Origin of the sequence: Chryseobacterium sp. JK1, assembly GCF_050632815.1 — a bacterium.
Taxonomy (GTDB): Bacteria; Bacteroidota; Bacteroidia; order Flavobacteriales; family Weeksellaceae; genus Chryseobacterium.
On the sequence record NZ_JBODRU010000001.1, the window covers coordinates 2,679,881 to 2,737,551 of the forward strand.

General features: G+C 35.6%; 58 protein-coding genes and 1 riboswitch (2 of these 59 running past the window's edge). Of the genes, 28 read left to right on the plus strand and 30 right to left on the minus strand.

The features are described 5' to 3' along the window. The 7 genes from ACQ76T_RS12140 to ACQ76T_RS12170 form a co-directional block, all read right to left on the minus strand. Positions 1-817 carry the 5' portion of an MvdC/MvdD family ATP grasp protein gene (locus ACQ76T_RS12140; RefSeq protein WP_431343552.1) on the minus strand. The gene continues 140 nt to the left of window position 1, outside the view, so only the first 817 of its 957 coding nucleotides appear in the window; it begins with the start codon at positions 815-817; its stop codon lies off the left edge, out of view. 81 nt (positions 818-898) lie between these two features. Next, the gene (locus tag ACQ76T_RS12145; protein ID WP_431343553.1) at positions 899-1,123 is read right to left on the minus strand and encodes a microviridin/marinostatin family tricyclic proteinase inhibitor; all 225 of its coding nucleotides are present in this window, start codon (positions 1,121-1,123) and stop codon (positions 899-901) included. Between the two features lie 42 nt (positions 1,124-1,165). Further along, a complete protein-coding gene (locus tag ACQ76T_RS12150; protein ID WP_431343554.1) occupies positions 1,166-1,411 on the minus strand; it encodes a microviridin/marinostatin family tricyclic proteinase inhibitor in 246 nt (81 codons plus the stop codon). Between the two features lie 38 nt (positions 1,412-1,449). Continuing rightward, positions 1,450-1,677 (minus strand): microviridin/marinostatin family tricyclic proteinase inhibitor, encoded by a 228-nt coding sequence (locus ACQ76T_RS12155; RefSeq protein WP_431343555.1) that lies wholly within the window; start codon positions 1,675-1,677, stop codon positions 1,450-1,452. 117 nt (positions 1,678-1,794) lie between these two features. Then, positions 1,795-2,574 carry an alpha/beta fold hydrolase gene (locus ACQ76T_RS12160; RefSeq protein WP_431343556.1) on the minus strand — a complete coding sequence of 260 codons (780 nt, stop codon included), beginning with the start codon at positions 2,572-2,574 and terminating at the stop codon, positions 1,795-1,797. A gap of 140 nt (positions 2,575-2,714) precedes the next feature. Continuing rightward, on the minus strand, positions 2,715-3,434 hold the full coding sequence (locus ACQ76T_RS12165) for a pyridoxine 5'-phosphate synthase (RefSeq protein ID WP_431343557.1): 720 nt from the start codon (positions 3,432-3,434) through the stop codon (positions 2,715-2,717). Positions 3,435-3,600: 166 nt separating this feature from the next. Next, positions 3,601-4,869 (minus strand): mechanosensitive ion channel family protein, encoded by a 1,269-nt coding sequence (locus ACQ76T_RS12170; protein WP_431343558.1) that lies wholly within the window; start codon positions 4,867-4,869, stop codon positions 3,601-3,603. Between the two features lie 271 nt (positions 4,870-5,140). Here ACQ76T_RS12170 and ACQ76T_RS12175 point away from each other — a divergent pair, with 271 nt between their 5' ends. The 3 genes from ACQ76T_RS12175 (at position 5,141) to ACQ76T_RS12185 (ending at position 7,400) form a co-directional block, all read left to right on the plus strand. Then, entirely contained in the window at positions 5,141-6,325 is a 1,185-nt protein-coding gene (locus ACQ76T_RS12175; protein WP_431343559.1) for a hypothetical protein, read from the plus strand. A 77-nt stretch (positions 6,326-6,402) separates the two neighbouring features. After that, a complete protein-coding gene (locus ACQ76T_RS12180) occupies positions 6,403-6,894 on the plus strand; it encodes a DUF456 domain-containing protein (RefSeq protein ID WP_431343560.1) in 492 nt (163 codons plus the stop codon). Positions 6,895-6,911: 17 nt separating this feature from the next. Then, complete coding sequence (locus ACQ76T_RS12185) at positions 6,912-7,400, plus strand: hypothetical protein (protein WP_431343561.1); 489 nt, start codon at positions 6,912-6,914, stop codon at positions 7,398-7,400. 14 nt (positions 7,401-7,414) lie between these two features. On the opposite strand, the gene ACQ76T_RS12190 is transcribed toward ACQ76T_RS12185, so the two are convergent. From ACQ76T_RS12190 to ACQ76T_RS12205, 4 genes are all read right to left on the minus strand, one after another. Further along, positions 7,415-8,056 (minus strand): uracil-DNA glycosylase, encoded by a 642-nt coding sequence (locus tag ACQ76T_RS12190; protein WP_431343562.1) that lies wholly within the window; start codon positions 8,054-8,056, stop codon positions 7,415-7,417. 37 nt (positions 8,057-8,093) lie between these two features. Beyond that, positions 8,094-9,098 carry an acyltransferase family protein gene (locus tag ACQ76T_RS12195; protein WP_431343563.1) on the minus strand — a complete coding sequence of 335 codons (1,005 nt, stop codon included), beginning with the start codon at positions 9,096-9,098 and terminating at the stop codon, positions 8,094-8,096. A gap of 38 nt (positions 9,099-9,136) precedes the next feature. After that, a complete protein-coding gene (locus ACQ76T_RS12200; protein WP_431343564.1) occupies positions 9,137-9,667 on the minus strand; it encodes a GNAT family N-acetyltransferase in 531 nt (176 codons plus the stop codon). Positions 9,668-9,736: 69 nt separating this feature from the next. Further along, the gene (locus ACQ76T_RS12205; RefSeq protein ID WP_431343565.1) at positions 9,737-10,021 is read right to left on the minus strand and encodes a hypothetical protein; all 285 of its coding nucleotides are present in this window, start codon (positions 10,019-10,021) and stop codon (positions 9,737-9,739) included. A gap of 62 nt (positions 10,022-10,083) precedes the next feature. Here ACQ76T_RS12205 and ACQ76T_RS12210 point away from each other — a divergent pair, with 62 nt between their 5' ends. Next, positions 10,084-12,231 (plus strand): endonuclease MutS2, encoded by a 2,148-nt coding sequence (locus ACQ76T_RS12210; RefSeq protein ID WP_431343566.1) that lies wholly within the window; start codon positions 10,084-10,086, stop codon positions 12,229-12,231. Positions 12,232-12,335: 104 nt separating this feature from the next. On the opposite strand, the gene ACQ76T_RS12215 is transcribed toward ACQ76T_RS12210, so the two are convergent. Further along, the gene (locus ACQ76T_RS12215) at positions 12,336-13,418 is read right to left on the minus strand and encodes a GEVED domain-containing protein (protein ID WP_431343567.1); all 1,083 of its coding nucleotides are present in this window, start codon (positions 13,416-13,418) and stop codon (positions 12,336-12,338) included. Between the two features lie 94 nt (positions 13,419-13,512). On the opposite strand from ACQ76T_RS12215, the gene ACQ76T_RS12220 reads away from it, so the two are divergent. The 4 genes from ACQ76T_RS12220 (at position 13,513) to ACQ76T_RS12235 (ending at position 15,991) form a co-directional block, all read left to right on the plus strand. Then, positions 13,513-13,788, plus strand: coding sequence for a hypothetical protein (locus ACQ76T_RS12220; RefSeq protein WP_431343568.1), 276 nt, complete (start codon positions 13,513-13,515; stop codon positions 13,786-13,788). Continuing rightward, complete coding sequence (locus ACQ76T_RS12225; protein WP_431343569.1) at positions 13,785-14,447, plus strand: ATP-binding cassette domain-containing protein; 663 nt, start codon at positions 13,785-13,787, stop codon at positions 14,445-14,447. The genes ACQ76T_RS12220 and ACQ76T_RS12225 overlap by 4 nt, the downstream gene beginning before the upstream one ends. Positions 14,448-14,477: 30 nt before the next feature. After that, positions 14,478-15,278: a hypothetical protein gene (locus ACQ76T_RS12230; RefSeq protein ID WP_431343570.1), complete on the plus strand. Its 801-nt coding sequence runs from the start codon at positions 14,478-14,480 to the stop codon at positions 15,276-15,278. 34 nt (positions 15,279-15,312) lie between these two features. Beyond that, a riboswitch (cobalamin riboswitch) is annotated at positions 15,313-15,492 on the plus strand. Positions 15,493-15,607: 115 nt separating this feature from the next. Further along, on the plus strand, positions 15,608-15,991 hold the full coding sequence (locus tag ACQ76T_RS12235) for an acyl-CoA thioesterase (protein ID WP_422693476.1): 384 nt from the start codon (positions 15,608-15,610) through the stop codon (positions 15,989-15,991). 195 nt (positions 15,992-16,186) lie between these two features. Here the strand turns inward: ACQ76T_RS12235 and ACQ76T_RS12240 are convergent, their stop codons facing one another. From ACQ76T_RS12240 to ACQ76T_RS12250, 3 genes are all read right to left on the minus strand, one after another. Continuing rightward, positions 16,187-16,777 (minus strand): HD domain-containing protein, encoded by a 591-nt coding sequence (locus tag ACQ76T_RS12240; RefSeq protein ID WP_431343571.1) that lies wholly within the window; start codon positions 16,775-16,777, stop codon positions 16,187-16,189. Between the two features lies 1 nt (position 16,778). After that, the gene (locus tag ACQ76T_RS12245; protein WP_431343572.1) at positions 16,779-17,477 is read right to left on the minus strand and encodes an XAC2610-related protein; all 699 of its coding nucleotides are present in this window, start codon (positions 17,475-17,477) and stop codon (positions 16,779-16,781) included. A gap of 172 nt (positions 17,478-17,649) precedes the next feature. Next, positions 17,650-18,810: an acyltransferase family protein gene (locus tag ACQ76T_RS12250; protein WP_431343573.1), complete on the minus strand. Its 1,161-nt coding sequence runs from the start codon at positions 18,808-18,810 to the stop codon at positions 17,650-17,652. 1,023 nt (positions 18,811-19,833) lie between these two features. On the opposite strand from ACQ76T_RS12250, the gene ACQ76T_RS12255 reads away from it, so the two are divergent. The 5 genes from ACQ76T_RS12255 (at position 19,834) to ACQ76T_RS12275 (ending at position 24,487) form a co-directional block, all read left to right on the plus strand. Continuing rightward, the gene (locus ACQ76T_RS12255; protein ID WP_431343574.1) at positions 19,834-20,163 is read left to right on the plus strand and encodes a PadR family transcriptional regulator; all 330 of its coding nucleotides are present in this window, start codon (positions 19,834-19,836) and stop codon (positions 20,161-20,163) included. 11 nt (positions 20,164-20,174) lie between these two features. Then, on the plus strand, positions 20,175-21,899 hold the full coding sequence (locus ACQ76T_RS12260) for a PspC domain-containing protein (RefSeq protein ID WP_431343575.1): 1,725 nt from the start codon (positions 20,175-20,177) through the stop codon (positions 21,897-21,899). A gap of 316 nt (positions 21,900-22,215) precedes the next feature. Further along, positions 22,216-22,803 carry a 1-acyl-sn-glycerol-3-phosphate acyltransferase gene (locus ACQ76T_RS12265; protein ID WP_431343576.1) on the plus strand — a complete coding sequence of 196 codons (588 nt, stop codon included), beginning with the start codon at positions 22,216-22,218 and terminating at the stop codon, positions 22,801-22,803. A gap of 74 nt (positions 22,804-22,877) precedes the next feature. Continuing rightward, the gene (locus ACQ76T_RS12270) at positions 22,878-23,306 is read left to right on the plus strand and encodes a PaaI family thioesterase (RefSeq protein WP_431343577.1); all 429 of its coding nucleotides are present in this window, start codon (positions 22,878-22,880) and stop codon (positions 23,304-23,306) included. Between the two features lie 212 nt (positions 23,307-23,518). Beyond that, the gene (locus ACQ76T_RS12275) at positions 23,519-24,487 is read left to right on the plus strand and encodes a chorismate-binding protein (RefSeq protein WP_431343578.1); all 969 of its coding nucleotides are present in this window, start codon (positions 23,519-23,521) and stop codon (positions 24,485-24,487) included. Positions 24,488-24,671: 184 nt separating this feature from the next. On the opposite strand, the gene ACQ76T_RS12280 is transcribed toward ACQ76T_RS12275, so the two are convergent. The 10 genes from ACQ76T_RS12280 to ACQ76T_RS12325 form a co-directional block, all read right to left on the minus strand. Next, positions 24,672-24,869, minus strand: a complete 198-nt coding sequence (locus ACQ76T_RS12280; protein ID WP_422693483.1) for a hypothetical protein — start codon at positions 24,867-24,869, stop codon at positions 24,672-24,674. Positions 24,870-24,874: 5 nt separating this feature from the next. Next, on the minus strand, positions 24,875-25,477 hold the full coding sequence (locus ACQ76T_RS12285) for a MarC family protein (RefSeq protein WP_431343579.1): 603 nt from the start codon (positions 25,475-25,477) through the stop codon (positions 24,875-24,877). Between the two features lie 44 nt (positions 25,478-25,521). Continuing rightward, positions 25,522-27,249, minus strand: coding sequence for a BatD family protein (locus tag ACQ76T_RS12290; protein WP_431343580.1), 1,728 nt, complete (start codon positions 27,247-27,249; stop codon positions 25,522-25,524). 11 nt (positions 27,250-27,260) lie between these two features. Next, entirely contained in the window at positions 27,261-28,001 is a 741-nt protein-coding gene (locus tag ACQ76T_RS12295; protein ID WP_431343581.1) for a tetratricopeptide repeat protein, read from the minus strand. A 99-nt stretch (positions 28,002-28,100) separates the two neighbouring features. Then, positions 28,101-29,108, minus strand: coding sequence for a vWA domain-containing protein (locus ACQ76T_RS12300; RefSeq protein ID WP_431343582.1), 1,008 nt, complete (start codon positions 29,106-29,108; stop codon positions 28,101-28,103). Further along, the gene (locus tag ACQ76T_RS12305) at positions 29,108-30,100 is read right to left on the minus strand and encodes a VWA domain-containing protein (protein WP_431343583.1); all 993 of its coding nucleotides are present in this window, start codon (positions 30,098-30,100) and stop codon (positions 29,108-29,110) included. Before ACQ76T_RS12305 ends, ACQ76T_RS12300 begins: the two co-directional genes overlap by 1 nt. Then, complete coding sequence (locus ACQ76T_RS12310; protein ID WP_431343584.1) at positions 30,093-30,989, minus strand: BatD family protein; 897 nt, start codon at positions 30,987-30,989, stop codon at positions 30,093-30,095. Before ACQ76T_RS12310 ends, ACQ76T_RS12305 begins: the two co-directional genes overlap by 8 nt. A 57-nt stretch (positions 30,990-31,046) precedes the next feature. Further along, the gene (locus tag ACQ76T_RS12315) at positions 31,047-31,910 is read right to left on the minus strand and encodes a DUF58 domain-containing protein (protein WP_431343585.1); all 864 of its coding nucleotides are present in this window, start codon (positions 31,908-31,910) and stop codon (positions 31,047-31,049) included. Between the two features lie 49 nt (positions 31,911-31,959). Further along, entirely contained in the window at positions 31,960-32,418 is a 459-nt protein-coding gene (locus ACQ76T_RS12320; RefSeq protein ID WP_431343586.1) for an N-acetyltransferase family protein, read from the minus strand. Then, positions 32,418-33,422, minus strand: a complete 1,005-nt coding sequence (locus ACQ76T_RS12325) for an AAA family ATPase (RefSeq protein ID WP_079243966.1) — start codon at positions 33,420-33,422, stop codon at positions 32,418-32,420. Before ACQ76T_RS12325 ends, ACQ76T_RS12320 begins: the two co-directional genes overlap by 1 nt. 251 nt (positions 33,423-33,673) lie before the next feature. Between ACQ76T_RS12325 and ACQ76T_RS12330 the strand changes: the two genes are divergently transcribed. The 7 genes from ACQ76T_RS12330 to ACQ76T_RS12360 all read left to right on the plus strand — a co-directional run bounded on the left by ACQ76T_RS12330 (position 33,674) and on the right by ACQ76T_RS12360 (position 41,485). Further along, complete coding sequence (locus ACQ76T_RS12330) at positions 33,674-34,147, plus strand: DinB family protein (RefSeq protein WP_422693492.1); 474 nt, start codon at positions 33,674-33,676, stop codon at positions 34,145-34,147. 104 nt (positions 34,148-34,251) lie between these two features. After that, the gene (gene rlmB / locus ACQ76T_RS12335; RefSeq protein WP_431343587.1) at positions 34,252-35,010 is read left to right on the plus strand and encodes a 23S rRNA (guanosine(2251)-2'-O)-methyltransferase RlmB; all 759 of its coding nucleotides are present in this window, start codon (positions 34,252-34,254) and stop codon (positions 35,008-35,010) included. A 4-nt stretch (positions 35,011-35,014) separates the two neighbouring features. Next, positions 35,015-36,142: a serine hydrolase domain-containing protein gene (locus ACQ76T_RS12340; protein ID WP_431343588.1), complete on the plus strand. Its 1,128-nt coding sequence runs from the start codon at positions 35,015-35,017 to the stop codon at positions 36,140-36,142. Between the two features lie 15 nt (positions 36,143-36,157). Further along, positions 36,158-37,207 carry a DUF6263 family protein gene (locus ACQ76T_RS12345; RefSeq protein ID WP_431343589.1) on the plus strand — a complete coding sequence of 350 codons (1,050 nt, stop codon included), beginning with the start codon at positions 36,158-36,160 and terminating at the stop codon, positions 37,205-37,207. 110 nt (positions 37,208-37,317) lie between these two features. Next, entirely contained in the window at positions 37,318-37,548 is a 231-nt protein-coding gene (locus tag ACQ76T_RS12350) for a hypothetical protein (protein ID WP_431343590.1), read from the plus strand. Between the two features lie 33 nt (positions 37,549-37,581). Next, on the plus strand, positions 37,582-40,122 hold the full coding sequence (locus ACQ76T_RS12355; RefSeq protein ID WP_431343591.1) for a YfhO family protein: 2,541 nt from the start codon (positions 37,582-37,584) through the stop codon (positions 40,120-40,122). A 76-nt stretch (positions 40,123-40,198) separates the two neighbouring features. After that, on the plus strand, positions 40,199-41,485 hold the full coding sequence (locus tag ACQ76T_RS12360; RefSeq protein ID WP_431343592.1) for a glycosyl transferase family 1: 1,287 nt from the start codon (positions 40,199-40,201) through the stop codon (positions 41,483-41,485). 43 nt (positions 41,486-41,528) lie between these two features. Here the strand turns inward: ACQ76T_RS12360 and ACQ76T_RS12365 are convergent, their stop codons facing one another. After that, entirely contained in the window at positions 41,529-42,173 is a 645-nt protein-coding gene (locus tag ACQ76T_RS12365) for a hypothetical protein (RefSeq protein ID WP_431343593.1), read from the minus strand. Positions 42,174-42,747: 574 nt separating this feature from the next. On the opposite strand from ACQ76T_RS12365, the gene ACQ76T_RS12370 reads away from it, so the two are divergent. Beyond that, positions 42,748-43,740 carry a YpdA family putative bacillithiol disulfide reductase gene (locus tag ACQ76T_RS12370; protein ID WP_431343594.1) on the plus strand — a complete coding sequence of 331 codons (993 nt, stop codon included), beginning with the start codon at positions 42,748-42,750 and terminating at the stop codon, positions 43,738-43,740. 85 nt (positions 43,741-43,825) lie between these two features. Here ACQ76T_RS12370 and ACQ76T_RS12375 read toward each other — a convergent pair whose 3' ends face one another. After that, positions 43,826-45,007, minus strand: a complete 1,182-nt coding sequence (locus tag ACQ76T_RS12375; protein WP_431343739.1) for an MFS transporter — start codon at positions 45,005-45,007, stop codon at positions 43,826-43,828. Positions 45,008-45,425: 418 nt separating this feature from the next. Here ACQ76T_RS12375 and ACQ76T_RS12380 point away from each other — a divergent pair, with 418 nt between their 5' ends. The 3 genes from ACQ76T_RS12380 (at position 45,426) to ACQ76T_RS12390 (ending at position 49,386) form a co-directional block, all read left to right on the plus strand. After that, complete coding sequence (locus ACQ76T_RS12380; RefSeq protein ID WP_431343595.1) at positions 45,426-46,187, plus strand: helix-turn-helix domain-containing protein; 762 nt, start codon at positions 45,426-45,428, stop codon at positions 46,185-46,187. 89 nt (positions 46,188-46,276) lie between these two features. Next, complete coding sequence (locus ACQ76T_RS12385) at positions 46,277-48,217, plus strand: oleate hydratase (RefSeq protein ID WP_431343596.1); 1,941 nt, start codon at positions 46,277-46,279, stop codon at positions 48,215-48,217. A gap of 272 nt (positions 48,218-48,489) precedes the next feature. Then, on the plus strand, positions 48,490-49,386 hold the full coding sequence (locus tag ACQ76T_RS12390) for a 3-hydroxyacyl-CoA dehydrogenase (RefSeq protein WP_431343597.1): 897 nt from the start codon (positions 48,490-48,492) through the stop codon (positions 49,384-49,386). Positions 49,387-49,473: 87 nt separating this feature from the next. Here ACQ76T_RS12390 and ACQ76T_RS12395 read toward each other — a convergent pair whose 3' ends face one another. Further along, positions 49,474-51,144: a glutamine--tRNA ligase/YqeY domain fusion protein gene (locus ACQ76T_RS12395; protein ID WP_431343598.1), complete on the minus strand. Its 1,671-nt coding sequence runs from the start codon at positions 51,142-51,144 to the stop codon at positions 49,474-49,476. Between the two features lie 154 nt (positions 51,145-51,298). Between ACQ76T_RS12395 and ACQ76T_RS12400 the strand changes: the two genes are divergently transcribed. Then, positions 51,299-52,432 carry an alpha/beta hydrolase gene (locus tag ACQ76T_RS12400; protein WP_431343599.1) on the plus strand — a complete coding sequence of 378 codons (1,134 nt, stop codon included), beginning with the start codon at positions 51,299-51,301 and terminating at the stop codon, positions 52,430-52,432. A 494-nt stretch (positions 52,433-52,926) separates the two neighbouring features. Then, entirely contained in the window at positions 52,927-53,094 is a 168-nt protein-coding gene (locus ACQ76T_RS12405; protein ID WP_431343600.1) for a bacteriocin-like protein, read from the plus strand. Between the two features lie 14 nt (positions 53,095-53,108). Here the strand turns inward: ACQ76T_RS12405 and ACQ76T_RS12410 are convergent, their stop codons facing one another. Beyond that, entirely contained in the window at positions 53,109-54,113 is a 1,005-nt protein-coding gene (locus ACQ76T_RS12410; RefSeq protein WP_431343601.1) for an o-succinylbenzoate synthase, read from the minus strand. Continuing rightward, the gene (gene fbp, locus ACQ76T_RS12415; RefSeq protein WP_431343602.1) at positions 54,114-55,130 is read right to left on the minus strand and encodes a class 1 fructose-bisphosphatase; all 1,017 of its coding nucleotides are present in this window, start codon (positions 55,128-55,130) and stop codon (positions 54,114-54,116) included. Positions 55,131-55,454: 324 nt separating this feature from the next. On the opposite strand from fbp, the gene ACQ76T_RS12420 reads away from it, so the two are divergent. Continuing rightward, on the plus strand, positions 55,455-56,693 hold the full coding sequence (locus ACQ76T_RS12420; protein ID WP_431343603.1) for an aspartate kinase: 1,239 nt from the start codon (positions 55,455-55,457) through the stop codon (positions 56,691-56,693). Between the two features lie 22 nt (positions 56,694-56,715). Next, positions 56,716-57,671, plus strand: the 5' portion of a protein-coding gene (locus tag ACQ76T_RS12425) for a lysophospholipid acyltransferase family protein (protein ID WP_431343604.1). Its footprint extends 886 nt past the window's final position; the window shows 956 of its 1,842 coding nt (coding positions 1-956); the start codon lies at positions 56,716-56,718; its stop codon lies off the right edge, out of view.

A 57,671-nucleotide genomic window follows, 5' to 3' on the forward strand; every position in this document is an offset into this window, starting at 1 on the left:
TCATATCAATGGCACCTATATAAAGTCCCATTTCTTTCATCATTGCGGTAAGGTTTTCTTTAATATTCTCAGGCAATTCATAAGCAGACCAGAAATGATCTGCATGAGCCACTCTCCAGTCCGGGTTTTCACTGTTATTGATTTTTCCTACGAAGAAATCACCGTCTACGTAAACAATTCTCAGTTCATATTCTTTGTCAATATAAGGCTGAAAAATCATAGGACAGTATGCAATATCTGAAAGATGCTCCAACGAATCTTCCTCAATAATTGTCGTAGAGATAAGGTTTTCTCCCGTCATTGTTTTCGCTACTGTACCGTGAAGTTTAGCAATTGCTTTTCCCTGACAATATTGATAAAAAAAGGATGTTATCTTCTTTTCATCATTGGAAAAAATGGTTTTGGGAACTGTGAGGTTATTTTTCTGTGCTATCTTCAGCTGAAACATTTTGTTTCCATCCACTTTTTTTTCGTTTTCATAAGGATTGATCCACGGAACATCTTCCAAAATAGTCATGAAGTTGTATCGAAGGCTTCCGTATTCTCCCAGAAAAATCTTTTCATAATCTTCGTCAAGTTCTTCCGGAGTATTGATCTTCCAGGCTTTTCTATGCCATACCCCTTTGATATTTTCAGAATGAACCGTATTTCCTGATTCATCTGTTAATTCAAATGAATCTTCATTCACGCTGATCTTTTGCAGATGATTCAGGCGGTCGGAATTCAGTCTAAAATAAGGTATATTTTGGGAAGTAAGGTATTCGAAAAACAGATCGATATTATAAAAATCCTGTGAATGGGTAATGCAAAGAATCATTTGCCGGTTGTATTAAAAAGGGAAACTTAAACATTAAGTTTCCCTTATAATTATTATAAAATTATTATATTCTATGTATTCTTACAATGGAACCGTCATAGAATCATCATCACCGTCTGAAGGATATTTTAGCGTATGCATCATATCCATCTGTGGAGAAGTTACATCATCCAATCTTGGTTTTGTGATGGTATCCTGCTCAATAAGGGTGATATCTCTACCTCCTTTTACAGTCTCAGGATCTTTAAGCTGCTTCTCTAAAAACGAAGCGAAAAACGGCTTCTTTTTTGAATCTTTGTTTTTCATAATGTTTAGTTTTTGATTTGATATAATGATTTGATTTGTTTCTTAAGATTCTACTTCTAAAACATGATCATCACCGTCTGAAGGATATTTCAGCGTTACATTATCATTATCTGGTCTGGTGATACTGTCTTCAAGAGCTGCAGTAGTAATATGATCTCTAATAGGCGAAGTTGCAGTATCTGTAAGCAATGAAGTGGAAGTTCCTCCTTTGATGGTTTCAGGATCTTTGATTTGCTTTTCCAGAAATGTTGCAAAAAATGGCTTTTTCTTTGAATTCTTGTTTTCCATAATATTATTTTTTTAACTTGATTGTTTTTGTTGGGTTTTTATACATCTAAAACATCATCGTCACCATCTGAGGGATATTTCAAAGTAACGTTTACATGATCGCTTAACTGTGTAGTAACAACAGTATCTTCAAGTGCTGTGGTAATAATATGATCTTTAATAACAGAAGTAACAGTACCTCCACCTTTTACTGTTTCAGGATCTTTGATCTGTTTTTCTAGGAATGTTGCGAAAAAAGGCTTTTTCGTTGTTTTTTTGTTCTCCATAAGTCAATAGTTTTATCTTTTTGATAAAACCAAAGTACAAAAAAATTCAACGCATGGAGAAATAAAGATAAATTTTAAGAAAACTTTAACATAAAATAAAAAAATCAAAGAATAAAATTAATCCAAACCAAGAAATTGCTTAACAACTATCGCAAAATCAATAGGATTCTCAGCCTGCACCCAGTGTCCTGCATTTTTTACGGTAACAATTTCCGCTTTAGGAAACTGCTGTTTGATTCCGAATTCGTCCTGTGGTAAAATATAATTGGATTTCTCACCAGCTATAAATAATGTATCTCCTTCAAAAACTCCAAATTTTATAGCATTGGAAACAAATTCTGTATATTTTTCTGATAAAGTTTTAAGATTAAATCTCCAGTTCAGCTTTTTATTGTCATCCCAATACAGATTTTTCGCCAAAAACTGAATGGTAGATTTTTCAGGAATATATTGGCTCAAAACCGCTTCTACTTCGTTTCTGGAACCCACGGTATTGAAATCTACAGTTTCCAAAGCTTTTATAATTCCCTGATGATGTGGTGGATATGCTTTTGGGGAAATATCTACAACAATCAGTTTTTCAACTCTTTCAGGATATTTAATCGCGAATTGCATCACTGCTTTCCCCCCTAAAGAATGTCCTAAAACATGGGCTTTTTGAATTCCATAATGATCCATATAGCGGGCAATATCGTCTGCCAGATCATCGTGAGACATATTTTCGGAATGAAAACTTCTTCCGTGATTTCTCAGATCAATAAGATGTACGGGAAGATATTCTCCCAGATCTTTTCCAAAGCTTCCCCAGTTATCAAGCATTCCAAACAGTCCGTGGAATACTAAAAGTGGCGTAACAGTTAAGTTTTCGCCGAATATTTTTGAATTTAAGATTTCCATTTTCTTTAAAAATTAAATGTGAGAAAACGGAAGTTAGACCATAAAGTATCTTCATAATTTCATCTACATTATAATTCTGTAAACGCTATGAGAGATAAAAATAAAGTTTTACTAACTTCTAACTTCCGGCTTCTTATGTATTACCATTTTGCAAGTCTCTTCAAATAGGCCTGTACTGTATTTTCCAATCCCATATAAAGTGCTTCAGAAACTAGAGCATGGCCAATGGATACTTCCAACAAATTGGGAATAGTATCTGCAAAATATTTTAAGTTTTCCAGGCTTAGATCATGTCCGGCATTGATTCCCAGTCCGGCATTGGCTGCAGCGACAGCAGTATCAAAATAAGGTTTTATTGCGGCTTCTTTATTACTCAGATAATTCTTTGCATAAGCTTCTGTATAAAGCTCTATTCTGTCTGCACCTGTTTTTGCAGCATATTCTACCAATTCGGGCATAGGATCTAAGAAGATAGAGGTACGGATTCCTTCTTTTTTAAATTCTGAGATAATTTCTGTAAGATAATCCAAATGTTTTTTGGTGTCCCAACCAGCATTTGAAGTAATTGCATCATCTGCATCCGGAACCAATGTCACCTGCTCAGGTTTTACGTCCAGCACCATATCTATGAAGCTTTGATGAGGGTTTCCTTCAATATTGAATTCTGTCGTCACTAAAGGTTTCAGATCATAGACATCTTTTCTTGTGATATGTCTTTCGTCAGGTCTTGGGTGAATCGTAATTCCCTGTCCTCCAAATTCCTGAATTTTTACAGCAGCTTCTGTAACACTTGGTGTTTCACCTCCTCTTGCATTTCTTAAGGTCGCAATTTTATTAATGTTTACGCTTAGTTTTGTCATTTTTTATTTAAGATGTTAGATATGACGTGTCAGAAGATTAAAGTATATGGCTGAAAGTAAATCCAGGCTATTTCTTTCTGTTAATCTTCTACATTCAATCATTTAATAGTTTTATTAAAATTAATTTAAAAAGGGCTGAAACTTTCAGCTTTCCTATTCAGCTGTTCTATACTTTAACACTTACCTGCATTACCTGCAGTTCAAATTCTTTGGATGCAACCAGCAGATGATCGAATATATCTGCCTGAATCTGCTCGAATCGTTCCCATTTCGAATCATTGGCAAAGCAATATATCTCTAAAGGAAGTCCTTGTGGAGTAATATCCAGCTGGCGCACCATTCTTGTTCCGTTTTTATCTACATCCGGATCATTTTCTATATACTTTTGGGCATAATACCGGAACACTCCAATATTGGTAAGTTGTCTTCCATTTACAACGATATCATTGTGTTCAAGACTTTCTTTTTCCTTTTTAATCTCGGAAGTTCTTTCTTCAAGATATTCTGAAATAAGGTTGATCTCCTTTAAACGTTCAACATCTTCATCCGTTAAAAACTTAAAGGAATTGATATTAAAATAGATCGATTTTTTGATTCTCCGGGTATTGGATTCCGACATAACCTGCATGTTTTTGATCTCTGTGGTCATCAGATCATAAGTAGGAATTGTGGAAACCGTTTTGTCAAAATTGGTAATTTTTGTGGTGAGAAGATTAATTTCTGTGATATTCCCTTCAATCGTATATTTAGGAATACTTACCCAGTCTCCTACTTTCAGGTTTTTGGAGGTTGCTACGTGAAGCCCTGTGACAAATCCTAAAATAGTATCTCTGAAAACAAGCACCAAAACTGCGGTTATCGCTCCTAAACTTCCTACAATGGTCGTTCCTTTTATTCCGAAAATAACACAAATTCCCAGAACAGTAAAGATAAAGAGTCCTAAAATTTTTACTGTTTCCGAGATGGCATTAAGAGCCATAATCTTATAAAAATCCTGTTTTATACTGAAATAATTCCTGAATGCACTCAGCGATCTGTACAGCATTCCAGCCAAAATAAGTACCAGTCCTAAATTGACACACCTTATGATAAAGACTGTTGTTTTTGGCAAGGCATTTTCCGGAAAAATAGAACCCTGTATTGCCCCAACCACAATCAGTGCTGCAAAGTGGGCAACAGAATTGGTGATTCTGGACTGATAAACTGATTTAAGTATGGGGAATTTTTCCTCGTTATGAAATAATCTGAAAACAGAATTGATCAGGAATTTAAAAATAAAATCGGTAACAAGAAACAGAACAAGAAGTAAACTGAGTTTTACAATGATATGAAAAACCCAATCCAAACCAGCTGGTGAAATCCTGGTAATGTAAATATAAAGCTGTTCACTCAGCTCCTGTATAAAGTTCTTGGTTTCTTGTAACTGGTCATTCATTACAGCAAATTTATGAAATTAAGAATCATGATTTTATTATTCACAATCAATTTTCATCCCAAAAAGTATTCATTATACAATAAATAAGGAAAATCTTCTTAAAAATTATTATTGAATGAGAAATCATTCACAAACACATACAATAAGCAAAGAATCGATTACAAATCCTAAGTATAACTAACATAAATTAAAAAAAATAACATTTTTAACACTTATATATTAATTATTTATTAAATTTAGACAAAACTAAATCCATAAAAATCAATTAAATATGAAACAAAGTTACTTGTTCATCATGTTCTGTACACTTATGTTCTTAGTAAGCTGTAAAGGAGGAGATGATTCTATTATTCAGGAAGACACTAAAACCTTATCAACAGGGACAGTAGAAGGTAAAGTATTTGCTAAAAACGGAACCAAACCAGTTGGTGGTGCCCTTGTATTCACTATTGATAATAAAAATCATGTTTATCACACTTATTCCAACGCTGATGGTACATTCAGTCTGGTTGCTCCTGAAGGAAATACCACCCTTCACATTCAGACAGGCAATGGTCTTAATTTTAGAACGGAGATCCCTGTTACTGTCAAAAAAAATGAAACGATCACTGTTGCCGGCAAAGATTCAAAACTGAATCAGATTGCAAAAATAGCCTATGTAGAAGGTAGCTATGACGAAATAGAAACTATTATTTCCAATCTTGGCTATGCAGCCACCCAAATTTCTTATCACGATTTAAAAAATTTAAACACCATTTCTCAGTATGACATTATTTTCCTGAATTGCGGCTCACGTAATTTTACACAAACAGGAACCAATACTCCGGGTAATGATCTTGAGGTTTTTGACAATCTTTCTACTTTTATAACAAACGGCGGAAGCATTTACAGCTCAGACTGGGCCGCAGCGTATCTGGTAGGTGGAAACAAAAATGTTATTTCCTGTGGTCTTGGTGCAGGATTTATAAATTATACGCAGATTTGCTTTAGTGACAGCGGATCTATCGGGATGTATAACAATTGTAGCGTTTCCAATACAGCTATGGCAGCATCAATAGGTTTTAATACATTAGATATTCAGTATGATCAGCCTTTATGGGAAAAAATACAGTATTATGATCCTTTATTCTGGGAGGTATTGGTAGAAAAAGGAAATGAAGCTCTGATGGTAAGAACCAATAAATACACAAATAAAAATGCTCCTAAAATCTCTGTAGGGACATCTTTAAACAATAACCATATGACGATCTGCCATCATACACCAAACGGCAATATGATCACCCTCACGATTAATCAGAATGCATGGAGCGCTCACCAGGCACATGGTGACAATATGGGATCATGTAGTGGAAGTACGAACAGTGGAAATATCTATTACACCACATTCCACAATCATGCAAGCGGAAATATTGGTAAAACCGGGCCGATCCTGGAATACGTCATCTTAAATCTTTAATAAAATTTTAATAAACTCAGATAGGAAGTGGCTTTTATAAGGCCACTTTTTTTATATTGCATAGATATATTTTAAAAATGGATACAACAGTAATCAATATATTTTGTCTTCTTTTATTGCTGGTAGGAATACTGGGAACTTTTCTTCCTATCCTTCCAGGGCTACTGTTGAGTATCTGCGGACTTCTGATCTATAAATTCGGGACAGATGCTGATCTTTCGATGATCTATATTTGGGCTTTTGGGATTCTTACACTATTGTCCATTGTCTTAAGCTATGTCATTCCCGCTAAAACAAACAGAAAATACGGAGGAACACGCTGGGGAAGCATTGGCTCTGTAATAGGAACTATTGCTGGTATTTTTATCCCTATTCCTTTAGGTTTTCTTATAGGAATGTTTGCCGGAGTGTTTATTGGGGAATTGCTTCATGACAGCAAGGATATGAACAAGGCCCTTCAGTCTACCAAAGGAGCCTTTATAGGGTTTATCTATGGTACAGGGTTCAGTTTTGTTGTAGGTGTGGCAATGTTTTTGGTAGTATTATTGAATATGTTCAATATCATTTAATAAAAATATAAGAAACTATGTTCCATAAAACCATTATCCTTAGCCTTGGAATATTTGCATTAACGGGGTGTAATGCACAAAAGAAAGCTAAAGCTGATACAAAAAAATCCATTGACATGTCCCAATCTACAAAAAAAGGCAATCTACCGGATCAAAAAGACTCCATTATTTATTTTAATGAGGGTGAGAATAAATTTTTAAGACAATACCAGATGAATGTAACTTTTAAAGGTATTTCTGAAGATAATCGATGTCCTGAAGGGGTCAATTGTATTATGGCTGGTGCTGCTATTGCACAGATTGAAGTAATGGGAACTTCTACCAGACCTACTATATTAAGCCTTGCCAGTACAGATTATCCGGGAAGAGATTATAGACAGTCTGCTAATTTCAACGGATATACCATTGTACTACAAGAGGTTACACCCTATCCTAAATCAGAAGAAGGCGCTAAAGCTTTAAATGGAAAATACAAAATCGGAATTACGATCAAAAAAGCACAGTAATACCTTCTAATGTTTTACCACGAAATTGGTTTCTTTCCTTTAGAAACCAAATACTCGTTGATTTTGGAGAAAGGTTTGCTTCCGAAAAACCCCTTATACACAGAGAATGGTGACGGGTGTGCAGATTTCAAAATAAAATGTTTAGCCGGATCTATGAATTCGGCTTTTTTTTGTGCAAAAGCGCCCCATAATACAAAGACTACATTTTCTTTTTTATCAGAAATTTCTTTAATAATAAAATTGGTGAATTTTTCCCATCCCAAATCTTTGTGTGAATTGGGAGTATGAGCACGAACCGTTAAAGTGGCATTAAGAAGTAAAACGCCCTGTCTTCCCCAATCATCAAGTTCTTTAGATGTTCTTTCTATGCCGAGATCATCTTTCAGTTCAATAAATATGTTTTTAAGGGATGGAGGTGCTGTCACCTGCTCCGAAACAGAAAAACACAATCCATTAGCCTGAAAATCATTATGATAAGGATCCTGGCCGATAATTACTACTTCAATATCATCAAAAGCAGTGAGTTCCAATGCTCTGAAAATTTGATTTTTAGGGGGAAAAACTTTTGTTGCTGCATACTCATTTTTCACTTTTTCCCAAAGGGTTTTGAAGTATTCGGTGCTTTTTATGGGTGCTAAAATTTCTGTCCAGGTCATGATGCAAAAATAATTAATATTCAAACAAAAGCACAAGTTATATTTCAAATATCTTCAGTTTCCTTTCTATCAGAACATAAGAGAGGTAAGACAGCAATATGGATAAGGCAATCAAAACCAAACTATTAAAATTCTCAGAACTCAGCAAAATAACATTCTGTTTCTTGATGATATAATGAATGATATATAAGGAATAAGAAATATTACCTAAAAAATGAATAACAGAGCTACCAAGAAACATTTGAACATAATTTTTCTCTCCTGTATAAAGCTGCTTTATAATAACTGCAGACAGTAAAGGAATAAAAACCAATCCTCTTACCGTACATAACAGTAATACCAATGAAATACCAACCGAAAGATAGATCAATACATTTCCTTTTATTTTATATTTGGGTAACAAAGCGATCCCAATACCCAATAAATAGGACGCAATTGTTCTTAATAATGAATTGACTCCATACGGAATATCCAGATATCTTTGATGTTTTCCCATCTCCATCGGAATATCTGATCCAATAAACATTTCAGGAAAATGCGGTAAAACAACTCTCAATACCAAACCTGCTATAATAAGGATTTCGCCTCGGATCTTCACCCGTATTATCAAATAAAGCATGAATGGAAACAAAAGGTAAGAGATCCACTCTGTACTTAAAGACCAATAGACGACGTTCAGTAAATAATTAGGATTAAAAAAACATTGTACCAATCCGGCATTAATAAAAAAGGCAACCCAAGAGCTTTTTTCTATGAAAAGAACAATAAAAACAATGGATATACCATAAACAGGATAAATACGATTGACTCTTTTCTTGTAAAAATTGAGCACTCCTTTCGAATTCAAAATTTTGAATTTTTCAGAATAAGAAACAGTAAGAAGAAAAGCACTTAAAACAAAAAATACATCAACAGCAAGGTAGCCGTTTCCTACTGTATTAAGAAGAATATCACTTTTTAAGTGGGGAAAAAAATGAAAACATACGACCCACAATGCCACCACGCCTCGAAGGCCGGTTAATGATTTTATTTCACTTTTCATATAAAATTCCAATCGCCAATAAAGATAAAAAATACCTTTTAGCTTTTGTATTCATCATTACCCAACAATCTTTTTAAACTGAAAATAATATTATCCGGAAACCCTTCATCTTCTTTTCCTTCTTCCAAAAGAAAATCATGTTTTAAGAGAAGCCCTTTCGAGTTTTCATTAGATTTATGGGTAATGCCTACAATTTCGTGTAAATGCAATTCATTAAATCCATAATCTAAAACCGCTTTCAAAGCTTCGGACATGATTCCCTGCCTGTGATATTCGGGCAACAATTCATAACCTACTTCTGCCGTTTTCCGATCTTCAGAAAAATTCCAAAGACAAATCGTTCCGATAATATTCAACTGATTTTTCAAGGAAATTCCCAAATAGACCGTTTGATTATTTTTAGTTCTTTCTTTAATGGTTAAAATAAACTGAAGTGCATCATAATTATTTTTCGGTGAATTTCTCTGCACAAACTTATTGATCACTTCATTACCCCGAATCCGTAAAATATCCTCGGTGTAGCTTTCATCAATTTCTTTTAAAATCAATCTCGGTGTTTCCAGTTTCATCTGATTGTGTATTAATAGTAGTTTAAAGTTCTAGATTACAATCTCCTTTTGTTCTATCTTTATTTTTTTCTAGATAAACAAATAAAGTCGGGTTCTCGAAGAGCGTGTTTCCTCATAATCAAATGATTCTACTTTAGAAGCACTGCTTTTTTTTACGAATTCTTTTCTGGGACCATCATTTTGCTGGCTGAGATCAATGATTCTCTTTTCCTCTTTATCTCTGAAGTTCTTTACTATAGATTTTTTATTTTTCCTGAGAACCGTTCTTTTTTCTATTTTTTTCCTTCCCTGTTTTTTTACCTGAGCCTGGGCTCCCACTGACAGAAAAAGGAGAATAATGAATAATTGTTTCATGGTTAGTATTTGTAAATCGCTCAAATATACGGAATAATCAAAATTCTCACTAAATTTGCAGTGTGTATATAGATAAAGAAGATTTAGACGAATTAGAGTTTCCGCAATTGCTCGCGGAAATCTCCCCATTTGCGTATTCTCCGAAAACAAGAGAAAAAATTCTTCAACTTCGTCCGATGGATATAGACGAGGCGGAACTTTCTTTAAAAAAAACGTCAGAATATCTGTCGAGTTTTGAAAGTTCAAATGCGATTCCGTTTGATGAATATGAAGATATCGAAAGTGAGCTGAAACTGATGCTGATCGAAAATTACCGCTTAGAAAACAGCGCTTTCATCAGAATCAAATCCATCACGGAACAGATCGGAAAACTGCAAAAGTTCTTTCCCTCCATGCCGGAAACCTTCCCTACTTTAATGGGTGAAGCTTCCGTACTGGAATTCAGAAAAGAGATTATTGAAAAAGTAGATAAAGTTTTCAACCGTTTTGGAGAAGTAAAAAGTGAAGCTTCCCCTGCTCTAAAAGGTTTGAGAACAGAAATCCAGCTTGCCAAAAAAGCCATTCAGGAAAATTTCAACCGTGCCCTTACCACGTATGGACAGAGTGACTTTTTGGATGATATTCGGGAAACAATTATTGACGACCAGAGGGTTCTGGCTGTAAAATCGGGATTTAAAAAAAGAGTTCCGGGACGAACCTTAGGGATTTCAAAAACTGGTTCTATCACGTATATCCAACCCGACAGCGTTGTAAAGCATTACTTCAAGCTTCGTGAAAATGAAGAGGAGGAGAAAAAGGAAATTGACAAAGTTCTTAGAAAACTGACAGCGGAACTGGCCGAGTTTCAACCTCAGCTTTGGAGATATCAGGTCTATATTTTTGACCTTGATCTCACCAGAGCGAAAGCCAAGTTTGCAGACCAGATTAATGGTGTTCTTCCGAAAATTAACCGCCATAAAACATTAAAGCTGAAGGATGCCTTTCATCCTTTATTATGGCTGAGAAATAAAGTAGAAAACAAGACCATTCATCCACAGACTCTTGCTTTAACGGAGCATAACAGAATCATATGTATTTCCGGACCGAATGCGGGCGGAAAGTCTATTACGTTGAAAACTGTTGGTTTGTTGCAACTGATGATTCAAAGTGGTATTCTGGTTCCTGTTCATCCAAAATCTGAAATGTTTTTCTTTGAGAAGATCATGACCGACATTGGTGATAATCAATCTATCGAAAACCACTTATCCACCTATTCATCAAGATTGAAGAAAATGTCAGGAATTATCCGTGAGGCAGATTCAGACACTCTTTTACTGATTGATGAGTTTGGTACAGGTTCTGACCCTGAATTAGGAGGCGCTTTGGCAGAAAGCTTCATGGAGTTTTTCTATGATAAAAAGAGTTTTGCCATTATTACAACTCACTATACCAATATAAAACTGGTTATAGAGCAGCTTCCTAATGCCCAAAATGCGGCTATGCTTTTCAATGAAGAAACGCTGGAACCGATGTACAAGCTGGAAGTAGGACAGGCAGGAAGTTCTTTTACTTTTGAAGTGGCGGAAAAGAACAAAATTCCAAGATTTATTATCCATTCTGCGAAGAAAAAAGTAGAGCACGATATTGTGAATCTGGATAAAACGATTGTAAAACTGCAACAGGAAAAGTATGAAGTTGAAAAACTAAAATCTGATCTTGCTGAAAGAAAGGAATCTGTAGAAGATAAGCGCGATAACCTTCAGAAACTGAATGAGCAGCTTCAACAAAAGCTTTTCAATTTTCAGAAACTGTATGAAGAGGAACATCGAAAACTTCAGTTTGGAAACAAAATTGAGGCTTTCATAGACAGCTATACCAAAGGAAAGTCCAGAAAGGATGTTGTGAAAGATTTTGTAAAACTTCTGGAACAGGAAAAATTCAGAAAAATTGGAGCTGACAAAGATGAATCCAAACGCCTTCAGGTGGTTAAAAGAAAAATCACTCAACAGCTGAAAAAGGAGGAAGTCATCGAAAAGATTGCAGAAACCAATGAAAAACTGGAAGAGCAACGCAAAACAGACCGTGCGATCTGGATGAAAGTAGGTCAACGTGTTCGTATTACAGGAAGCACCAGTGTTGGAACGATTGAAAAAATCTCCAGAAACAAGGTGATTGTGAACTATGGAACTTTCAAAACGACCATTGATTCGGATGAGTTAGAAAGAATTTAACACATTGAAAAAAATCAATTAAAATTGATTCGCAAATAGGAAGAGAGTACCTTATAAGTACTCTCTTTTTTTATCGTTTAGGCAACATAAAGATTAGATGCCTTCTATTTTTTAATAAATTTCAAACGGGTTGTATTCTCCTTATCTTTTAACTGAATAAAATAAATCCCTGTAGATAAATGCTGTAGATTTACCTGATGGTTTGAAACTTTCCCCTCATCTAATTTCTGGCCAGCTGCATTGTAAATCTCGAAATTAACAGCCTCTGAGATTCCTGAAATATTTAAAACATCTGAAGCCGGATTAGGATAAATTTCCGGCTGATGAGATTTTGCAGGCTCCTGTACTGCAAGAAGGGGATCCAAAAAATCTACTCCATAATCTTCGACTTCTCCATAGGTAAAGGTACCACAAGCATTACCTGGCAAAGTTTGACTGGAAATCACACGCATTACAACACCGCATCCGCCAATAACCGAGCTGGGTAATATCGGATAGCTGGGAACAGAAAATATAGACTGAGAAGTTTGCGTAACATTATTGGCAATCATCATTCTTTCACTGGATTCAAAAACACCGTTACCATTAAAATCAATCCATGCTATTACAGTGGTTGTACCCGGAGTTCCTGTCCATGTATTGGTTACAGAAATGTTGTTTCCCATACTTCCCACGTTCAATTTTATCCTACGGTTGGGATCGGTTCTGTAATCTGTATAATTGGACGCTCCGGAATTACTTACCATAGGATTCGAAATCCCCGTTGAATTTACTGTAACATTAGAAATATGCAGTAATCCCGAATCTGTAGATGCAGCACTGCAATAATTGAGTGAGGTATAGAAAATAACAGAAGACGATATATTTCCGGAAAGAGTATCCATTATCTGTACTTCGTATGCTGCACAAGGTTGAAGATTGCTAAGATCAAAACTATTAGCATTTATTACGGGTATGGTAAGCCATACGTTAGGACCAACTTGCCTAATTCTTATCGAGAAATTCGAAGATCCGGGAATAGGGTCCCAACTTACCGTTGCTGAAGTCGTCGTGATATTAGAAACCACTACATTGGTAGGAACAATAAATGCATTTTTTGTCATTACTGTTTCAGCAACATTTTTAGATTGATACCATGAAATAGCCCCCAATAGAAGAAAGGAACTCAAAAGTAGTTTTTTGGTCATAATTATTAGTTTTTAAAAAATTGATGAAAAATAGCATAAATCCCCATAATAATAGTTTATTTTTATTAAATATTTCAATTATTTCATTCAAAATATGAAGCAGTTTACCATCCTTTGGATTTTTTATAAAAAACTTATCATTCCATCTGTCTTTTTTTCATTGTTATTTTCTTTATTGTCTCCATTTAAAATAGAAACTTTTGGGTTAAGCTTTCTATTACTTTTCCCTGTACTTCATTATTTTATTTATGAAGTAAGGCTTAAAAATGAGTATCCCTTCTACTATCATTTTGGATTTTCAAAACTGTTTCTTTGGGGACTTACTTTATCTTTTAGCCTCATTGTAAAAACGATCATTGCATTTGTATGAGCAGATTACATATTGACAGTATTACCCAATCTTTTAATGATAAAAAAACACTGCAGGATATCTACATAGAGTGCAAAGTCGGAAATATAGCAGGTATATTGGGAAGAAACGGCTCCGGAAAATCTACTCTTCTTAAAATTATTTCCGGCGTCATGGGGAGCGATACTCAGTTTATACGATGGAATGATAAAGTACTGAAGAATATTTCCGATCGAAAAAACAGAATTGCTTATCTTCCACAACATTCTTTTCTGCCTAAAGGCGAAAAGGTAGCAAAACTGATTCATCTTTTCTGTAAGCGAGAATATGCGAATCAACTTCTGCATTCTCCACTTCTTTCACCGTTTCTCAATGAAAAACCCAGAAATTTGTCTTCCGGAGAACTGAGAATGATCGAAGTAATGCTTCTCACCTATTCTCAAGCTGATTTTATATTGCTGGATGAACCCTTTCACAGCCTTGCTCCAAAAGTTGTTGATGAATTAAAAGCAATCATCCGCTCCCAATCAAAAAATAAAGGTTTTATTATTTCTGATCATCATTATCAGGATGTGATGGATATCTCGGATAAAATATATCTGCTTTCTAATGGATATTTAAAACCAATACAAAACTTACAGGAACTCCGTCAATATAATTATCTTCCGAACAGCATTTAATTTATATATTTGAAGGATCAAAAAATTTTCATGATGACTTTCATAAACAAAGCATTTTATCTGTCTGTTTTCAGTATTTTTTCTTTAGCTTTTGTTAAAGGCCAGAATAAAGTTCCTTTTGGAGTGGTAAAAGCAGAAGAAGGATATGCCAATGTACGTGTACACAAGGATAATTACAGAAAAATCGTAGATAAGATCCGCATGCGTAAAGGTGATGTTTTTGTATATGTAAAGCCAGCTCCCGGAGAAACGGAATGGATCTGGATCAAATATCCTGAAAAACAGGATGACGACAAACCTTTTGTGCGTTATGAAACTCTTGATAAAGAAGGAATGGTAAATAAAGAGCGTATTGCTTATATTGATCAGCTTCCTGCTTATACTCCTTCCAAATCTAAAAACGGGAGATCACTCATTTTTACAGATAATTCTGATCCTAAAATACCTACAGCCCAAAGAAGCAAAGTCGTTATTGACGTCTACCCTTCCAATGCCGGATACCGTAAAAAAGAAAAAGATGCTGAAGGAAAACTTCTTACTATTGACAAAGTAAAACCATGGGGAATTGGTAATGATCTTCCTGAAGGAATGACAGAAATCAAATCCATCCGAGTACAGCAGCCGGGAAGAGGTTCTGTTTTTGTAAGAGAAGCCATCAAAAATATGTTCCAGCCCACTATGGATTTTGAGAATGTTGGAGTAACAGCACTTGACAATGATAACATTTTCCTTTATATGATCAATGGTACGGGAGAGAACAGATACACAACTCTTTGGACGATCAAAAAAGGTAGAGTAATCAGTCAGATTATTTACCATAATCCGGAATAAATTCATTATTTTTGCACCCGAAAAAGTTTAACACTTATTCATCATAGAAATTGGTTTTGCCTAACCGCAAATTAAAAGGGAATCGTGTGAAAATCACGGACTGTCGCGCAACTGTAAGTAACTGTAATCTTTATCAAAGATCCACTGTGCGGGGCATGGGAAGGAGATAAAAGATGTTACAAGTCAGGAGACCTGCCTATTTCTTAAACAAAAAACTTTCGCGATCTGAAGTTTGTTGATCTGATGGATTGTTTCAGGGATTTTTAAGATTCCTGTCATTATTCTGTTGTTTTGATACAATTTCATTTCGCTTTAATTAATAATGAAATATGACGACAGAAGAAAGAATTGAAACATCCGAAACAAGAATCTTTAAAGCGGTTTTTCCTAACACAACCAACCATTATGATACTCTTTTCGGAGGTACAGCAATGCAGCTGATGGATGAAGTTGCCTTTATCACAGCTACCCGTTTTGCAAGAAAAAGAGTGGTAACGGTAAGCAGCGATAAAATCGATTTTAAAAAGCCGATTCCTGCAGGAACTATTGTAGAGCTGATCGGCAAAGTTTCTTATGTTGGAAAAACAAGTATGAAAGTTAATGTAGAAATTTTCACCGAGCAGATGTATTCTTATGAAAGAGAAAAAGCGATTGTAGGTGATTTCACTTTCGTAGCTATTGACGAATTCAAAAAACCAATCCAAATACTATAAATTTGATTTTTTTGCCATAATTATTCCAGAATTTGACAGTTTTCTCTACGGTTTCCAGAGTACAGCTTTAGATTTCCAGAATTTTTATGGCATTTGGTTTTTATTGATTTTTTTATTGAACTGAAGAATCATTCTACATATGTTGCATAAAAAAACACTGCCCAGATACTGAGCAATGTTTATGTATACAATATTTTATTTCACCACTTTTTCTGTTTCCAGGCTTCTGCTCAGTAATACATCAAAAGCCTCTCCCATTTCATCAGAAGCTCTTTTTATAGCATTTTCAAGCATATTTCTGATTTGTTTTTCTGTAACCCCGGCTTCTGTCCAGCTTTTTCCGGAGGTATGCGAGTTCAGAATAAACGGCATGATTCTGTCGATAGAACAGGCAAATACGGCATCCGGAGTTTTTTCTTCTTCAAATTCCAGCCATAAATTGAAAAAATCTGTACGCAATGGCTCATCAAGAATCCCGAAAATCTTCTGTGCAGAATTTTTTTCTCTCTCAAACTTACCTACCATTGCTTTTTCATCAAAAAGGAAAGTATCACCAGCCTCTATTTCTACCAGATCGTGAATAGAAAGCATTCTTATCACTCTCAACAGATCAATATTTTCTCGGTTTTTGGCGTACGGATACAGGATCTGTGCCAAAATAACAATCTGCCAGGAATGTTCTGCGGTGTTTTCTCTTCTGGAATCGTCGGCATTATAGTTTCTTCGCTGTACATTTTTCAAGGCATCTACTGCCAGGATAAAATCAATCTCTTTCTGAATCTTCATTTTACTTTTCTTTGTTATATTCTTCTAATGAGTATACCTTCTTTCTGGTGACCCATTTATCTTTTATTTTTTCTTTGATGGTTACTTTTACACGATCTTCTTCCGTTTTGTCTTCTTCTTTTACCAGAACCTTATCCAGTCCTTTATTAGGAATAACGGCATATTCTATGGTAAAAATATTGCAGCATCCGGATTTTCCATAAGAAATAAGACGTTTGCGCTCGGAATCTACGTTAAACATATCCAAAGCATTGGAAGCTAATTCTGTAAGTTCCTTACTTTTCACAAAACTTAGCCGGGTACTATTGAAAACATATACATCATAGGACGCTCCGTTATAATTTCCCATATTACCATTTCTTATTGCGATATCTTCACTACCGTCAAAATTAAAATCATTGATAACAATAGGGCTTTCTTCCTTCGTTAATGAATTCATTTTTCCAGACAAGAGTTTTCTGTTCTCTGCAAGATACACGATAAGATCATCAGAGGTAAACGTCTGAATTTTTGTATTTTTATTATCAAACAATTCTACGGTTCCTTTACCGCCGCAACGTCCATCAAGGCAATCTTCTATCTGAATAACGGCACTGTAATTTTTGGATGCATCTTTAACTTCAAACTGATATTGCGCGAAACATAAGGGTCCCAGAAGCATAAAAGCTGATAAGTGCCTATACTTATTTAAAATATTCATAGTAATAGTAAATGATTTAGGTGTTTTCCTAGCAAAAATACGAATCATAATACCGATCACAAAATTCAAAACCATTATCTGAAGCATTTGAAACCATTAAAATTCTTTAAATACATTTCTGAGAAGCTGCTTCCCGCTATATGCTTTGGAGTGAACGAAAACTTCCCAACTGTTATGTAGAAATGCTTTCTGTATTCTGTGACTTTCTCCTTAACAGCCGATCCCTTAATTTTGTTGTAGGTATTTCAAAATATTTATACATCAAAATTGAAAGTCCAATTGTGAGACTAAAAAAAACACTAAAAGTTACCCCGGTATTTAACATGATAGGACTCTTAAAAAAATCAACCTTACCTATAATCCACTTTTGAATCAGCGAATAATGTATAAGATACATACTATAGGACGTTAAACTGATATAAGTAACAGGTTGTAAAATGATTTTCGGAGCTGATTTTATTGAATCTAAAAAAGGAAGCAGAAACATTGTAGAGATTGAGATAAAAGAAAAACTCAAAACCTGGTCAAAAAAAGGATTGAATCCATAGTTTAAATAATATTGATGTACAACCAGTAATATTATGCCGGCACAAAATAAATATTTTTTTGAACTTTCAAAAAACCGATTGTAGTAAGCCTTACTATACGCAGCTAACACACCATACATCAAACTGTCAAGCCTTGTTATTACTTGTTTCCTGTAGTATAAATCCCAGATGCTAATATCGGTTGCAGAAACGTTGAATAACATTCTATATGCTCTGAAAGATGTAGTAAATACAATGATTGATAAAATGGTAATGAGGACCGCTTTTTTTACACTTACATTTAAAAAATTGATTAAAGAAAAGATCATTACCGGTGAAATCAGATAAAACCACTCTTCAACACTCAAGCTCCACGCTTCCGGAAAAAAAGACGGGTGGGGTGTTTTGAAATTCTGTAGAAAGAAAAAGTATTTTATACTATCTGAATTAAAAACAAAATTTTCATTATAAATGATATTCAATCCAAGTAAAAGTATCAGTACTAAAAGATAAGCAGGAAGTGTTCTAAACCATCTTCGTTTCCAAAACTCCAACAATGTTTTAAAGGTAAATACTTCTTTATTGAGTACTTTAATTAAAATTCCTCCGATTAAAAAACCACTTAGAACAAAAAAGATAGTAACCCCATCAAAAATAAAATAGGATACAAATCCCTTTACCATTCTTGGCAAATACATCAAACTATGCCCTACCACTACAAACATGATCGCAAAGAAACGAAGAATATCCAGGCCGAAAACCCTACTTTCATCAAAATAGAGTTTAAATAAATTTTTAAAATTCATTATTTTGTTTTGCGAAAGATACAAATAATTCCTGCCTCATTTATTTAAAGAATAAATATAAGTTTTAATTATCCTTAAAAAAATCTTTAAATAATATATAAAATGGAATAAATTCCAATAACATTTTGATATCCATAGTTTTTCTTACCAACCATTTACCTGTATGCTTTACTTAATTAGGCTTCATGCTATTTCTTTCACTTTTCTAGTAAAATCATTGATGTGTTCATTTTTTTATTTCCTGTCCTAATTTCAAAGCTGTTTAAATTTTTTTATTAAACCGTAAAAGTCACAAAAGCTTTTTAAACACTTAAGCTATTGAAGTCATATACTTTGGGTATAAGAAATACACTAAAGTTTTTTGAAAATCAAGGGTTTTCATCCTCTATGAAATTCATTGTGTAGTAGTCCTTACCCTTTTTAAAGTGTTCGAAAATTATATAATGTTTAGATTCCTTCGGAATGACAAAGTATACGGATATACTCACTGTACTGTTTGTCATTCCGTAGGAATCCAGCCTTAGAAATTATCATTCTTTTATGTGTTTTTATTAAACCACAAATCGAAGATTCAATGAATTTAAACACCACAAAAGATGGAAACACTCTAAGTGAGCTTAAGAGAATATCATGGCACAGAATAAGTCCACATATAAGTTTAAAAAAATCTTTATTTTTTTCTTCCGTGTACTTGTATGCTGTATTATTTTAAGCATTCTTCAATGTACTAAAGTGTTTTTTTAAAAACTTTTGTGACTTTTGTGGTTAAGTTATCACAGACTTTTCATATAAAATGGGAAGACATCATACTATTTTCTACTTAAATCTATTTTCACAAAAAACACGACATAAAATTATAAATCTGATTATCAGTTGTTTATAATATTTATTTTAAAAAATACACTACTTTGTATTGCATAATACCATTTTATTTACATATCTTTGTAATGTAAAATTAGAATAAGCTCAACTAGCTAGGAGCATTTTTCTAAAAATATAACTAATTAACAAAACTTATCAAAGATGAATACTGAAAATACCAAAGCGCAAATGCGAAAAGGAATTCTGGAATTCTGTATTCTAAGTCTCATCAATAATCGCGAAATGTATGTTTCTGATTTGATTGATGAACTGAAAAAAGGAAAACTGGATGTAGTAGAAGGGACCCTCTACCCTCTTCTTACAAGGCTTAAAAATGGAGAATTTCTCTCTTACCGATGGGAAGAATCTACGGGGGGACCACCCAGAAAATATTATCAGATCACAGAAAAAGGAAAGCTTTTCCTTGATGAACTTCTCAACACGTGGAGCGAACTGACAGCCTCAGTAAACCAAATCACCCAACAAAATTAAAAAACAAAGCTATGAACAAGACACTCTCAATAGGACTCGCAGGTTTTTCTTTTACTATAGAAGAACACGCATATATAAAGCTCAGCGATTACCTGAATGCTCTGAGAAGCTCACTGGAAGCTTCCGAAGCAGATGAGGTAATGCATGACATAGAAATAAGAATGGTGGAGATCTTCAGAGATTCTCTGGGAAAACGTGAAGTGATCAACGATACCGATGTAGAAAAGGTAATTGCACAGATCGGAAGCCCCGAAAAAATCGAAGAACAGGAAGAGGCTTATTTTTCTGAAAAAACAACCAACAGAAACTATAATTCCAATACCGATTATACAGACAGAAAACAGCTGTTCCGTGATCCTGAAAAACAAAAAATTGCAGGGGTATGTGCCGGGCTAGCTCAATATGTAGGAATGGATATCACAGGGATGAGAGCCATCTGGCTAGGTGTATTTTTTTTAGGAATTTTCACCCAGGCCATCTCTTCTTCATTAATCGGGCTTCTTTATGTTATCCTTTGGATCGTACTTCCAAAAGCAGAAACAGCGGCTGATTTTTTGAAAATGAAGGGAAAGCCTATGAACTTCGATAATCTGAAAAATGAGTCTAACAAACTGGTTCAGTTTGCCAACGAATCTACGCAGAGAGTCGGAGAAATCTATATAGAAAACAAACCTTATATCAACAATGCCGGGAGCGGAATCTGGAATGTATTCAAATATGTAGTAGGTGTATTATTTGTACTGGCAGCAGTAGGAAGCATTATTGGAATCTTTGTGATCTTCGGACTATTCGGATCGGGAGCAGATTTCCCTGGAGCCAATAAAATAGAATTCTATATGGGCGAAAACGGACTTGATAAAATCTTGGTAGCCATGATGGTCTTAGGAAGCTTAATTCCTGCGATAATCTTCAGTTTATTAAGTATTAAAATCTTTTCCCCAAAAACAAAACTTAGAAATATAGGTTGGGTTCTGGGAGGTATCTTCCTTTTATTGATCGGACTTGGAGCTTATTTCGGAGTAAGTATGGCTAAAAAAGAGCTTAAATATCAGGGTAGCAAAGAAGATACGGAAAACGTTGCTATCAATACAACTTCAGATACTCTTTATGTAGATGTAAAGCAGGTAAATATCCCACAAAGCTACAAAGCTTATGATGATAATCTTTATTCAGACAAACAGTATGTTTACAAAAAAGATTACGATGTTAACTTAAATGTAACAAGAAAAGCAGATGTAAAAACGCCTTACCTTATTATCAAAAAAGAAGGAGAAGGTTACAACGTACCTCTTCAGCTTACAGTTCCGGTAGAAATTATCAACAACAAAGTAATGTTCCCTAATTTCATCAAATATCCTTACGATCAAAGATTCAGAAGTTACAGAGTTGATTATGAACTGGTTGTTCCTCAAAAGACTGTAGTAATTCCTGTAAACAAAGACAGATTCAACCTGGATGGTGATCTTGATGGTGACGGAATGGATGATGACACTGAAAGCTCAGATCATGATAATAACGATATCAGAATTGAAAAGAATAAGATTACTGTAAATGGAGCAACCTTTGAATACAATTCAGACGATAAAGACAGTGTGATTGTAAACGGTAAAAAAGTTCCAAGTAATCAGGCAAAGAAAGTGATTGATTCTGTAGCATCCAACATCAAGAAAATCAACAAAGATGTTGACATCAAAATCAAAGACGGAAAAAACGAAATTTCCATACAAACTAAATAATTAACTTCAGAGAGTGGTAGAAGGTGTGAATGGAAGGCAACCGTTTGAAATTCACACCCTTCTTCTCTCAGAAAAGTGAAAAAAAACACAGTATTTAGTTTTCTATATCGAAAAAATGTTTTAATTTCGTAGAGCTAAAATTTAATAACCAACCAACCAAAAAACACAGCCTTATCATGATACAGTTAGCAATGGAATTCGTAATGAAAATCGTAGATTTAATTAGCGGTTTGTTTTAAGAGCGATAATATTTCAATATATTTGTAAAGTATAACCAAAGTTTGGTTATACTTTTTTGTTTTTAATCCAAGAATCTATGAAAAAGCTGATAGGCAAACTGATGTTAAAATTAATAGGCTGGAAAGTCGTTCTGCAGGGCGATGTCAACAGTCTGAACAGATGTATCCTTGTGGTTGCACCACATACCCACAATATGGAATACATTTTAGGAAATTTCGCCTACTGGTCTCTCAATAAACCTCTGAAAATTATCATCAAAGATGCGCACACCAAAGCCTGGTACGGAAGTATTGTAAAAGGACTTGGAGGTATTGGTATAGACAGAAGTCAGAAAAATGATCTTGTGAACTTTGTAGCCAGTCAATTCGCGAAAGAAGATTTCAGTCTTGTAATTACTCCGGAAGGAACAAGAAGCTGGGTTCCAAAATGGAGAAAAGGATTCTATCATATGGCATTGGCAGCAAAAGTTCCTATTGTACTGGCGGCAGGTGATTTTAAAAGAAATATTGTTTATTTAGGGTATACGATTCCTTATGAAAGAATAGCATCGGTTCCTTTTTCAGAAATTATGCAGGAAATTCAGGATTATTATATTAAAAATGATATTGTTCCCAAAGTTCCGGAAAACTGGAATCCTAATATTATGGGAGCAGGTGTTGAATAGATAGAAATTCGTGTAAATTATTTATTTGGCATCGACTATTTATTAAACCATTAATCAAATTATCTATTATAAAAATGAAAGGTAAGACAAAAGAAGAAATATTGGCATTTATTAATGCCTGGGGTGGAGAAACCCTTGCAAAAGCAATGGAGATTAAATTTATTGATGTGGATCTTGAAAATGAAACCCTTACTGCTACAATGCCAGTTCTTCCAAGAACACACCAACCTTTTGGTATTATGCACGGAGGGGCAAGTTGTGTACTCGCAGAAACATTAGGCTCAAGCCTATCTAATATCTTTATAGATGGCGAAAAATATTATGGAGTGGGAACCAATATCAACTCCAATCACCTGAGAAGTAAAAAAGATGGAACAGTAACAGCTACCGCCCGATTCATCAGAAAAGGAAAAACCATGCACGTGTCTGAGATTGAAATTCGTGATGAAAAAGGAACACTGATCAACCATACAACCATGACCAATGCTATTATTCACAAATAGAACTGAATAGTTCTCTATAAAAGTAAAAGCTCAACTAAAAATTGAGTTTTTTTTATATATTTACTTCAAGATGACCGGATTTTAATCTCAAAAAATCCCCCATATAATTTTGACATCTTTAAGACTAATAATACCTTTGCAGAAAGGAAAATCAATGTCGGAATTTCCTATATTATTTCCGGGCGATGATTTTCAAAATCTATTCTTAAGACATGATTTACTTCAAACTTCCTTTCGATGAAAGACTACTTTCTGTCAATGAACAAAACAATACAAAAGCCATTAGTTTTCATTCCTATAATGGTCATTCAGTGATCAGTTTTAAAGGAGACATTTTCGAAATTGATCCTGTTGAGTTTAAAAATACATCTATAACCAACGAAAAACTGACAGACAGTACGGTAGACTATATAGCCGAAAGCAAGGAAGAATATTGTGATACTTTACAACAGGTGATCACTGTAATCAAAGAAAACGATTTACCCAAATTAGTATATTCCAGAAGAAAGATCTTTACAGATTTTACCACTATCGACTATAAAGAAAGTTTTGAGAATCTTTGTGACACGTATCCAAATGCATTCAGGTATTTGTTTAACGATGGTGAGAATGCCTGGATGGGAGCTTTTTCTGAGGTACTAGGTAAGTTTAACAAAATTACTCACGAGTTTGAAACGATGGCCCTGGCTGGAACTCTTCCAGTTTCTGAGCAATGGTCTGAAAAAGAAATTGAAGAACAAAAGCCTGTCACAAATTATATTCACAACATTCTTAAAAACTACTCAAATCAAATACAGCAATCGGAAACGTATGATCATATTTCCGGAAATATAAAGCATTTGAGAACCGATTTTAAAACAGAAATAAAGCCTGGAGATCTTGATGATATTATTAAAGATCTGCACCCTACTCCAGCCGTTTGCGGAATTCCAAAAGAGTTTTGTAATGAGAATATCCGTAAGTATGAAAAATATCCAAGAGAGTTTTATGCAGGCTATATTACAATAGAAACAGAAGAAAGTATTCTATATTTTGTAAATCTTCGTTGTGCCAGACTTTATAAAGATGCGGTACATCTATTTGTAGGCGGTGGAATTACCGCTCAAAGCAGCCCTGAAAAAGAATGGATTGAAACAGAATTAAAGTCTGAGGCGGTATTAAAGAATCTGGTTATTTCTTAAGCTTCTTTTTTGACCCCAGATTTCGCGGATTTTCACAGATAATTGCGTAGAGTATTGGATTGCTTTTTATAAAATTAGGATGATTACTTTATTAAATAATAGCGACATCTCTACAATTTCATTAGACATTACAAAAAAGCCTCTTTCATTGGAAAGAGGCAATATTTATATATTAATATTCTAATTATTTTCTGGCACCAATTCTACTCCATGTATCCATAACGAAAAGAAGGAGAAGCCCAAGTGCTGCAGCGGATGCTGAAAATACAAATCTCAAATTGTCTTCGTCACCCAGAATATCATTCTGCCAATTGATAGCATAAAGGTTGATAGCGATGAACACGATAAATACTACTAGAAATACTTTATAAAACTTCTGCATGATACTTAAAAATTAATATAATTCTGCACCAATTGAGCAAAATTTGCGGTGAATAATTTAATTGAAATTGCCAAAAGGATAATTCCGAAAACTTTCTGAAGAATCATAAGGGTAGCATCCCCAATTTTTCGTTCTAACCACTTTGCTGATTTCAGCACCAAATATACGAAAATTGTATTAAGAATGATTCCACAAATAATATTAATATCATGGAATTCAGCTCTCAGGGATAATGCCGTAGTAAGTGTTCCTGCGCCCGCAACCAGCGGAAATGCGATGGGCACGATGGATGCAGCCTTTGCTTCGGTAGTTTTATTAATTTCAATTCCTAAAATCATTTCCAGGGCTATGACAAAAATCACAAAAGCACCGGCAATGGCAAAGGAGTTAACATCTACTCCTATCAGCTTAAGAATTTTGTTTCCTACGAAAAGAAAAACAATCATAATAGCTCCGGCAGTGATGGAAGCCTTCCCAGCTTCTATTTTTCCAAATTTCTGCTGAAGACTTACAATAATAGGAACCGAGCCGATAATATCGATAACGGCAAAAAGCACCATAAAGCTGGTAACGATCTCTTTAACAGAGAAACCCTCTAAAATTTCCATCTCTTTGTAATTAATAATTTCGCAAAAATATGAAAATAAACTGATTATTTACTAATTTGTGAATACAAATTAACAATTGTTTTCAAAAGTTCTTCCAAACCTTGTTCAGATTGTATAGGAGCATATTTTTCCATCTGAATTTTTCTTTGCAAATTACCGTAATCTTCTGCAACTGAAGGACCTTTGTGATTGTCAAGAAAAGCCTTAAACTCTGATACAGAGCCTTGCTCATACTGATTTCTAACTTCCTGATCCAACTCATCCAATGTGGCAAAGAACTTTTCAAACTCGCCGTTATCTTTGAGATTTTCAAGATAACCAAAATAATCATTGATATCCGTTTTCATTGATTCTCTTAGTTCTTTTTCAGTTTCAGCCACTGATCCTAAGGGTTTTGATGGTACGGTTTCTCTAATTAATTTACGTTTTTTTTGCCAAGTCTTAAATAGCAGATATGTTAGAAATAAACCTAAAAGAATGGCAATATTGGTTAAAAGAATATTCCAGTGGAATTTACTTTTTTCTTTTACTTTTAATGAGGTTGTTTTTAAAACAGGGGTATTAACGGTTTCCAGTAGGTTATTGGTGTATTCATTTACCTTTTCTACTGTAGAACGGGATTCCAGGATCTGATCATGAGAGAAAGCATTCAACGCCAATGTTTCCTGGCCAAGATCTACATATTCTTTATTTTCAGGGTTAAAGAAGGCAAACTGTTCCGTTTTGATGGATATAGCTCCGGATTTGTTAGGAATTACAACATAGTTTGCTAGAATTTCCCCTTTCATACCGGTAGTTCCGGGAGAAATATGGGAAGAAATCTTAGGGGTGAAAACCTCATAATCAGGAGATGCTGCAATCTTAGGAAGCTCCATATCCGGTAAATTACCTTCTCCGGAAACTTTGACTACCACATTCATCGGTCTTTTAGCTTCTGGCTTTTCCTTGGAAATATTATAAACACTTACATTGAAATTCCCCACAGCATTTTTAAAACACTCAGGAGCTCCCTCGGGAAGCTTTCTTACCGTAAGTTTTACTTTATTGGAAACAATTTTATTTTTACTGGAATAAGAACTTACAGAAGCTGATACTGCCGGAACTTCTACATATCCGGCTTCATTAGGAAATACCATAAATACAGCAAGTACCTGAGATGGCATATTTCCATAGCCCGACGGGTCTATTTCAGATTTTTTAAAATTAACTGGATGTACATTGATGTTATCCTGCTGAGGAAGACGGATATCTTTCACCTTTCTCAGGTTATCCATATTTCTGGAATACACTTTCAGAACAGCAATGGTAGGCTGATCCTGATAAATATCCCTGTCCTCAATTTCCATATTCAGATATACATCATTGGAAACATTATTGGCTAGGGCCTTTTTATCTATAATATCTTTAATAGTAACCTCAAAAGGTTCTGTTTTGTAGATTTTGTTATTGATAGTAACGAGTACCGAACCAATTTTAATTTTACCTTTTTTCTTAGGTTCAAGGGCTATTCTGGAAACTTTTTGGGTAACAAGAGTATTGGTAGCTGGATCAATTACAGTATTGGTAACGGAACCGCTTCCTATGATATTAAATTTTGAAAGGTCGGGAAGTTGAAATTTGGTTTGCTGTTCCAGGTCTGTTCCGTTCAGCTCCAGCACAATGGTCAGGTTTACGATGTCTTTTCCACCATATTCTGCTTTATCTGCATCCAGGGAAAGATTTACCTGTCCATAAGTAATTACGGAAGCCAGAGTAAGCAATATGTATATCAATTTGTGCTGCATCACCAATCTTTCTCGTTGCTTTCAGGCATCGAATAAGAATTTTTGTTTAAAATTCTTCTGGCGGTTTCTTTTTCTTTTTCGTTTATTTTATCTAAGATCGCATTTTCAAGGTTCTTTGGCATTTTTCCTTCATCTTTCTGGTTCTGCTGATGGTCGTTACCCTGTTCGCTTTTGCCTTGGTTTTTCTGGCCATTGCCCTGATCCTGTCTTTGATCTTTATCACCTTTTTGATCTTCGCCTTTTTTCTGATCATTCCCGCCGCCACCGTCTTTTCCTGAGTTGCTCTGCTGGTTGCTCTGTTTTTCTTTTTCTTTCAGTTTGGCAATTTCGAAATTCTTTCTGGTTGCCTCGCTGTAAGGATTTTGCTTCAGGGATTTTTTATAATAATCAGCCGCTTTTTCCGGCTGGTTCATCTGCATATAAGCATTCCCTAGATTATGAAGAGCTGCTGCTTTATCGGGAAGAGTCTGGGAAAGTTTTTCCGCTTTTTCAAACTCTGCCTTTGCATCTTCATACTTTTTACTTTTATACAAAGCATTTCCCATATTATAGTGAGCTGTAAAATCTTTATCATTACTTTTTACAGCTTCCATATATTTCGAGGATGCTCCATCATAGTCTTTACCGTCAAATTTTTGATTTCCTTCATGAACTAAAGTTCTGTAGTTTTCCTGCCCAAACAAAAAGCCTGAGAATGAGAAAGAAAGAATAAACGATAAAAAAATGATTTTAGTATTCATCACTTGCAAAATTATTCCTTTATATGTTAAGAAACAGAGTTTTATTTGTTAAAATTGGGTTAAAGTACTTGTAGAATTTCTTCTATAGAATGGGGAAAACTACACATTAAAATCTTTTTTAGGATTAAAAATATAAATTAAAAAGAAGAAAAGAATAGAAACTGCTAAAAAATATTGATAATAATGTTTTGCATTCTGTGATTTTACCAGTGTTTCAGTGCCTGATGACTTTCTATTAACGGCTTCTAAAATCCTGTCCGGAGCTTCATTGATATTATTTCCGTCAATATACGTTCCGCCAGTAGATTCTGCCATTTTTTTCAAAGCTTCTGTCTGTCTTTTGGAGATGACTGTTCCTCCGGTAATATCCGCCTTATACCCCATAAGCTGTCCATATACATATTCCGGAACCGGCGCTCCTTCATCGCTCCCTACTCCAACTGAAGTAATGCTTATTCCTTCTCTGTTCGCAAGTCTTATGGCAGCATTATCGTTCCCTTCATTATCTTCACCGTCACTCAGTAATATTACTTTTCTGGATCCTTTGCTTACATTTTTAAATTTCTCGGCTGCAGCCTGCATTCCTTTCAGAAAATCAGTTCCCTGGATCTGCATAGAATTGGTTTCAATCCCGCTGACATAGGTTTCTGCGGAATTGTAATCGGTAGTAAGCGGCATAATCGACATCGCCTGACCTGCAAATATGACAATCCCAACTTTATTGTTCTTCATTTTACGCATTGTTCCCAACATTAGGTTTTTCGCCTCGGCAAGACGGCTGGGATCAATATCTTCCGCATTCATAGAATTGGAAACGTCTAGCATGAAAATAACATTATTCAGTTTCTGATTGGTTTTCACTTCTTCAGAGCCATTCAAAAGGTCGATAATTGAAAAGATCAGAAATAGCGTTCCAACCAGATATAATGCGGGGAAAAACTTCGTAAATCCTGAACTTTTTTCAAACAGAGTATCGTGAAACTGACTCGCTGCAAAAATTTCTCTTTTTTTCTTTCTCCATTTCAGAAAACGGATCAGAAAAGAGGCTAACAGCGGCAAAAGCAACAGTAAAAACAAATACCAATAATTACCTAAAGACCAACTCATCAGCTTAAAATTTTATATAACACCCATCTTAATAGTGCATCCAACACCAGCATTCCCAATGCAACCCAAAGGAAAATTTTGAAATATTCATCATAATTATACAGTTTTGAAATCTTTACATCAGATTTTTCCAATTGATTGATCTCATCGTATATTCCTTCAAGACTACTGTTTGAAGTCGCTCTGAAATACTTTCCTCCGGTTGTCTGTGCAATCTCCCGTAATGTATTCTCATCAATTGTTACTTCTGCTTCGGTGAAAATAAGTTCTCCGAAAATATCCTGTGCTGTAGGCATCAATGCATAGCCGTTAGTTCCTATTCCTATTGCGTATACTTTTATATTGTTATTTTGAGCCAGTTCGGCAGCGATTTGCGGAGGAATAGCATTCTGAATATTGCTCACTCCATCTGTCATCAGAATCACTACTTTACTTTTTGCTTTACTTTTAATTAAATGATTAACAGCTACGGAAAGACCTTCTCCGATAGCAGTACCGGGTTCAAGACCTTCAGAATTAAGGTTCTTAATTTCATCAATCACGACCTGATGATCAGACGTAACGGGAACTTTCGTAAAAGCTTCTGCCGCATATGCTACCAATCCTATCCTGTCATTAGGTCTTTTCTGAACAAATTTTATTGCAATATCTTTCAGTGCAGTAATACGGTCGGGATTCAAATCTTTAGCCAGCATACTCAACGAAACGTCTATTGACAGCATAATATCAACACCTTTGGTATCGTCTCTGTCCTGTGAAACGGTAAAGGTTCTGGGTCTGGCCATTGCAATAATGAGAGCAGAAAGAATGATATACTTTGATATTTTCAATACAAAAAGCACACCTCGGATTCCGCTGCTTTCGTCCATATTTTTAATGGTAGGAACTTTTACTCCTTTTATTTTCCGTTTTCCTGCATCTTTTATAAAAAGAGGGATAAACAGAAGAAAAAGCAGTAGAAACCACGGACTGTAAAACTCAAAATTAAGCATCCTTTCTCAAGTTTTCAAATTCTAGATCTTTGGATGATCTTTTCACAAAGTCTCTGATATTGGCGAAGTCTTTCTCCATTGTTTCCTGATCCGGGAAAGTTTTGGCAAATTTCACCAAATCTCCTCTCAGGAAAACATCTTCCACTATCTTTTCATTATCCTGAGAGATGGTATTATTCTTTTTCATGACTTCTATAAGGTCATCGGTAAGAAGTACATCTGCCGGAAGGTTGTATTGTCTGGAAATAAAGTTTCTGGAAATATCAATCAATTCTACATAGAAAGAACGGAAATTACCTCCTTCAATATATTTTTTCTTCTTAAGGGAATCCAGCTCCTTCAATGTTTGATTGGTAGCCACAACGGGTGAACTTTTGACCTTCTTTCCCCATTTGAGAATTATAATTACTGCAATAATAAGGGCTATAACCGCCAATGCTGCCAGCACATAAAATTTATAAAGCTCCCAGTAATCTATAGGGGCAAGTTTTACCTCCTTATTTTTCATGATATCATTTATCTGATCTGCTTTTTGAGCAGTGTTGATGACATCTATTTCGTAAGGAATAGTTTTAAGAACTTTATCTCCTACTTTAAATTCCAGTTCAGGAATGGTGAATTTACCCTCTTCGAAAACAGCAAATTCTATTGTTCTCTCGTAAGAATTGGCATTCTGTTTTATACTGTCTTTCGTTTCTTCGAAATGAAAGGGCAACAATTCGTTTTTCGGGGCGGAGGTTACCGGCTGTTCATGAAGGTTATCAATTTTTATAACAAGGCGGTTTACTTCGCCTAATGCAAGAGTTTTCTTTTCTACGTTGGAAGACAGCATCTGTGAAAAAGCATTTGCACAGATCAGAAAAGACAATATTAAAAGTATTTTTTTCAATGTTAAAATAATAAAGGCTTATCGCCTGATGTTTTTATAACGGATTGAAATCCGAAGTTACTTTTTCTGAAAGTAATTATACAATAATTTTGAATAATCCGCACCGGTATTAATATTCATAAAACTGGCCGAACTGTTGGCAAAATCTTCTTCCATAGCTCTCAATTTCTGTTTCTGAGCTTCTGCAAAGGTATATCTCCACCTTGCACTGGAAGTATTGGCCCATATTTGTTTTCCTGTTTCGGCATCATATAGAAGTGTGTAGCCTACATCAGGAATTTCGTTATCTTTTTCATCATAAATCCTCATCCCAAGCAGCTGATGCTTTTTGGAGGCCACTCTCAACATTTTAGAATCATATTCTTCTTCAAAATCTGAAAATAAGAAAACCAGTGATTTCCTTTTGAATATTCCCATCATATATTCCAGAGCTTTATCTATTCTGGATTCAGCCGGAACATAATCTGCAGTCAGAATATTACTGATAATGGATAAAATATGTTTTCTTCCTTTTTGAGGAGGAATTACCTTATATACTTTATCTGCAAACAGGATAAGCCCTACTTTATCATTATTTCCAGCCGCTGAAAACCCTAAACTGGCAGCAATTTCTGCAACATACTCTCTCTTCAGCTGAACTTTTGTTCCATAATCCATGGATGCCGAGATATCTACAAGAATCATCATGGTGAGCTCTCTTTCTTCTTCCATTACTTTAACGAAAGGTTCACGGAAGCGCGCTGTTTTGTTCCAGTCGATTCTTCGGATCTCATCACCAAACTGATAGGGGCGTACTTCAGAAAAAGTCATCCCCTGCCCTTTAAAGGCACTGTGATATTGCCCCATCAAAGCAGCCTCCGTCTTTTTTCTGGTACGGATTTCTATCTGCTTTACTTTCTTTACAATATCTTTTATCTGCATAGATGTTTAAAATTCAAATTTTTGAGTTAATTGAATGATTGGATTCGGGTTAATCTCTAAACTCGATGGATACGTTCAACCATTCATCATCAAATTTCGGGCTGTACTTTTTATAAAAATTGATAGCAGGCTCATTCCAGTTCAAAACCTGAAATACCATTCCACTATAATCGTTATTTTTCCCATGTTCCAAGGTAGCATCGAAGAGTTTTTTACCAATCTGCATTCCTCTCATTCTTTCTGTCACTACAAGATCTTCAAGGTAAAGCCTTCTTCCTTTCCATGTTGAATATCTGTCATAGTACAATGATATTCCCACAATTTCATTATCCACTTCTGCAACAAATGCTCCCCAAACAGGAGATTTTCCAAAGCCATCTTCTGTAAACTGCTCTAGCGTTACCGTAACTTCGTGCAAAGCTTTTTCATATTCAGCCAGCTCTTTGATGAGTTCCAACATAGACCCACAATCTTCCTGAGCTGCTCTTCTGATGATTACTTCACTCATTATGGCGCCTGGATTTTTGCTAAAATTCTGTTGATAATTTCTTCTGTTGAAATTTCTTCTGCTTCAGCCTCAAAAGTGAGTCCCATTCTGTGTCTCAAAACATCTTTAGCCAATGCTTTTACATCTTCAGGAATCACAAAAGCTCTGCCTTTTAAGAATGCATATGCTCTTGAAGCAATGGCAAGGTTAATAGAAGCTCTTGGAGAAGCCCCGAAGCTGATGTAATTCTTCAATTCTGAAAGTCCGTAATTCTCTGGATAGCGGGTTGCAAATACCATATCAAGGATATATTTTTCAATTTTCTCATCCAGATAAATCTGGTTGATCAGTTCCTTGGCATCTACAATATCCTGAAGAGAAATTACAGGCTTCACGGTTGGTTGATGTGAAGTGGAAACCATTCTCATAACCTGTCTTTCGTCTTCAAAAGCAGGGTAATCTATGGTACATTTCAACATAAAACGGTCGCTTTGAGCTTCCGGCAGCAGATAAGTTCCTTCCTGATCAATTGGGTTTTGAGTCGCCAATACTAAAAATGGCTTTGGAAGCTTCATCGTTTCATCACCAATAGTCACCTGCTTTTCCTGCATCACCTCCAAAAGAGCCGACTGTACTTTTGCCGGCGCACGGTTGATCTCATCTGCCAATACAAAGTTGGCAAATACAGGTCCTTTTTTTATAGAGAAATCATTGTCTTTAATATTAAAAATCATGGTTCCCACTACATCTGCAGGAAGCAGATCGGGGGTAAACTGAATTCTTGAGAAATCTCCATGAACGGCATCTGCTAAGGTTTTTATCGCCAACGTTTTTGCCAGCCCCGGCACTCCTTCCAGAAGAACGTGCCCGTTCCCCAAAAGTCCTACCAAAAGACGGTCTACCATATATTCCTGTCCTATAATAACTTTGTTGATTTCCTGTCTCAAAAGAGAAAATAAGTAGTTTTTTTCTTTTACTTTTTCCGTCAATTGGCGGATATCTTCAGCTTGATATATCTCTGACATAGCTTGATTTAAAATAAGTGGTAAATTTCTGATAAATACTTGCACTAATCAACACAATAAATGCTATTTTTGAGTTAAAGTTTGTTAAATATTCCCGTATCAATGCAAGGTTCAGAATATCTGAGGCCTTAAAACTCAATACGATTATCAGAATTTTTCATAAAAATATATAAAATTCACTTGAATCCCCTGCTCAAAAATTGTCATTTCCAGTTTATTAAACTATTTTTGGAGATTAAAAAATCTGCAAAATGAATTATCATTTTCAAGCCCACAGACAGGTAAGAAAAAATCTTCTGGAGATCCTTCAAAACACCTCTCATGAAGATCTGCTTCTGATTCCTGACGGTTTCAACAACAATATTTACTGGAATATTGCACACACTGTTGCTACCCAGCAGCTTCTGCATTATTATCTGAGCGGAAACACTTTCCGTATTGATAAATATTGGATTGAAACGTATAAGAAAGGTACATTACCGAATTTAAATGTTCAGAAATCCGAAGTGGAAGATTTGGAGTTTTTGCTTACAGAAACCTCGAAAATCCTTATGAAAGACTATGACAGTGATTTCTTTTCAGATTATACTCCTTATACGACCAGCTTCGGAATGGATTTGAAAAGTATTCAGGATGCCATTATCTTCAACAATATGCATGAAAGTCTTCACTACGGTTATGTGATGGCACAGAAAAGAGCGATTCTGGGAGAAGAAGGAAGGTAGTGAATTTTGCTACGCAAGTCGGTGGTCTCATGTGAACACGCATTCGCCAGATCGACTTATAAAGTAAAATTCACATTTTACAATTCACTATTTAAATTAATAAAATGACAGATAAAAAAGACGATTTTATTTTCGGGCTACGTCCCGTAATTGAAGCAATTGAAGCGGGAAAAACGATTGACAAGATCTTTGTGCAAAATGCACTTCAAGGTCCTATTTATGCTGAACTGAAAGCCACTTTAGCAAAAAATAAAATCCGTCCCAATTATGTTCCGGTTGAAAAGCTGAACCGTTTTACAAGAAAAAACCACCAGGGAGTGGTTGCTTTTATATCGGATGTTCCGTTCCATAAAGTGGAGGATATTGTTCCACAGTTATTTGAAGAAGGGAAAACACCTTTCTTATTAATTCTGGACAGACTTACAGATGTAAGAAACTTTGGTGCCATCTGCAGAACCGCAGAATGTGTAGGTATTGATGCAATTATTATCCCTGAAAAAGGAGCGGCACCTATCAACTCTGATGCTATAAAAACATCTGCCGGAGCAATCTATAATATTAAGATCTGTAAAGAAAACAACTTGGCGCACGCCGTAGATTTTCTTCAGCAAAGCGGAATTTCCGTATATGCAGCCAGCGAAAAAGCTCAGAAACTGATCTATGATGTCAACTTAACAGAACCATGCGCGATTGTTATGGGAAATGAAGAAACAGGAATTTCTAAAGAAGTACTGCATCATGCTGACGAAAAAATAAAACTTCCTATTGAAGGAAAAACACAATCTCTAAACGTTTCTGTAGCCTGTGGAGCCATTCTATATGAGGCCGTACGACAGAAAATGACCGTGATACCCAATCCTTAAAACCATGAAAATACAAACACTTTTACCATTATTTTTTGCCCCATTCGTATTGAATGCCCAGACAAAAAATATAGCCACAGACAACCGTCTGATTACAGAACTTGATAAGATGGTTCAGAAAGAAGCAATGGCCTATATGCAAAATCCTGCCCGTGTAGGAATTTCAATAGGTATTATTAAAGATGGTAAAAGTTATTTTTATAATTACGGAACCACAGAGATCAGAAAATCTGATCTTCCTACTTCCAAAAGTCTCTATGAGATCGCATCCATCAGCAAAACGTTTACAGGAACACTTCTGGCACATGCTTTAATAGACGGAAAAATTAAAATAGATGATGATATCCGGAAATATATAAACGGAAATTATCCTAACCTTGAATTTGAAAAACATCCGGTCACAATCGGTAATCTTACCAATCATTCATCAGGGTTGCCTCAGTTTTTACCGGATCAGTCGGAAACGTTCAAGAAACCGATGGACTCTGTTGCGATGGCGTTGGCTAATTTTTATAAAAATTATTCAAAAAAGAAGTTTGATGAAGATCTTCATCAGGCCAAAATAGATTTTGTTCCGGGAACACAATATAGATATTCCAATGTAGGAACGCAGATTGCCGGAGATATTCTGGAAAATGTATATCATAAAAGCTATGGAGAACTGCTTTCAGAATACATCACAAAACCTCTGAAAATGAATCAAACCATTGTTGGTACGAATTCTGCACAGCTACTGACCTGTTATAACGATAAAGGAAAGGTGATGCCAAGGAATTTTACAACAATATTTGCCCCGGCTGGCGGAATACTGTCCACGACAGGAGATCTGGTGAAATATATGCAGTACCATTTGAACGAAAGTGATAAGTATGTAAACGTTTCACACACTCCTCTTGTAAAAGCAGATGAAGATGGAGATGCCATTGGCCTGTATTGGAGAGTGCATACCTATAAAGACGGAACCAAAACGGTGTATCATACCGGAGGTACATTTGGGTTTTCAAGCATACTTCAGATCTATCCTTCCCAAAATATGGGAGTGGTAATATTGTCCAATGAATCAGATGGGGAATCTCAGGGAAAGCTGTATAATATTGCCGAGAATATATTAAGAAACAGTAGTAAAAAATAAACTTAAAAAAATCGAATGAAGAACATTGCAGCGCTTGCGCTTATATCATCTATAGCTCTTGTATCTTGTAAAAAAGAAACAGCAAAAATAACTAAAGTAGATCCTAAAACGGGAAAAACGGTAACGGTTGAAGTTCCGGCCGATTCTGTAGCAAAAGTAACGGAAAACCCGGCGATCAGAGATTCTGCAGGAATTGTAACACAATCTTTCAAACTTGAGAAAGGCAAAACTTACCCGCTTACAACGTATCAGAGAGATGTAAAGACGATGACAGATCCTCAGGGAAAATCTATGACCGCAACCAGCGAATCTACAGATGAAATGAACTTCGTAGTAAATGATGTTAAAGGAAATGTATATGAAATGACCCTTAATCTTGTTGCTAAGAGAAGTTCTCAGTCTGCACAGGGAAAAACAGTGGTGGTAGACACTAAGCTTCCGATCCCGAAAGAAGACGATCTTAAAATGATCTGGAATGTAAACAAAGCGCTTACTGGAAACAAACTTGCCATGAAAATGGATACAAAAGGTAACGTTATCTCCATCACAGGTTTTGATGCTGTTTATACTAAAGTAGGAAATGCGGTAGGAACCCTGATCAAAGATGCTAATCAAAAAGCAAGTGTAGTAGCAAGTCTTAAAGAATCTTTCAACGAAAAAGTATTGAAAGATCAATTCCACAAAAACTTAACTATTCTTCCTAAAAAAGGAGTAAAAATAGGTGAAAAATGGACTACTTCTGAAAATGCAGATCCAAGCGGCGCTGTAAAAGTAACGTCTAACTATGTTTTAAAGAGCTTAGGAAACGGAACGGCAGAAATTTCAGTAACCGGAGGTATTCCTAAGAAAACAGAAAAGAAAGCTCAAGGTCCTATGACGCACAGCCTTAGCAGTGAATTGGTTCAGAACGGAACCATTAAGTTTGACGAAAGCACGGGGTGGATTACCACACAGAATATTACTGTGAAAACTACACAGGTGGAAAGTATTTCAGACGGAAAACAAACTCAGTCTATGACAAGTGTTTCCAATTCTTCTGTAATGGTAAATCCTTCTGCTAAATAATTGAAGCAATACCTTTGAAGGAAAAAATGTTGTAGAGTCTGGGAATTTCAAGAACACTGAAAAATCTCAGACTTTAATATCAGTACCCTTCAACTTTAAATTTTAACATTATGAAATACATTCTTGAGTTAGTACTCACTGCTATTATCATATTCTTTGTCTGGAATATTCTGAAAAGAATCTTCTTTAAGACATTTTACAGTTACCGTTTTAATAACAATAATCAAAACAACGGGCAGCAGGACATACACGACGCTAACAAGAATAACAAGCAGAACCTCAACTGGGATGCAGAAACTGTAGACTATGAAGAGGTGAAAGAGAGTAAGGACAAAAGGTAAAAATTCCAAGAAATAAAAGATAATAACCAGCACATGGCAAAAAATAAAAACTTAATTTATATTGCAGCTTCATTAGTAGTATTTATAGTTTTAGCATTTTTATATTCAACACCTGTATTTACAGGAAAGCAACTCTTCCAGCATGATATTGTACAATACCGCGGAGGAGCAAAAGAACTGCTCGACTATAGAGCCAATACCGGAAACGAAACGTACTGGAGCGACTCCATGTTTGGGGGAATGCCGACCTATCAGATGGGAAGCCAGTTTAAAGGTGACATCATCAAAAAGATCGACAGCAATCTGAATTTTCTGCCAAGACCGGTCAATTATCTATTCTTACTTTTTGCAGGCTTTTTTCTTTTAGGAATGGTAGTGGTAAGAAACTGGAAGTATGCCCTTCTTGGAGCCACTTTCTTTGGACTTTCCACTTATTTTTATATTATTATTGCTGCCGGACATAACGGAAAGGTAAATACAATTGAATATTTCGCTCCTCTTTTGGCCGGGATTTTATTGGTTTATATCCGAAAACAATACATCTGGGGATTTATTGTCACCACTCTTTTCATGGGATTACAGATCGCTGCCAATCACCCACAGATGACATATTACCTCTTTTTGGCACTAGGATTCTTATTCCTTTCTGAATTGATCAGAGCGATCCAGAAAAAGACTCCAATGAAACACTTCCTGATCTCATCAGGAATTATTGCTGCATCATGCATGATCGGAGTTGGAATGAACTCACAGAGAATCATGGCCAACTCGGAATATGTAAAAGAAACCGTTCGTGGAAAGCAGATCTTAACCAACGACAGCCATACTTCGGGAAAATCAGGAATGGATAAGGAAAGTATGCTGATGTGGAGCTACGGACAGCTTGAAACACTGAACCTCTTCATCCCAAGATTAATGGGTGGAGGAAGCCAGGAACCGGAAGGAAAAGTAATGATGAACAAAGTTCAGGAACTTGTTCAGGAAAACGTAGGATCACAGGCTGAAATGGACAGAATTTCAAAAGGATTCAGCGGAATGACCTATTGGGGAGACCAACCGGGAACTTCAGGACCTGCATATCAGGGAGCTATTGTATGTTTTCTGGCTCTGTTAGGTTTCTTCTTTGCATGGAAGAAATACCGTTATTGGATTTTGGGAGCCTCTATTCTTACCATTTTACTGGCTTGGGGAAGCAACTTTATGCCTTTATCTGATTTCTTTATAGACTATGTTCCTTTTTACAATAAATTCAGAGCTCCTTCTTCCATCCTGGTAGTTGTAGAATTATTATTCCCTCTAATTGCTATTTTAGGAATATACAGATTCTTCACTGATGAAAAACTTTCTGAAGAATATAAACAGAAAATCCTGATGTATGTTAGTGGCGGAACATTAGGCCTGCTATTAATTCTTTTACTCTTTGGAAAATCATTATTAGGATTTGCAACGGAAGGTGAAAAAACATATTTCCCTCCTTTCCTTTTGGATTATCTTGTGGATGAAAGATATAAACTATTCAGAATAGATGCGATAAAAGCATTTATTTATGTTGCTATTGCTGCCGGAGCTTTATTCTTAAGTTTAAAGAAAAAACTAAGTCAGAATATTGCTTTAATTATTATCGGAGCAGTAAGTTTATTTGACCTTTGGACGGTAAATAAGCGTTATCTGAATGATGAAAATTATGTAGATAAGATCTTTGCAGAAAATCCTTTCCAGACAGAAAGCTCAGATCTGTTGGCAGAAAAAGTTCAGGGAAATCCAAATTTAGAATCTATTCTTGCCAATGTAAAAATCAACAAAACGTTAGAAACGATTGCTGACAAAGACAAAAACCATTACAGAATTTACAACCAGACTTTAGGAGTAACCAGTGAAACAAATACATCTTACTTCAAAGCTTCTATCGGTGGGTATCACGCTGTAAAATTAAGAAGATACGATGACGTTCTGAATGAATACATCAATAACATCGACAGTGTAAAAACTCCAAAAATATTAAACTTACTGAATGCTAAATATATGGTTTTCGGGGGGCCGGATCAGCCACAGGTTGTTCCAAACCCAAAAGCCAACGGAAATGCGTGGTTTGTAAGTGATTTAAAGTTTGTAGACACTCCTAATGAAGAAATTAAATCTATTGGAGTTGTTGACAATAAGAAGACAGCTGTTATAGCATCATCAGATAAATCATACTTCAGCAATAAACCTGTTCAGGCAGATTCAACGGCATTCATCACTCTTACTCAGTATCAGCCTAATGAGCTGGAGTTCAAATCTCAGTCGAAAACACCTCAATTGGCTGTATTTTCTGAAGTTTACTATCCTCATGGATGGAAAGTACTGGTTGATGAAAAAGAAGTTCCTTACATCAAGGCAGATTATCTTCTTCGTGCAGTACATGTTCCGGCAGGAAATCACCATATCAGAATGGTTTTCGAACCTGAAGTGATTGAAAAAGGAAAATGGCTTTCTCTTATATCATTCGGATTATTTATTGCTTTAGCAGCATTTGGAATTTTCTGGATGAACAAAAACAGAAAGAAAGCAGATTTAGTTGAGCAAAAAGCTTAAAATAATTATTGCGTTATGTCATTTTGAATGAAGCATAACGTAGTGAAGAATGATAAAGACCATTTAAGCTAAAAAAATGGAACAGAAGAAAATACTGATTATCACCTATTACTGGCCTCCTGCGGGAGGTCCTGGTGTTCAAAGATGGCTGAAGTTTGCCAAATATCTCCCCGATTTTGGTTGGAAGCCCATCATTTATACGCCGGAAAACCCAAGCTATCCTTTAATAGATGAAACCCTGATGAAGGATGTTCCTGAAAACATTGAGATGGTAAGAACTAAGATATGGGAACCTTATCAGCTGGCAGAAAAGCTTAATAAAAGCAATAAAAAGTTTAAAGCCGGACAGTTTGATGTAGGGAAAAATCAAAGCTGGAAATCTAAACTTTCGATCTGGATAAGAGGAAATTTTTTCATTCCTGATGCAAGAGTTTTCTGGGTAAAACCATCTATTCAGTTTTTAGAAAAATACCTGAAAGAAAATAAAATAGATACGATTGTTACTTCTGGCCCGCCACACTCTCTGCATTTAATTGGATTGGGACTGAAAGATAAACTTCCCAATCTGAAATGGATTGCAGATTTTCGTGATCCCTGGACTGAGATTTCTTATTATAAGCATTTGAAATTAACCAGAAGTTCAGACAACAAACACCGAAAACTTGAAAGTGCCGTTTTCAAAAATGCAGATATTACTCTGGCAACAAGCTACACCGATGCTGAAAACTTTCGCAAAGCAGGAGCCAATGCTTTTTGTATTACCAATGGGTTTGACGAAAGTGATTCCGGAGAGAAAGTAATAGGACAGAAAAATCAAAATTTCACATTAAGTTATATCGGAGTTTTAGAGCAACTCAGAAACCCCGAAAATCTTTGGAAATCACTTCATGATCTGATTCAGGAAAATGATGATTTTGCCTCTAATTTTAAATTGAAATTTGTCGGAAGAATTGATGATAAGATTTTACATTCTCTTGAAAATTCTAACCTGAAAAACCATATTCTGAACCTGGGATATCTTTCCCACGGTAAAGCTGTAGAGGAAATGCAGAACTCAGAAATGCTTCTGATTACCAATTTCCCGAACGAGTCTTCAAAAGGAATTATTCCAGGAAAAATATTTGAGTATCTTGCTTCGGGAAAACAAATTCTGTCGTTTGGTCCGAATCAGGCAGATGTAGCAAAAATTCTGGTCGAAACCCAGGCGGGAAAACATTTCAGTTATCATGAAACAGAAACGATAAAAACGTTTATTCTTGAAAAATTTGACCTTTGGAAAAGTGGGAATCTGCAAGAGAACACTCAACAAATTGAACAGTTTTCAAGAAAAAATCTCACCCAACAACTTACAGAAATACTATAAAAAATAGAAGCGGAAACTCATACTTTCCGCTTATTTTTTACATCTATATTGTCCATTGGTCATTTACCACCGCAACCAAATAATATTTACCCTGAAATTCTTCAAATACAAACCGAAGTGTCTTCCAGTCCATTTCTCCTGCTTTTTCAGTCCCTTTAATATAATTTTCGGTAAAATCGTCTTTAGGATACATTTCCTTCAGGTTATTAAGAGAATTACCTCCTCCTGTAAATGTATTGAGTGAATATTTTGATGCCGTAAAATCTTTTGAAAAGACCCATTTCCCAAGATAATTATTAATAGTTGCTTTATAAGGATCGCCTGACCCATCATGAGCTCCCCAGGTAAATAGCGTTTTGGTGGGAAGATACTGTTCAAACTCTGCTTTAGAAAAATGTTTATCCCCCTTCAAATCTACAAAAGCATACATTGAAAAACGAATTCCTTTTTCGGGATGAATCAGAGAAGCGAAAGTTTTGTAGTCTTTATTTTTTAAAGCTTGTAGAAGTTCATCATTCGTCTTTTTAAGCGTTACTTCTTTTGCCGCATTATTTTGAACCTTATGGACAGCACTGTCTGATTTTGCTTGTGCCATTGAATCAATTTCATTGGGAACAGGTTTTTGAACTTCCTTCTTACAGGCAATCATTACGGCAATAACCGCTAGTGAGGTAATCATTTTTTTCATTTTTTCAATTTTGCATTAAGTATAAAAACACCAAAACCAGTGCCAGAAATTCAGAAATGAGTAAATAACAGAGTTTTAAAAGGTGTGGTTACAGAATGTTTTAAAGGATATCTTATTTTTTAATGCAAAGTTTTTTTAATAAAGCTGTTTACACTTTTTATTAAACCGCAAATCGAGGATTCAACGAAGTTAAAAGCCACAAAAACTTTTTTAACCATTTAAGCTATTGAAATTATATACTTTTGGGTATAAGAAGTACACTAATTTTTTTGAAAATCAAGGATTTACATCCTCTATCAAATTCATTATGTGGTATTTCCTTAATCTTTCTAAAGTGTTTGAAAATGATACAATGTTTAGATTCCTACGGAATGACGAAGTGTACGGATACACTCACCATCCTGTTTGTCATTCCGTAGGAATCTAGCCTTAGAAATGATCTCTTTGTACTAAAAATGCAGCATCATTCCGGTATAATTATTTTTAGATTATCATTTTTAAATTCTCTTGGTATAACAGTTAATATCTAATTGGTAAGCTTAATTTTCTACGAATTACATCGTACATTTGTTAAATGGAAATTTTTGATATTCTTATTATCGGAGCTGGCCCTATTGGTCTAAACTGTGCCATTGAGGCTCAAAAAAACAACCTGAAATATATAATTATAGAAAAAGGAACCATTGTCAATTCACTGTACAACTATCCTCTATATATGCGTTTTTTTTCTACAGCCGAAAAACTGGAAATAGACGGTACTCCTTTCATTTCTACAGCTCCAAAGCCAGGAAGACAGGACGCTTTGGAATATTATCAGGGTATTGCGAGACAGAAAGATCTGAATATCCATCTTTATGAAAGGGTGTTAAAAGTCTCAAAAAACGGCGAAATATTCAAAATCGAAACGACAAAAGCTAACTATCAGGCCAAAAATGTAGTGATTGCAACAGGATTTTATGATATTCCTAACATTATGAATATTCCGGGAGAAGATCTTCCGAAGGTTAAACATTATTATACTGAGCCTTATCCTTATGCCCGACAGAAAATAGTCGTAATAGGATCTAGCAACTCTGCAGTAGATGCAGCCTTGGAAACCTATAGAAAAGGAGCAGAAGTTACGATGATCGTTCGTCATTCCGAAATTTCAAAAAGTGTAAAATACTGGGTAAAACCAGACATTGAAAATAGAATTGCAGAAGGAGCTATCACCGCTCACTTCAATGCTGAAATGTTTGAGATAAAAGAAAAAACTGTGATTTTCAAAGATAAAGACGGCAAGCTTCATGAGATCGAAAATGATTTTGTACTGGCTATGACAGGCTACCTCCCAGATTTTGATTTTCTGAAAAATTCAGGGATTGAACTGAATGGAGATTGCCTGAATCCTTTATATCACCCTGAAACAATGGAAACCAATGTTCCCAGTCTTTACCTTGCAGGAGTGGTATGCGGCGGAAAAGATACTCATCTATGGTTCATAGAGAATTCGAGAGTTCATGCCAGCATGATCATTAATAATGTGATGGCTAAAAATACGTTTTTAACAGATTACAGAAGCTTGTAACTTTTAAATACAAGAAAATGAAAATAGAAACCCAGCTGGTAAACCGGCTGGGTTTTGTATAAGTATAAGTTGCCAACCAATCTATTTATAATATATCTTCTTCAATTTTATTTTTATCTTTAAGCATCCACGGAATGACAAAATAAAAACCAACAGCAATTGCTGCCCCCAATACTCCGGTTCCGATCCATAAAACATCAAAACCTAGTTTTTCGGCAATCAGAGTTCCAATATAAGGAGTGATAATAAACGCAATTGAAATAGACATTCCGTTCAGCCCCATATAAGCTCCTTTATTGTTTTTACCCGAACGTAAAGCGGTAATAGTAGACATAAAAGGAAGCGTCCAGATTTCTCCTATACAAAGCAGTGTCATCGAAAGAAACAGGACAATAATACTGTAATCGAAAGCAAGCATTGCGTACGAAAAACCACATAAGAAAGTTCCGATAGCCATGGTAAAAGCTAGGGTAAAATACTTTTCTGCCAACTGTACAAATCCCATTTCCAGCAATACAATCAAAATACCACTATAGCCGAGAATATATCCAATATTCTGTTGACTTAGGTGTGCGGTATCTTTATAAAAAATAGTCAGTGTACTGAATAACTGGAAAAAACATATGGCAAACAGCATACAGAAAATGCTGTAAACCAAAAATTTTCCATCCCTGTAAGGAGAGCTTTCTTTTTTTACGATTATGGCTTCTTTAACTTTTTTCGCTGCCTGCTTAGCTCTTTTTGTACGGTCTTTGAAAAACCAAATATACATCAGCCCGGCTAATAAAGCTGCCAAAGCATTACTGAAAAACAAAAACTCATAAGAAATAGCAGATAGAATCCCTCCGAGTGCCGGACCTATAGAAAATCCTAAATTAACGGCCATACGATTCAGGGAGAAAGCTCTGGTAATATTCTCGGGTCTGGCATATTTAGTAATAGCCACCGAGTTAGCCGGACGAAAAGTTTCACTTACAATACTCTGGGCCAGAATAATCCCTGCCAGTCCTGCTTCTGTAGTAAATAAAGGGATAAGGCAGAATAATGGTACGCTGAAAAGTAAGCTTAGACTTTGTACTCTATATTCACCAATTTTATCGGTGATCATCCCACCCAACCAGGAGCCGATCACAGAACCTATTCCAAAAAAGCTCAGTACAATTCCGGAATTTTCTATACTAAAATGTAAATGGTCTGTCATATATACTCCCAGGAAAGGAAGCACCATAGAACCCGCCCTGTTGATCAGCATTACCAATGCCAACATCCAACTCTCCTGCGAGAGTCCTTTGAAAGAACTCGTATATAAGTTAATAAGTTTCACGATAATATTTTGGGGGAATTTGAAGTACAAAGGTAGATAAAAATAAAGCAAAAGCCTTTATTTAAACCATTTTTTATCAATAACCACTATACAGTCAAACCATTATCTATATCCTGAAAAAACCAATTCTTTTTAAAATATACGATGTACAAACATTTATAAAATTCGTAAATTGCAGTAACAACAATACTTTTCAGCCTTAAATAACTGAAATACACAATAAAATATTAATCAACACAAAAGAATGGTGACTTACGAAAATTTACACGACACTTTATCTTTTTACAATATTGACTGCCGGCAGTCCTATTATATATCCTCCGGCAAACCAATTTTTGATTTTCCTAAAGCCCCTTTCAGAATGGATTATTATGCACTGTGCATTTGTACAGCCGGAGAAATAACCATTGAAATAGACCGACAGAAATATAAAGTGGATACCGACAGTTTTCTCATTGCGGCTCCTTCTACCATTGTAAAGTTCCTCAAAACCAGTGAAGACTTTATGATGAAGCTTCTGTTCTTCGATAAAAATTTTCTGATCAAAAATATCTCCAATCCTTTTATCATTGAAAAAATGAATCTTTTCTCCAAAGGCTCATATAGTATTGTAAAAACCGCTCCCAAAAACTCATCTTTACTTCAGAATCTGCTTGACTATCTAAAAAAGAAGTCCAGAAAACAGGGAAAATTTACCGAAGAGATTATCCGAACCATCATCTTCAACCTCCTTCTTGAAACAGCAGAGATTGTAGAAAAAGAAAATGGCACTCATCCTGAAAAAGAGGAAGGAAAAAAGGACCTTTACCTGAAATTCAGTAAACTGATTCGAGAGAATATCAGAGGACAGAGAGCCGTTCAGTTTTATGCGGATCAGCTTTGTATTTCCAACAAATACCTTATTGATATCATTAAAAAAGCTTGCGGAAAAACGCCTCACGAAGTGATAGACGAAACTCTATTGAAGGAGGCTTATATGATGCTTGGAAATCCAGACATCACTATTTCAGAAATTGCTTTTGAGCTTCAGTTCAATTCGGCGTCGGCCTTCGGGCGTTTTTTCAAAAAACACACTTCTCTTTCCCCTTCAGAATACAGAATAAAGGAAAACATCCAGTCCTGAGAATTTGGGGACAGTAATTCTGACATTGGGGATATATACTGCTTTGTGAATAGAGGTACCTTTATACTGTTAATTAAAAACAATAAACAATGAGTACGATCAATTCAAAATTCGACAAAGTTTTAAATGCCTCTGACCAGTTTGGAAAAGTAAACCACGAACCGGATTCAAGTAAAGAAGTTCAGATTAACACCCCTGAAAAAACAATGCCTTTTTCCGACCAGATCGGAAACTATCAACGTAATAAGGGAATTCCCTTACAATCTTACGAGAACAGTAAAATTTATATTGTTGGAAGCGGAATTGCGGGAATGTCCACAGCGTATTATTTCATCCGTGATGGCCATGTTCCCGGCAAAAACATTATATTTCTGGATCAGCTTCATGTAGAAGGTGGTTCTCTGGATGGAGCCGGTAATGCAACAGACGGTTACATCATCCGAGGAGGAAGAGAAATGGATATGACCTATGAGAATTTATGGGATATGTTCCAGGATATACCTGCTTTAGAGCTACCTGCTCCTTACAGTGTACTGGACGAATACCGTCTTGTGAATGATAATGACCCTAACTATTCAAAAGCGAGATTGATTCACAACCAGGGACAAATTAAGGATTTTAGTAAATTTGGACTTGAGAAGAAAGATCAACTGGCGATTGTCAAACTTTTGTTAAAGAAAAAAGAAGAGCTTGATGACCTGACTATTGAAGATTATTTCTCAGAATCATTCCTCAACAGTAATTTCTGGTTTTTCTGGCGTTCCATGTTTGCCTTTGAAAACTGGCACAGCTTACTGGAACTGAAATTATATATGCACAGATTCCTTCATGCGATCGACGGAATGAAAGATTTTTCATGTCTCGTATTCCCAAAATACAACCAGTACGACACTTATGTTACCCCTTTAAAAAACTTTTTAATTGAAAAAGGAGTACAGATACAGTTCAATACGTTGGTTAAAGATCTTGATATTCATATCAACACCGAAGGAAAAAAAGTAGAGGGAATTATTACAGAACAGGATGGCCAAGAGGTAAGAATTCCGGTTGGAAAAGATGATTATGTAATTGTTACTACCGGATCTATGACAGAGAGTACCTTCTATGGAAATAATGATACCGTTCCGGAAGTCACCATAGATAACAGCAGTGCAGGACAAAGTGCGGGATGGAAACTCTGGAAAAACCTTGCTGCCAAATCTGAAGTATTCGGGAAACCGGAAAAATTCTGTAGCCATATTGAAAAATCTTCATGGGAATCTGCAACATTAACCTGCCGACCTTCGGCCTTCACAGAAAAACTGAAAGAATTGTGTGTGAATGATCCTTATTCCGGAAGAACAGCTACCGGTGGTATTATTACTATTACAGACTCCAACTGGGTAATGAGTTTTACCTGCAACAGACAGCCACACTTTCCTACCCAGCCGGACGATATTCTGGTGGTATGGGTGTATGCGTTACTGATGGATAAAGAAGGTAATTATATCAAAAAAACAATGCCTCAGTGTACAGGAAATGAAATCCTTGCAGAGTTATCTTATCACCTTGGTATCATAGATCAGCTGGACAATGTTGTAGACAATACTATTGTACGTACTGCTTTTATGCCTTACATCACTTCGATGTTTATGCCTAGAGCGCAAGGTGACCGTCCAAGAGTAGTTCCTGAAGGATGTAGCAATTTAGGCCTTGTAGGGCAGTTTGTAGAAACCAATAATGATGTTGTATTCACCATGGAAAGTTCTGTAAGAACAGCCAGAATAGCGGTATACAGCCTTCTTAACCTCAACAAACAGGTTCCGGACATCAACCCGCTGCAGTATGACATCAGACATTTACTGAAAGCCACTCAGGCTCTTAATGACTATAAACCGTTCCTGGGAGAAGGTATCCTAAGAAAAGTCTTAAAAGGAAGTTATTTCGAACATATTCTGGTTGACCGCCCTGAGCAGAAAGAAGAACATGAATCTTTCATCATGGAGCAGATAGGGAGATTCCAGGAATGGGTAAAAGGAGTAAAAGGATAGAATAACAATTTGTATAATCAGTTGTTTTACAAGTAAGCTATACCTTATTTTTTAGACGCAAAGCTTTTTATTATATATTGAATATTTTTAGTAAACAAAGGCAGATAAATCTGCTAGGCAAAGTCTTATGCTTCATCAAATCAACTTGTTGATTCTCCCTTTGCTTTCCTTAAATAAAGCATTATGAACTTTTTCTTTGCGTTAAAATATACCTCATACTAACATTATAGATTACTTTTAAAACAACATCTTTCACTATAAAAATAAATCTCATGGATTTTAAAAACATAACGATAGCCGGAAGTGGCGTATTAGGATATCAGATCGCCTTCCAGACAGCCTATCACGGATTCAAAGTTACAGTATATGATATCAATGATGAAGTATTGGAAAAAGCCAAAGCAAAGTTCACAGCTTTAAGTGATGCCTACAAACAGGATTTGAATGCTACTCAGGCACAGTTGGATGCTACGTTGAAAAACCTCAGCTATTCATCTGATCTTGCCGAAGCAGTAAAAGATGCAGATCTTCTGATAGAAGCCGTTCCCGAAAATCCTGACATCAAAATCGAATTTTACCACAAACTCGCTCAAGTAGCTCCGGAAAAAACAGTATTTGCCACCAACTCTTCTACGCTACTTCCCAGTCAGTTTGCAGAAGCTACAGGAAGACCTGAAAAATTTGTAGCACTTCACTTTGCCAATGAAATCTGGAAACACAACACGGGAGAGGTTATGCGACACCCCGGAACATTACAGAAGGTATTTGATTCCGTTATTGAGTTTGCAAAAGCGATTGGAATGGTAGCCCTTCCTATTTACAAAGAGCAACCTGGATATATCGTGAACTCATTGCTTGTTCCTTTGCTGGGAGCAGCTGTTAACTTATGGGTTGATGAAGTAGCAGATATTGAAACCATTGATAAAACATGGATGGTGGCTACAGGAGCACCAACAGGTCCTTTCGGAATTCTGGATGTAGTCGGCATTACAACAGCCTATAACATCAATAAAATGGAAGCCGAAGAAACTCAGGATCCATTAAAGATCAAAGCAGTTGAAAAGTTAAAAGAAGAATATCTGGATAAAGGAAAACTTGGGGTTCTTACGGGTGAAGGATTTTATAAATATCCCAATCCGGCTTATAAGGACAAAGATTTTTTGAAATAGAATAGTAAACTTCAGATTTTAAACTATTAAAATAAAGCAGGACTTCAATGAAGTCCTGCTTTTTATTTATTATGTATACTCTTATTATTAAGGTTTAAAAGAATCTTTTAATGTTACTGTACGGTTAAATACCAATGTATCCTCTGTAGAATCCTGGTCTTTTGTAAAGTAACCTATTCTCTGGAACTGTAATGGCTCACCTATAGCAACCTCTTTAAGGTTTGGCTCAGCAAAACCTTTTACGGTAGTTACAGATTCAGGGTTGATGAAATTTAAGAAATCAACATCCTTCTCAGCATCTGGCTGTTCTACTGTAAACAGCTGATTGTAGATTCTTACCTCTACCGGGATAGCGTGTTTGGCTGATACCCAATGTAAGGTTCCTTTCACTTTTCTTAAACTTTCTTCTGTTCCGCTTCCTGATTTACTCTTTTCGTCGTAAGTAGCATAGATGGTAGTGATTTCACCATTCTCATCTTTTTCTACTCTTTCCGCTTTAATGATATAACCAGACTTCAGACGAACTTCACCTCCCAGTTTCAATCGGAAGAATTTATTGTTAGCTTCTTCTTTGAAATCCTCACGCTCAATATACAGTTCTCTTGAGAAAGGAATTTCTCTTGTTCCTGCATTTTCCTGCTCCGGATTATTCTCAGTCTCCAACCATTCTTCTTTATCTTCAGGATAGTTTTCGATCACCAGTTTTACCGGGTCTATCACGGCCATTACACGTTTAGCTACTTTATTAAGATCTTCACGTACACAGAAGTCAAGCAACTGGATTTCGATCAGGTTTTCTCTTTTTGCAACCCCGACTTTTTCAATAAAGTTTCTGATCGCTGTTGGTGTGAAACCTTTTCTTCTCATCCCCGAGATCGTAGGCATTCTAGGATCATCCCATCCTGTTACCACTTTTTCAGCAACCAATCTCTGAAGTTTTCTTTTGGAAGTAATCATATAGGAAACATTCATCCTCGCAAATTCTCTCTGCTTGTTTTTAACTTTTCCTTCTTCGTATACCTGATCCAAATACCAGTTGTATAGAGGTCTGTGATTTTCAAACTCCAAAGAACACAGCGAGTGTGAAATTTGTTCAATATAATCGGATTCTCCATGAGCCCAGTCGTACATTGGATAAATCTTCCAGGCTGTACCTGTTCTGTGGTGAGGTTTATTCAAAATTCTGTACATAACAGGGTCACGCATATTCATGTTGGGCGAAACCATATCGATTTTTGCACGAAGAGACATTGAACCACTTTCAAATTCTCCGTTTTTCATCCTTTCGAATAAATCTAATGACTCTTCAACAGGACGGTTTCTGTAAGGAGATTCTATTCCCGGTTCTGCAGGATTTTTTCTTTGTTCGGTAATAACTTCAGACGGCTGCTCATCGACATAAGCTTTTTCTTCTTTAATTAACTGAACTGCCCAATCGTAAAGCTGCTGGAAGTAATCGGATGCATACAATACTTTATCCCACTTGAAACCTAACCATTCCACATCTTTCATGATAGAATCTACGAATTCCTGCTCTTCTTTTTCAGGGTTCGTATCGTCGAAACGAAGGTTTACGGGAGCGTTGTATTTTTCTCCCAAACCAAAGTTGATGCAGATCGCTTTTGTGTGCCCTACATGCAGATAACCATTGGGTTCCGGGGGAAAACGGAAACGGATCTCTTCTCTTTTCAGTCCGTTTGCCAAATCATCTTCAATAATTTGCTCAATAAAATTGAGGGATTTTTTTTCTTCTTCCATTAAACTAGCTTTTATTTTTTAGCAAAAAAAGTTGTACAAAGTTACGGAAAAATAAGTGTTTGTGAAAGGGATAATTTAAAAGCCTTACGTATTGTTATTCAGTATTTTTCATTAATTTAGAGAAAGCTAAAACCATTTTATCAAACTGAGAATCATGGGCGTTTATATCGTAAGCAACCGGAAAATTGTACGTCATAAAGACGAAAAAGTAGATTCTTTTTCCAATGATGAATACTCCATTCCTAATTTTAGAATTGCCAAATGTAATTTTGACGATTACAAAGAGCCTTCTGCACAAGCCAAAAAGAAAAAAGATTACACCAACCGTAATATATTGGATTACAAGCTCTTTTCTGAACCGGAAAAACAAGGATATGAAAATGTTCTGGAGGTTCTTTTGAGCGAAAAGGGGCTTAAGAAATCTTCCCTGACGGTCAGTAACCTTGGCGGAACCCAGAGAATGTTCTATGAGCTGTACAAAAATATGTCGTCTACCAAAGATAGAAGCGATGTATTAATTTTTATTCATGGGTATGCTTATACTTTCGATGATGAATTAAAAGCGATTCTGGATCTTAAAAAAATATTCATCGATAATCCCGCTTCTCCTATAGAACATATTTTATTTATAAGCTGGCCTGCTTCAAGCAGCCTTGTTCCACTTACTTACTTTGATGATAAAGCGTCCAGCATCAATTCCGGAAATTCTCTTCTGAGGCTTTTCTATTTTTATACTCAGTTTTTAAAAGATATTTTTTCTAATCGCGATCTCGCTCCATGCAACCAAAGAATTCATCTGATGGCACATTCTATGGGAAACAGAGTACTTCAAAGTATGCTTTACAGTTTCAAGAGAGAAAATATCCTGAGAGTAATTGATCAGGTTTTACTATTGAATGCTGATGTGAGTTACAAAGTATTTGAGGATTCGGAAGACTCTTTCAATAAGCTCCCTCTTCTTGCCAACAGAATTTCTGTTTATCTGAACAGACAGGATGTTATTCTGGGAATTTCTCAGTTCACTAAAAATATTCTGACGCCAAGACTGGGTAAAAATGGCCCTAGTGATATCATCCAATATAAAGATACGGTTTCTATTATCGACTGTACGTTTGTGAAAGATGACCTTCTCAGCGGCCTTAAGTTTGATGTAGGAAATCATTGGGGATATCTTTCGAGCTCGCAGGTTCAAAATGATATTTTCCAGAATTTATACGGAGTAGATCGAAATCTGATTTCAGGAAGAGTAAAAGAGAATGAAAACATTTTCACCCTTGTTTCTCAATAATTCATTAAGGAAATATTACAGAAATTAACTCTGTGTTAAAGTTATAAATAGCTTTTAGAATGGCATAGAGATTGCCAATTAATGTCATAGAGAACTACAATTTTTTATTATGGGAAAAATTAAAGTGAGGTTTTCTTATATCTTAAACTATATAAAGAAAGCCATTTTCGTAAAAGATGTGATTTAACTGAATTTTAAACTTATAAACAAGAAATTATCCGATCCAATCATTATTTTATCTTCCCGCTTTTTTCCGAATAATGTAAAATTCCTATACATCTAGTGCAGGAAGTTTCTTGCGTAATGTACATCCCGAAACTACCATTCCAATGACTTTACAATAAAAATCAGGGTTTTTACAAGCCCTGATTCCATTTATTAAATCTGATAATTTTCAATCAATATAATCATATTTTAATTAATAAAGTATCAAAATTTTGTGTATCTGATAAAACTTTTCGATATTTACTTTCCAATCAATTAAAATATTCATTATGAAAAATTTAGAAAAAATCAAAAGAGAAAAATTAAAGGCTATCAAAGGAGGAAGACCCCCTCTTGGATGTAACAGCTGGAATCCTTCTGCTATGTGCTGCAGATCTTGGGCTCCTGACTACTGTGGGCAAGCCACGTGTCCGGATTCACCTGCTCCATCATGTTAATCTAATTTTCTCAATTATATTTTGAACCACAGCAACTCATTCTTGAGCTCTAAATCGGATTCAAAATTGTTGACGAACAAAGCTCCAGTGCCTAAACCTTGAGGCATTGGACTTTTTTTTGTGAATGTATACTGAGCAATAGCATTCAGTCCTATATTACTTTCCAAGGCAGAGGTAATCCACCAGCCTATATTCTGTTTTTCGGCAAGGGAAATCCATTCATCAGATCCTGAAAATCCACCCACCAAGGCAGGTTTCAAAATAATATATTGCGGATTTATCGTTTTTAACAATTTTTCTTTTTCTACAGGATCTGTAATTCCAATCAGTTCTTCATCTAATGCAATTGGAGTAGGTGTCTGGGCACACAGTTCTGCCATATTAGCCCAATTCCCCGCTTTTATAGGTTGTTCAATAGAGTGAATGTTGAGATCTGCCAACTGCTGCAAAACAATCACCGCTTCATCTTTACTGAATCCTCCATTGGCATCTACACGCAGTTCCAGCTGGTCTTTAGAAAATTTCTGCCTTAATTCCTGTAGAATAACATGTTCTGATTTCCAGTTTACCCCGATTTTTAATTTAATACAGTGAAATCCTTTATCCAGCTTGTCCTGGATCTGTTCTTCCATGTACCCTACGTCTCCCATCCAGATCAGTCCATTGATGGTAATAGGAGCTTTACCTTCGGTAAATTCACTTGGAAAATAAAGACTACCGCCATACTTCAAATTCTGAACTGCCTGTTCATAGCCAAACCATAGGGAAGGAAATTCTTCCAGTTCTTCTTTTAAATATTCGGGTTCTTTCTCAATATTTTCGCAAAGCCATTTCAGTTTATCTTCATAATCTGGTCTGTCATCACAACTCAGACCTCTGAAAATAGCACACTCCCCTATTCCTTTTTTTCCGTTGTGCGAAATTTCCAGAATAAAGGTCTCTTTATCAAGCAAAACGCCGCGAGATGTTCCACTCGGGCGTTTGAATTCTAATAAATATTTTAAGTAGGTTGCTTTCATTTATTTAACGCTGTCAATACGCATAAATTCTTCTGCTTTCTCCACCATATCAATACTTCCGCAGAAAAACGGAATTCTTTGATGAAGTTCTGTAGGTTCTACTTCTAAAATTCTTCTGAACCCATCTGTAGCTTTACCTCCAGCCTGCTCTGCCAGGAATGCCATTGGATTACATTCATACAATAATCTTAGTTTTCCGTTCGGAGCCTGTGAATAAGAAGGATAAATATAAATTCCTCCTTTCAGCATATTTCTATGAAAATCTGCTACCAGAGAACCAATATATCTGGAAGTGTAAGGACGATCACCTTCTTCCATCTGGCAGTATTTAAGATAATTTTTTACTCCCTGAGGGAATTTGATATAGTTTCCTTCGTTGATGGAATAGATTTTACCTGTTTTTGGGAAAGTCATATTAGGGTGAGAAAGATAGTAAGTGCCTAAAGACGGATCCAGTGTAAACCCGTTCACTCCATTTCCTGTTGTATAAACAATCATGGTAGAAGAACCATAGATAACATATCCAGCTGCAATCTGATTAATCCCTTTTTGTAAAAAGTCTTCCAGCTGTACCGGAGTTCCAGGTTCTGTAACTCTTCTGTAAATAGAGAAAATAGTTCCTACGGAAACATTAACATCAATATTGGAAGAGCCGTCTAAAGGATCAATAAGCACTACATATTTGCTTAAATGGCCATTTTCTCCACATTTGATATCAATAAAATCATCATTTTCTTCAGAAGCTATACCACAAACAACCTCTCTCTGAGACAAAGCCGTAATAAAAATTTCATTAGCGATGACATCAAGTTTCTGCTGTTCTTCACCTTGAATATTCTGGTTTCCTGCAGCTCCTGTTATATCTACAATTCCGGCTTTATTTACTTCTCTGTTTACAACTTTCGAAGCCAATCTTATTGCACTCAGAAGACGAGAGAATTCACCTGTTGAATACTGAAAATCGTCCTGCTTATCAATAAGAAATTCTCCTAAAGTCTGTAATGGTTGATTTGACATATTTTTCTTTTTACGTTTTGCCCAAATTTCGGAAAATTTATTGCATTAAGAAAATTTAATTACAAAAGACACTACACACTGTTTATCAACACAATACAATTAAACCTAACAATAATCTTATGGATCGAATGATCATTGAAGTACCCAATTTGTTATCACAAACAGATGAAAAATTAAGATTATTTCATAAATTCCTTATTTTAAGGAAATCTTAATTCTATCATAGCAATAGGCTATTTCATATCTCGTTGTAAATTTATAATTTTGACGTCCGTAAAAAACTCATGTAATTTTTTATCTAACAATTTTATTTTTAACAATTTAATGAAAATTTTCAAGTTTGGTGGAGCGTCTGTAAAAGACGCCGAAAGTGTGAAAAACGTGTCTATGGTTCTAAAAAGCCAGGGATTTGCCAAATGTTTGCTGGTAATTTCAGCAATGGGCAAAACGACCAATGAGTTGGAAAAAGTTGTAGAACTTTATTTCAAAAAGGATAACTATCAAACTGAGATTGAGAAGATAAAACGAAAACACATTGAGATTGCGGAAGGACTTTTTCCTGAAAATCATGCCGTTTTTGCTGAAATCAATCTTTTTTTTGATGATATTGATTCTTTTCTGAGAAGAAATAAATCTCCTAATTACAACTTTGTGTACGATCAGGTTGTAAGCTGTGGGGAAATGATTTCTACAAAGATCGTAAGTGAGTACCTGAATGAAATCCAATTTACCAATCAGTGGCTTGATGCCCGGGATTATATCAAAACGGATAATTCATACAGAGAAGGTGCGGTAGACTGGGCAAGAACGGAAGAATTCATCTCCCATCTAAATCCCGAAATCTGCTATGTAACACAGGGATTCATTGGCTCTGACGACAATAATTTTACGGTAACATTGGGTAGAGAGGGTTCTGACTACTCTGCGGCAATTTTTGCTTACTGCCTAAATGCTGATGCTATGACGATATGGAAAGATGTTCCCGGAGTAATGACAGGAGATCCGAGAAAATTCGAAGATGTATCTCTTCTTTCCAATATATCCTATGAAGAAGCAATTGAAATGGCATATTATGGCGCAAGTGTTATCCACCCGAAAACATTGCAGCCGTTACAGCAAAAAAACATTCCTTTCTATGTAAAATCTTTCGTAGATCCTACCAAAGAAGGAACAAAAGTAGGGGCTTCCGACAAAAACCAACAGGAGGAATCTTATATTTTAAAAGAGAATCAGGCATTGCTGAAAATCTCAACAAGAGACTTTTCTTTCATTGCTGAGGATCATATGAGCCTGATTTTCGGATATTTATCAAAATACAAAATCAAGGTTTCTCTGATGCAGAATTCTGCAATCTCACTGGCACTGTGCCTTGAGGATAAATTTAATCATATTGAAGAGCTTAATGAAGAACTTCAAAAAATTTTTAAAACCGAAGCAATTAAAAATGTATCTTTATTCACAGTAAGAAATGCGAAGATGGATCACATTGACAAATTTTACCATGAAAAAAATGTATTATTGGAACAAATTTCCAAGAATACTCTTCAAATGGTAACACAATAATATTAATTGCGACTAAACACACATGAGTTTAATTTCGAAAAACGATCTAATCCAAGCTTCCGGCTTAAGTAAAATCGGGTTCCTCAAGAATCCGATAGCATCCGCTGTAATGAGCATTGCCAAAATAAACGAAGTAAACAAATTATACGATAAACTAAAAGACAAGGAAGGCAAAGACTTTTTCGACTCATTTGTGAGAGAGAGAAACTTAAGCTATGTAGCTTTTGAAGAAGACCTGGCAAAAATTCCGAAAACAGGACCGTTTGTATTGGTTTCCAATCATCCACTGGGTGCTATTGACGGTATTTTGATGTGCAAGGTCTTATCTGAGGTTCGTCCGGATTTCAAGGTAATGGGTAATTTCCTTTTGGAAAAGATCAAACCTATGGAACCATATGTAATTGCAGTAAATCCTTTTGAAGGTAGAAAAGAAGCTTACAGCAGCTCTTCAGGAATGCGCGAAACACTAAAGCATTTACAAAACGGAGGCTGTGTAGGTATTTTCCCGGCAGGAGAAGTTTCCAACAAAAACAATCCTTACGGAGAAATTCTAGATAAAGAATGGGAAAAAACGGCACTTAAGCTTATCAGAATGGCTAAAGTGCCGGTAGTTCCTATGTATTTCCATGCTAAGAACAGCCGACTTTTTTATCAGGTAGCTAAACTTCACCCGAATTTACAAACCCTGATGTTGCCTGCTGAAATGATGAATGATAGAGAAAAACCTATCAGAATCAGAATTGGACGTCCTATTACAGTGAAGGCAATGGACGAAATGGAAACCATTGAAGAATTGGGAGAGTTTTTGAAACGTAAGGTGTATATGATGAAATCTTACTATGAAAAAAGAAAATCTCTTGCTCAAAGCATCAATCTTCAGAATCTGTCTGTAAAATTTCCTTTACTGAAGGAAGAAAATATCGTTCAGAATATCATTGATGAAACTCCGGTTGAAGACATTATAAAAGATGTTGACAA

What these genes read in the sequence shown, in the direction of transcription:
- ACQ76T_RS12145 (WP_431343553.1), bottom strand. Translation starts at nt 1,123, where the DNA reads ATGAAAAACAAAGATTCAAAAAAGAAGCCGTTTTTCGCTTCGTTTTTA.
- ACQ76T_RS12150 (WP_431343554.1), bottom strand. Translation starts at nt 1,411, where the DNA reads ATGGAAAACAAGAATTCAAAGAAAAAGCCATTTTTTGCAACATTTCTG.
- ACQ76T_RS12155 (WP_431343555.1), bottom strand. Translation starts at nt 1,677, where the DNA reads ATGGAGAACAAAAAAACAACGAAAAAGCCTTTTTTCGCAACATTCCTA.
- ACQ76T_RS12160 (WP_431343556.1), bottom strand. Translation starts at nt 2,574, where the DNA reads ATGGAAATCTTAAATTCAAAAATATTCGGCGAAAACTTAACTGTTACG.
- ACQ76T_RS12165 (WP_431343557.1), bottom strand. Translation starts at nt 3,434, where the DNA reads ATGACAAAACTAAGCGTAAACATTAATAAAATTGCGACCTTAAGAAAT.
- ACQ76T_RS12170 (WP_431343558.1), bottom strand. Translation starts at nt 4,869, where the DNA reads ATGAATGACCAGTTACAAGAAACCAAGAACTTTATACAGGAGCTGAGT.
- ACQ76T_RS12175 (WP_431343559.1), top strand. Translation starts at nt 5,141, where the DNA reads ATGAAACAAAGTTACTTGTTCATCATGTTCTGTACACTTATGTTCTTA.
- ACQ76T_RS12180 (WP_431343560.1), top strand. Translation starts at nt 6,403, where the DNA reads ATGGATACAACAGTAATCAATATATTTTGTCTTCTTTTATTGCTGGTA.
- ACQ76T_RS12185 (WP_431343561.1), top strand. Translation starts at nt 6,912, where the DNA reads ATGTTCCATAAAACCATTATCCTTAGCCTTGGAATATTTGCATTAACG.
- ACQ76T_RS12190 (WP_431343562.1), bottom strand. Translation starts at nt 8,056, where the DNA reads ATGACCTGGACAGAAATTTTAGCACCCATAAAAAGCACCGAATACTTC.
- ACQ76T_RS12195 (WP_431343563.1), bottom strand. Translation starts at nt 9,098, where the DNA reads ATGAAAAGTGAAATAAAATCATTAACCGGCCTTCGAGGCGTGGTGGCA.
- ACQ76T_RS12200 (WP_431343564.1), bottom strand. Translation starts at nt 9,667, where the DNA reads ATGAAACTGGAAACACCGAGATTGATTTTAAAAGAAATTGATGAAAGC.
- ACQ76T_RS12205 (WP_431343565.1), bottom strand. Translation starts at nt 10,021, where the DNA reads ATGAAACAATTATTCATTATTCTCCTTTTTCTGTCAGTGGGAGCCCAG.
- ACQ76T_RS12215 (WP_431343567.1), bottom strand. Translation starts at nt 13,418, where the DNA reads ATGACCAAAAAACTACTTTTGAGTTCCTTTCTTCTATTGGGGGCTATT.
- ACQ76T_RS12220 (WP_431343568.1), top strand. Translation starts at nt 13,513, where the DNA reads ATGAAGCAGTTTACCATCCTTTGGATTTTTTATAAAAAACTTATCATT.
- ACQ76T_RS12225 (WP_431343569.1), top strand. Translation starts at nt 13,785, where the DNA reads ATGAGCAGATTACATATTGACAGTATTACCCAATCTTTTAATGATAAA.
- ACQ76T_RS12230 (WP_431343570.1), top strand. Translation starts at nt 14,478, where the DNA reads ATGATGACTTTCATAAACAAAGCATTTTATCTGTCTGTTTTCAGTATT.
- ACQ76T_RS12235 (WP_422693476.1), top strand. Translation starts at nt 15,608, where the DNA reads ATGACGACAGAAGAAAGAATTGAAACATCCGAAACAAGAATCTTTAAA.
- ACQ76T_RS12240 (WP_431343571.1), bottom strand. Translation starts at nt 16,777, where the DNA reads ATGAAGATTCAGAAAGAGATTGATTTTATCCTGGCAGTAGATGCCTTG.
- ACQ76T_RS12245 (WP_431343572.1), bottom strand. Translation starts at nt 17,477, where the DNA reads ATGAATATTTTAAATAAGTATAGGCACTTATCAGCTTTTATGCTTCTG.
- ACQ76T_RS12250 (WP_431343573.1), bottom strand. Translation starts at nt 18,810, where the DNA reads ATGAATTTTAAAAATTTATTTAAACTCTATTTTGATGAAAGTAGGGTT.
- ACQ76T_RS12255 (WP_431343574.1), top strand. Translation starts at nt 19,834, where the DNA reads ATGAATACTGAAAATACCAAAGCGCAAATGCGAAAAGGAATTCTGGAA.
- ACQ76T_RS12260 (WP_431343575.1), top strand. Translation starts at nt 20,175, where the DNA reads ATGAACAAGACACTCTCAATAGGACTCGCAGGTTTTTCTTTTACTATA.
- ACQ76T_RS12265 (WP_431343576.1), top strand. Translation starts at nt 22,216, where the DNA reads ATGAAAAAGCTGATAGGCAAACTGATGTTAAAATTAATAGGCTGGAAA.
- ACQ76T_RS12270 (WP_431343577.1), top strand. Translation starts at nt 22,878, where the DNA reads ATGAAAGGTAAGACAAAAGAAGAAATATTGGCATTTATTAATGCCTGG.
- ACQ76T_RS12275 (WP_431343578.1), top strand. Translation starts at nt 23,519, where the DNA reads ATGATTTACTTCAAACTTCCTTTCGATGAAAGACTACTTTCTGTCAAT.
- ACQ76T_RS12280 (WP_422693483.1), bottom strand. Translation starts at nt 24,869, where the DNA reads ATGCAGAAGTTTTATAAAGTATTTCTAGTAGTATTTATCGTGTTCATC.
- ACQ76T_RS12285 (WP_431343579.1), bottom strand. Translation starts at nt 25,477, where the DNA reads ATGGAAATTTTAGAGGGTTTCTCTGTTAAAGAGATCGTTACCAGCTTT.
- ACQ76T_RS12295 (WP_431343581.1), bottom strand. Translation starts at nt 28,001, where the DNA reads ATGAATACTAAAATCATTTTTTTATCGTTTATTCTTTCTTTCTCATTC.
- ACQ76T_RS12300 (WP_431343582.1), bottom strand. Translation starts at nt 29,108, where the DNA reads ATGAGTTGGTCTTTAGGTAATTATTGGTATTTGTTTTTACTGTTGCTT.
- ACQ76T_RS12305 (WP_431343583.1), bottom strand. Translation starts at nt 30,100, where the DNA reads ATGCTTAATTTTGAGTTTTACAGTCCGTGGTTTCTACTGCTTTTTCTT.
- ACQ76T_RS12315 (WP_431343585.1), bottom strand. Translation starts at nt 31,910, where the DNA reads ATGCAGATAAAAGATATTGTAAAGAAAGTAAAGCAGATAGAAATCCGT.
- ACQ76T_RS12320 (WP_431343586.1), bottom strand. Translation starts at nt 32,418, where the DNA reads ATGAGTGAAGTAATCATCAGAAGAGCAGCTCAGGAAGATTGTGGGTCT.
- ACQ76T_RS12325 (WP_079243966.1), bottom strand. Translation starts at nt 33,422, where the DNA reads ATGTCAGAGATATATCAAGCTGAAGATATCCGCCAATTGACGGAAAAA.
- ACQ76T_RS12330 (WP_422693492.1), top strand. Translation starts at nt 33,674, where the DNA reads ATGAATTATCATTTTCAAGCCCACAGACAGGTAAGAAAAAATCTTCTG.
- rlmB (WP_431343587.1), top strand. Translation starts at nt 34,252, where the DNA reads ATGACAGATAAAAAAGACGATTTTATTTTCGGGCTACGTCCCGTAATT.
- ACQ76T_RS12340 (WP_431343588.1), top strand. Translation starts at nt 35,015, where the DNA reads ATGAAAATACAAACACTTTTACCATTATTTTTTGCCCCATTCGTATTG.
- ACQ76T_RS12345 (WP_431343589.1), top strand. Translation starts at nt 36,158, where the DNA reads ATGAAGAACATTGCAGCGCTTGCGCTTATATCATCTATAGCTCTTGTA.
- ACQ76T_RS12350 (WP_431343590.1), top strand. Translation starts at nt 37,318, where the DNA reads ATGAAATACATTCTTGAGTTAGTACTCACTGCTATTATCATATTCTTT.
- ACQ76T_RS12355 (WP_431343591.1), top strand. Translation starts at nt 37,582, where the DNA reads ATGGCAAAAAATAAAAACTTAATTTATATTGCAGCTTCATTAGTAGTA.
- ACQ76T_RS12360 (WP_431343592.1), top strand. Translation starts at nt 40,199, where the DNA reads ATGGAACAGAAGAAAATACTGATTATCACCTATTACTGGCCTCCTGCG.
- ACQ76T_RS12365 (WP_431343593.1), bottom strand. Translation starts at nt 42,173, where the DNA reads ATGAAAAAAATGATTACCTCACTAGCGGTTATTGCCGTAATGATTGCC.
- ACQ76T_RS12370 (WP_431343594.1), top strand. Translation starts at nt 42,748, where the DNA reads ATGGAAATTTTTGATATTCTTATTATCGGAGCTGGCCCTATTGGTCTA.
- ACQ76T_RS12375 (WP_431343739.1), bottom strand. Translation starts at nt 45,007, where the DNA reads ATGTTGGCATTGGTAATGCTGATCAACAGGGCGGGTTCTATGGTGCTT.
- ACQ76T_RS12380 (WP_431343595.1), top strand. Translation starts at nt 45,426, where the DNA reads ATGGATTATTATGCACTGTGCATTTGTACAGCCGGAGAAATAACCATT.
- ACQ76T_RS12385 (WP_431343596.1), top strand. Translation starts at nt 46,277, where the DNA reads ATGAGTACGATCAATTCAAAATTCGACAAAGTTTTAAATGCCTCTGAC.
- ACQ76T_RS12390 (WP_431343597.1), top strand. Translation starts at nt 48,490, where the DNA reads ATGGATTTTAAAAACATAACGATAGCCGGAAGTGGCGTATTAGGATAT.
- ACQ76T_RS12395 (WP_431343598.1), bottom strand. Translation starts at nt 51,144, where the DNA reads ATGGAAGAAGAAAAAAAATCCCTCAATTTTATTGAGCAAATTATTGAA.
- ACQ76T_RS12400 (WP_431343599.1), top strand. Translation starts at nt 51,299, where the DNA reads ATGGGCGTTTATATCGTAAGCAACCGGAAAATTGTACGTCATAAAGAC.
- ACQ76T_RS12405 (WP_431343600.1), top strand. Translation starts at nt 52,927, where the DNA reads ATGAAAAATTTAGAAAAAATCAAAAGAGAAAAATTAAAGGCTATCAAA.
- ACQ76T_RS12410 (WP_431343601.1), bottom strand. Translation starts at nt 54,113, where the DNA reads ATGAAAGCAACCTACTTAAAATATTTATTAGAATTCAAACGCCCGAGT.
- fbp (WP_431343602.1), bottom strand. Translation starts at nt 55,130, where the DNA reads ATGTCAAATCAACCATTACAGACTTTAGGAGAATTTCTTATTGATAAG.
- ACQ76T_RS12420 (WP_431343603.1), top strand. Translation starts at nt 55,455, where the DNA reads ATGAAAATTTTCAAGTTTGGTGGAGCGTCTGTAAAAGACGCCGAAAGT.